Origin of the sequence: Pseudomonas chlororaphis, from assembly GCA_001023535.1 — a bacterium.
Taxonomy (GTDB): Bacteria; Pseudomonadota; Gammaproteobacteria; order Pseudomonadales; family Pseudomonadaceae; genus Aquipseudomonas; species Aquipseudomonas chlororaphis_E.
The window spans coordinates 2,982,642-3,038,993 of record CP011020.1 but is presented as its reverse complement, the minus strand read 5'-3'; the positions used below and the strand labels follow the sequence as shown (position 1 = coordinate 3,038,993).

Below are 56,352 nucleotides of genomic sequence, written 5' to 3'. Positions count from 1 at the left end.
GCGCTTCTTCACCGAGCTTGATCGCTGTCAGGCCGATGTCCATGTAGTAGGGCAGGTTTTCGGCGCGCACCTGATAGAACACCGGGCGGGCGTGGTGGATGTCGCACAGGTCGCGAAACTGCCAGATCATCTCGGCCCGTTGCTGGGTGGGGCCGATCGGGTCATACAACGCCACCAGGCTACGGCCGCGGCGCGCGTACATCAGGAACGCCGCGTCGTTGGGATGGAACAGCAGCGCCTTGTCACCGGTCAGTGCCAGGCCGCCGTCGGGCTGTGACGAGGCCATGAGGATCGTCCTGGCGCGCTCCAGTTCTTCCGGGGTCGGCAAGTGGATCACCGGCCGTGCGGTGCGCAGCAGCCAGGTCAGGGACACCACCACCAGCAGCACCGCGGCCCCCAGCAGGGAGCGCAAACCGCGCGGGGCGTCGGCGTCGAGGGTGAACTGCCACCACAGTTGGTGGCTGTAGGGCACGTCCTGGTAGGCAAACAGCAGCAGCCAGATCGAGGCGCCGAGCACGCAGAGGCTGGCGATCAGGAACAGTGGCGAGAAGGGCAGCTCAGTCAGGCGACTGGGGCGATAGAACGAGCGCCGGAACACTGCCAGCAGGGCGGCGGTCAGGGTCAGCAACGTAGCTTCTTCCCAGTCGAAGCCCTTGAGCAGCGAAAGCAGGGCACCCATCAGGAGCAACACGGTGGTCAGCATCCAGGCGGCGGACAGGCGCCGGCGCAGGCCTTGGGCGAGCAGCAGGCACAATACGCCCACCAGGCTGGCGCCAAAGTGCGAGGCATCCACCAGGCGATGGGGGATCAGGAAGCCGATGTGCTCCAGCCGGGTGTCGATCTCCGGGGTCACGCCGGAAAACAGCAGTACCACGCCCGACAGGAACACCAGCACCGCCAGGATCGGCGCGGCGAAGCCCGAGGCGGCGCGTAACGTCTGGCGCGTCTGGAACAGCCGTTGTGCCTCGTTGACCAGCAGCAGGACGCACGCCACCAGCATCGGCAGCAACACGTAGATCAGGCGATAGAGCAGCAGGGCGGCGGCCAGCGGCGCGGCCCCCAGCTTGTCGGCGAACGCGGCCAGCAGGATGGCCTCGAACACGCCGACGCCACCCGGTACATGGCTGAGCACGCCGGCCGCCAGGGCCAGCAGGTACACCAGCAGGAACGCGCCGAACGGTGGCGCCTCGGGCAGCAACAGATACAGCACGGTGGCGGCCGCCGCGACATCCAGTGCGGTGATGACCAGTTGCAGGAAGGTCAGGCGGCGGCCCGGCAGGCGCAGGGTGCGGCGCCCGGCCTTGACCAGCAGGCTGTCGCGATGGGGCTGGTCTGGCAGGCGCCGACGATAGATGCCGATGGCCAGCACGCTGGTGAGCAGCAGCACCGCCACGGAAATCGCGCCGAGCAGGGTGGCAGGCAGGCGCAGCGCGGCCGAGGCGGAGGGCAGGTCGCTGAGGGTGGCCAAGGCTGCCAGAGGCGGCAGTGCGCAACCCAGGGACAGGCTGGCGAACAGCGTCATGTGGGCGACGTCCGCTGCGCCCAGGCCATGGCGTGCGTACAGGCGGTAGCGAACCGAACCGCCCGACAACAACGACAGGCCAATCGCATTGCCGATGGCGAATGCGCTGAATCCGCCCAGGATCAGCGTCTGTGGAGGCAGCGTCACTCCCGCGTAGCGGCTCGCTGACCATTCGTAGCCCAGCAAAATGACGAAGCCGACCGCCGTGGCGGCGAAGGCTCCGAGCAGGGCCGGGCGAGGCACGTCCAGGATCGAGTCGTGCAACGCGTACAGATCGAGCTCGCTAAGCAAGTGGCGGCAGGCAATCAATGCAATCGCAAACAACAGCAGCGTGATGGCGAGACCGATAGGCTGACGGTACTGGCTGATCCGATCCAGCCAGCGCAATCGCTCGGCCTTGATCGGTTGTGTCGCGGTAACAGAGTCTTGCGGGTCAGACGAGTGGGCGCGCATCAATCACCTCTTGAGCTATGCGCGACAGGATGGGGGTATCCAGCCAAGTTACCAATCCCTGCGGCAGAAAATAATTACAAAAAATTTGTAATGTAGCCTTTTATAGCAGACACAAAAAAGGCCGCTCTTTCGAGCAGCCTTTCTTGATATTTGGTTGCGGGAGCCGGATTTGAACCGACGACCTTCGGGTTATGAGCCCGACGAGCTACCAGACTGCTCCATCCCGCGTCTGTGTGGCGGCATTCTACAGGCGAACGCCTGAGTGTCAACCGTTAAACGAGGTTAGGGTCAAACAAGTGGCCAGTTCCCATGCGATGCAGGTAAATGCGCGAAATCAAAAAGGAAATTTTCCTGCAGCCTGGGTTTCCAGGTCAGCCCCAGTCCCACAGGGAAATGGTGGCGGGCCTGCAAAAACTTCCAGGCACAAAAAAGGCCATTCTTTCGAATGACCTTTTTTGATGTTTGGTTGCGGGAGCCGGATTTGAACCGACGACCTTCGGGTTATGAGCCCGACGAGCTACCAGGCTGCTCCATCCCGCGTCTGTGAGGCGGCATTTTACAGGGGAACGCGTAGGTGTCAACCCCGACGTTCAAAAAATCTCTTCAGCTTCAAGCGCTTAGCCAGGCTGCGCGGACGCCGACCGCGCTGTGACGCAGGCCTGGCAAGGGCTCGCGCTCTATCGAGGCGTTTGTTGCGATTAAAAAAACACATTTATGTAGGGCTTTTCGAGTTCCGGCGAACGATCTTTCCGTACTACTGGTGCTATATACAGGTATGGGTGCGATACTGGTGGCCCGACTCGTCCCACGCTCCGCTTCGCTATGACGCAACGTAAGATCATCCACGTCGACTGTGACTGTTTCTATGCCGCCATCGAAATGCGCGACGACCCGCGGCTGGCCGGAAAACCCCTGGCGGTGGGCGGCTCGGCGGATCGGCGTGGGGTGATTGCCACCTGCAACTACGAAGCGCGATCCTATGGCGTGCGCTCGGCGATGTCGTCCGGGCATGCCTTGAAGCTCTGCCCGGACCTCACCATCGTCAAGCCGCGCATGGATGCCTATCGCGAAGCGTCGAAGGAGATCCATACGATCTTCAGCGACTACACCGACCTGATCGAACCACTGTCGCTGGATGAGGCCTATCTGGACGTTTCCGCCAGCGCCCATTTCGGCGGCAGTGCCACCCGCATCGCCCAGGACATCCGGCGGCGTGTTTCCAATCAGTTGCACATCACGGTCTCTGCCGGTGTGGCACCGAACAAGTTCCTGGCCAAGATCGCCAGCGACTGGAAAAAGCCCAACGGGCTGTTCGTGATCACCCCCGACCAGGTCGAGGACTTCGTGTCGGCCCTGCCGGTGAGCAAGCTCCACGGAGTCGGCAAGGTCACCGCCGACAAGTTGAACAGGCTTGGCATCATGGATTGCCTGCACTTGCGTCAGTGGGACAAGCTGGCGCTGGTGCGCGAATTTGGCAGTTTCGGCGAGCGACTCTGGAGCCTGGCCCGTGGGATCGACGAGCGCCTGGTGCACAATGACAGCCGGCGGCAGTCCATCAGTGTGGAAAACACCTACGATGTCGACCTGCCTGATCTGGCGAGCTGCCTGGACAAGCTGCCCGAGCTGATGCAAACCCTCAGCGGCCGAATGGCCCGGATCGACAGCAGTTACCGCCCGGGCAAGCCGTTCGTCAAAGTCAAATTCCACGACTTCACCCAGACCACCCTCGAACAGGCCGGGGCAGGGCGGGATCTGGGCAGCTATCAACTGCTGCTGACCCAGGCCTTCAACCGTGGCGGCAAGCCGGTGCGGTTATTGGGGATAGGGGTGCGGCTGGAAGATTTGCGTGGAGGGTTCGAGCAGTTGGAGTTGTTTGAGCGGTGAGGTTGCCGAACAGAACAGCGCAGAGGCGCTTTTGTGGCGAGGGAGCTTGCTCCCGCTGGGCCGCGTAGCGGCCCTCAACCCGATCACCGGGATGTTTCAGATAAGTTGGGTCATCTGTTTTAGGGCTGCTGCGCAGCCCAGCGGGAGCAAGCTCCCTCGCCACAGAGAGGTCAATGGGCTCCGGGATCCGCAACCAGCCGGCCGCCATCCTTGGTCAGTGCCTTCATGAACTCGGTCTGCAGTTCCGGATCGTTGCGCGTCAGTTCGATCAGGCTCTGTTCCAGTTCGCTGGCTTCTTCTTCAAGCCCCAATTCCGACAGGCGCTTGACCCGATGCACCCACTGGCTCACCTCGTCGTCTTCCAGGTCGTCGTAGATCAGTGCATGCGCTTCCACCAGCTTGCTGCGCAACGTGCTGCTGATGCTCAGGGATGAGTCGGTATGGACCTCGTCCTGGGCGTCGGTCACGCTGATCTGCAACTTGCCGAACTGGCTCAGGTCCTGCTCGGCGAACGGGCTTTCCAGCAGGTTCAGGCGCAGCACGCCATTGCGGTCGGTGCTCAGCTCGAAGGTCTGCCGGGCGGCCTTGACCTCTACCGGACGTTCGCTCCAGGGCAGGCTCGAGTGCTCCGTCCGCTTGTCGCGCTGGACTTCGTCGATGCCCGCCAGGTTCTGCTGGGCGCGGCCGTGGGAGGGGACGTTCATGAACGGGTTGAGACCGGCGACACCGTAGCTGAGCCAGTCACGGGTCACGGTGTCCGGCAGGTTGCCCAGGGCGAACACGTTGACCACGTTCGCGCCGATACCAGCCACCACGGCCACCGCGCCCAGCGGGATCTCGTAGACCTCCCGCCAGGGTTGGTAAGGCGTATAGCGGTCGTAATGGCGCGTGACCTCGAACTCGGTGACTTCGAAGGTCTTCTGCTCATTGATGCGCACCCGACGCTGCGGCAGGTCGAGCACCTTGGGTTCGCCCACGTCGATCTGCAAGCTGTGGTCGAGCAATTTGCGCTCGACCCGCTCTTCGTGCTCGCTGCGTTGTGACATCTGGTTGGCACAGCCGCTGACCAGCAGGGCGCCGCACAGGGCGGCGCCACCGAGGCCTAAGGTGTTTCGCTTGAACATGACGTCTCTATCTGGTCTCAGCGGCGGATACGGGCCTGGAGGAAAGACAGCACGTCGGCGACCGGCAGCGCTTGCGGCTCGGCCTCGGTGCGGCTCTTGTATTCCAGGTTGCCTTCGGCCAGGCCGCGGTCGCTGACGACGATCCGGTGCGGGATGCCGATCAGTTCCATGTCCGCGAACTTGATGCCGGGGCTGGTTTTTTTGTCGCGATCATCCAGCAGCACTTCGAAGCCGGCAGCCGTCAGTTCGGCGTAGAGCTTGTCGGTGGCTTCGCGAACCAGGTCGGTCTCGTAGCGCAGCGGCACCAGGGCAATCTGGAAAGGCGCCAGTGTGTCGCTCCAGATGATCCCTTTGTCGTCGTTGTTCTGCTCGATGGCGGCGGCGACCACGCGGGACACGCCGATGCCGTAGCAACCCATTTCCAGGGTGACCGGCTTGCCGTTCTCGCCCAGCACTTCGCACTTCATCGCCTTGCTGTACTTGTTGCCCAGCTGGAAGATGTGCCCGACTTCGATGCCGCGCTTGATTTCCAGGGTGCCCTTGCCGTCCGGGCTCGGGTCGCCGGCCACGACGTTGCGCAGGTCGGCCACGGTGGGCACCGGCAGGTCGCGTTCCCAGTTCACGCCGAAATAGTGCTTGTCGTCCTGGTTGGCGCCGATGGCGAAGTCGCTCATCAGTTCAACCGAGCGGTCGATGATGATCGGCAGCGGCAGGTTCAGCGGGCCAAGGGAACCGGCACCGGCGCCGATGGCGTCGCGCAGTTCGGCCTCGGTGGCCATGACCAGCGGGCTGGCGACGCCTGGCTGGTTGGCTGCCTTGATTTCGTTCAGCTCGTGGTCGCCACGGACAATCAGGGCAATCAGCTTGCCGGCTTCTTCTGCCCGCACGATCAGGGTCTTGATGGTGCGTTCGATCGGCAGGTTGTAGCCTTCCACCAGTTGGGCGATGGTCTTGGCGTTCGGCGTGTCCACCAGGCGCAAGTCTTCGCTCGGCGCGGCGCGGGAGGTTTCCCGTGGCACGGCTTCGGCTTTCTCGATGTTGGCGGCGTAGTCGGAGCCATTGCTGAAGACGATGTCGTCTTCACCAGACTCGGCCAGCACGTGGAACTCGTGGGAGCCGGCGCCGCCGATCGAGCCGTTGTCGGCCTCCACTGGGCGGAATTTCAGGCCCAGGCGGGTGAACACGTTGCAGTAGGCCTGGTGCATGCGGTCGTAGGTGACTTGCAGCGAAGCCAGGTCGGCGTGGAACGAATAGGCGTCCTTCATGATGAACTCGCGGCCGCGCATCAGGCCGAAGCGTGGGCGGATCTCATCGCGGAACTTGGTCTGGATCTGATACAGGTTGATGGGCAACTGCTTGTAGCTGCTCAACTCGTTGCGCATCAGGTCGGTGATCACTTCTTCGTGGGTAGGGCCTGCGCAGAAGTCGCGACCGTGACGGTCCTTGATGCGCAGCAGCTCAGGGCCATACTCTTCCCAGCGCCCCGATTCCTGCCACAGCTCGGCCGGTTGGGTGCTCGGCATCAACACTTCCAGAGAGCCGGCGGCGTCCATTTCTTCGCGGACGATGGCTTCGACCTTGCGCATGACCCGCAGGCCCATCGGCAGCCAGGTGTACAGGCCCGAGGCGAGTTTGCGGATCATGCCGGCACGCAGCATCAACTGATGGCTGATCACGACGGCGTCGGAAGGCGTTTCTTTCTGTGTGGCGAGCAAAAATTGACTGGTGCGCATGGTTGGCCGTTGTCGGTTGCTGAGACTAGAAGTGACGGAGCATTGTACGGGCGAGATGCCCTGGCGTACAGGCGCGTGGGCGGTCGCCGGGTGCAAACGCCGGTTTCAACGGCGTCTGCTGACGTTTCCTACGACTCTTGCGCCGGGCGGGTCGGCGTCGGCTCCGCGGCTGGCGCCGCCTGCTGGCGCCGGTTCTCCTGAAACCAGTGCAGGGCGATCAGCACCAGGGTTGGCACGCCGAGCAGGGCGGTGATCAGGAAGAAGGTGTGGTAGCCGAACTTCTCCACCATCACCCCCGAATAACCACCGATCAGGCGCGGCAGCAACAGCATGATCGAGCTGAGCAGGGCGTACTGGGTAGCGGAGAATTTCAGGTTGGTCAGGCTCGACAGGTAGGCGACGAAGGCCGAAGTCGCCAGGCCGGAACTGAAATTGTCCAGGGAGATGGTGACGATCAGCATCTTCAGGTTGGCGCCCATGTCGGTGAGCATCAGGAACAGGATGTTGGTGGCGGCCGACGCCACGCCGCCGATGAACAGGATCGGCAGGATGCCGAAACGGACGATCAGCAGGCCGCCCATGCCGGCGCCGACCAGGGTCATGATCAGGCCGAAGATCTTGCTGACGCTGGCGATCTGGTCCTTGGTGAAGCCTTGGTCGATGTAGAAGACGTTGGCCATGACCCCCATCACCGTGTCGGACATCCGATAGGTCGCGATCAAGCCCAGCAGCAGCAAGGCCTGCCAGCGGTAGCGCAGGATGAAGTCGTTGACCGGCGTGAGCACGGGCGCCAGCCCGCGTCGGCCCATGGCCGACAGGCACAGGGAGGTCAGGATGATATAGAGGATGGCCCGCAGGAAGGCGCGGTCTTCGAGCAGCAGGTCGAGCAGGCTGACGCCCTCGAACAGCACGCTGGCAAAATCGGTGTTGTAGAGCTGGGTGAACATCGCCGGCACCGACACCAGCAAGATGATCAGCACGAACACCGACGCCAGTTGATGGGCAAAGGTGTAGCGCCCGGCTTGCAACTGGGTGCGCAACGGCACCGGCGGTTCGCGCATGAACAGCGAGGTGAGCAGCGCCGGCACCATCAGCACGCCGAACAGCAGGTAGGTGCCGGCCCAGGCCGAGTGCTTGTAGCTGAAGCCGGTGGAACCGAAGCCTTCGGCGAAGAACAGCGCGCCAGCGGTGGCCAGCAGCGCGGCGACGCGGTAGCCGGACATGTAGCTGGCGGCGAGGGCCGCCTGGCGGGTGTCGTCGGCGATCTCCAGGCGGTAAGCGTCGACGGCGATGTCCTGGGTGGCCGAGGCAAAGGCGACCAGCACCGCGATCGCGATCAGCCAGGACAGGTGTTTTTGTGGGTCGCAGAAGCCCATGCCCACCAGGCCCAGGATCACCAGTGCCTGGGAGAGCACCAGCCAGGAGCGGCGGCGCCCGAGCTTGCCCAGGAGCGGCAGGCGCCATTGGTCGAGCAGCGGCGACCAGACCCATTTGAAGGCGTACGCCAGGCCGATCAGGCTCGCGTAACCGATGGTTTCGCGAGCCACGCCGGCCTCGCGCAACCAGACCGAAAGCGTGGAAAACACCAGCATGTACGGCAAGCCGGCAGCGAAGCCAAGCAGCAACAGCACGAGCGTCGAGGGACTGGCATAGGCGGCGAGGGCGGCGCGCCAGGTTTTACGGGGCATGGGCTGGAGTCTGCCTCAAAAATTGCGAAAACAAAGCGCGCACTCTAACCGCTGTGCTCTACCGGGCGCCAGCCATGGCGCTGAATATCAACACGATTGTTCAGGACACTGATCCCTTCCGTGCGCAGGCGCGCGCGTTGTTCGTCCCCTGACGCGCTGCCCACCGGCAGGCTGATCCGACCGCCGGCGCCCAGGACCCGGTGCCAGGGCAGCTTGGTGTCGTCCGGCAGTTGGCTGAGCGTGCGCCCCACCCAGCGCGCAGCCCGGCCCAGGCCCGCCATTTCAGCCAGTTGACCGTAGGTGACCACCTTGCCGGCGGGCACTTGGGCCAGGGTCAGGTACAGGGTGGTGCGGCGAATCTGGGCGGCATTCTCGGGCGCCGCTGGGGTATCGGTCACGGGTTGGATTCCTGATGAGGTAGTGCCCGTCTGTAGATTAATTCCTACAGGGACGATTGAGAAATGAACTCATTCGAAATACTCGGGTCAGTCGTTCCTAAGGTGTCGTCCTGGGGGATAATGCCGCCTTTTTATCGCAAACTTGAGCTCTTTATACGCTTATGTTGTCCAGAACCCTGCTGTGCCTAGCTGTTACCAGCGCCTCCATGCCCTTGCTCGCCGACACTGTCTGGTTGAAGAACGGCGACAAGCTCAGCGGCAAGATCACCGTTTTCGATGGCGGCAAATTGCTGATCCAGACCGATTACGCCGGGGCGGTTCCCATTGATTGGAAACAGGTCAAGACCCTGGAGAGCGACCAGCAACTGCTGGTCAAACAGGATGCCTACACCGGCGAGAAGGCCAAGGCGCTGCACGCGGCCGAGGATGGCAAGGTGACGCTGGCCAATGGCGAGGCGCCCAAGACCGTCGAGCTGGCCAGTATCCAGCAGATCCTCAAGCCCAAGCCGGTGGTCGAAGACCTCGTCTGGAAAGGCAATATCGATGCCGCGCTGGATTACAAGCGCGCGGAAAACGATACCGACGATTACGACATCGACTTCAAGACCTCGGCGCGCCATGGCCGATGGCGGCATAACGCCGAAGGCGAATACAACCGCGAGTTCCAGGATGACGTGGTGTCGACCGACAACTGGCGCCTGGAATACTCCCTGGACCGGTTCCTGACGGATAAGTGGTTCTGGCAGGGGCGACTCAACTACAAGCGTGACAAGGTCGAGGACCTGGCCCGTCAACGCGTGGTGGGTACCGGTCCGGGCTACCAGTTCTGGGACGACGAGCTGGGGGCGTTCTCGCTGGGCTCGCTGCTCAACCGCACGGACTACGAGTACCGAGACGGTGGCAAGGACAACTTCTATTCCGTGGCCATGAAGTGGGACTACAACCGCTACCTGATTGGCAAGCGTGTCGAGTTCTTCACCAATGGCGAGGTGGGCAAGCCGCTGTCCGGCGTGGCCGAATACGCCTACGACGCCGAGATGGGCCTGCGCTACAAGGTCACCGATTGGGCGTCGCTCAACCTCAAGGCCGAGAAGGATGTCATCGACGGGACCGAGGACAGCGACCTGAGCAAGACCCGCTATACGGCGGGGTTTGGCGTGACCTGGTAACGCCGGCCTGAAGCCATCCTCTCCTGTGGGGGCGGGCTTGCTCGCGAAAGCGTTCGATCAGTACCTTTTATGGTGGCTGGTACAACGCTTTCGCGAGCAAGCTCGCTCCCACAGGTTTTTTATGCGCTTGAACAAAACACTCGGGCACAAAAAAGCCCCGCTTTTGAGGGCGGGGCTTTTTACTAAAGCAAGGACAAGTTAGATAACTTGTACTTCTTCAGCTTGCATGCCTTTCTGACCGCGGGTAGCGATGAAAGAAACCTGTTGGCCTTCTTTCAGGCTTTTGAAGCCGTCGGATTGGATAGCTTTGAAGTGAACGAACAGGTCGTCACCGGATTGTGGAGTGATGAAGCCGAAGCCTTTTTCATCGTTGAACCACTTAACGGTACCGGTTTGGCGATTAGACATGGTGTAACTCCTTGAACAAAGATAACTGCGACTCAGGAAGAACCCTGGCCGAGACTGAGTGCAAAGAGCAGGAAAAATTCTTGTAGATGGTTGGATCGAAATTCAACATATCGTGTAGAGATTCTCAGTGACACAAGCAGCACAGTGACGCCACCTTAACCCTTTTTCCGGAACGTGCCAATGGTCTTTGCGAAGGTTTCTCGGTTTTGGTGACTGACGGCCAAGGCGCGGGTCGCCAGCCCTTGGAAATCCCGGCGGATCGGCGAGATTTGCGTCCCGCGCTTTGAACCCGGCCCCATGCCCCGGTAAGATGCCGGACGTCTTTTTTCCACCTCGCTATTCAGGAACCCGCCATGAGCATCAAATCGGACAAGTGGATTCGCCGCATGGCGCAAGAGCACGGCATGATCGAGCCCTTCGTCGAGCGCCAGATGCGTGGCGAAGGCCCCGACCGGCTGATTTCCTTCGGCGTCTCCAGCTATGGCTACGACGTGCGCTGCGCCGACGAATTCAAGGTGTTCACCAACATCAATTCGGCCACCGTCGATCCGAAGAATTTCGATGAGAAAAGCTTCGTCGACATCAAGAGCGACGTCTGCATCATCCCGCCGAACTCCTTCGCCCTGGCCCGTACCGTCGAGTACTTCCGCATCCCGCGCAATGTCCTGACCATCTGCCTGGGCAAGAGCACCTATGCTCGCTGCGGCATCATCGTCAACGTCACGCCGCTGGAACCCGAGTGGGAAGGCCACGTCACCCTGGAATTCTCCAACACCACGACCCTACCGGCGAAAATCTATGCCAACGAGGGTGTGGCGCAGATGTTGTTCCTCGAATCCGATGAAGAGTGCGAAGTGTCCTACAAGGACCGTGGCGGCAAGTACCAGGGCCAGCGCGGCGTGACACTGCCGCGGACCTGATTCTGACGAACAGTGGGAATTCCTGGGCGGGCAGACACTCTATTGGGTGTACTGCCCGTTTTTGCGTCAGCGAAACGGGCCTTCGCTCAGGAGTTGCTCTATGAAGATCGATCCGCGAATCAGTGCCGAACTGGCAAGGCTTGAGCCCAATCAGATTGGCGTCATGGCCTGGTCATTGCTAGCCCATCCCGTTGAAGCGGCGGGTGGTATCCCCGGCCAGCCTGATCCCGATACTCCCAACGAACAGCCCACCGAGCCCGGCGAGCCCACCCTGCCGGATGAGCCGCCTCCAGCGCCCGTTGCCTGATCCGTATGGCCCGTCAATTGACGGGCCATACTTCGTTATCGCCAATGACGAAAATCCTGCAATCGTTGTCCTGCTCGACCCGATAGCCCCCCGTGAACGCGCCGAAGGCCGGTAGCAGGCTGATGTCGCTGCCCAGCCGGAAGCAGGCCAGGCGCAAGCGTTGCCGGCCCTTGCCCCTCAAGTGATAGACCGGATGCACATGCCCGGCCAGGACGTGTCGGCTGGGATGGGGATCGGGTTCGTGCTGTACGGCGAAAGGGCCCAGCAGCAAAGGCTCCGGCACCACGCGGATGTTCAGCGCGGCGGGCGGGTCGCCGGCCCGCTTGTCATGGTTGCCGCGAATCAGCGTCATCGCCAGGTGCGGATGCTTGCCGCGCCAGTCGGCCAGGGCGTTGAGGGTGCCTGGCGCGTGGGAGCCCGGGCCGTGGAGAAAATCCCCGAGGAAGATCAACTGCCGGCAGGGCAGGCGCGCCAGCAGGTCATCCAGAACCTCGATGTTGCTGGCGGTGGTTCCATGGGGCACCGGCTGGCCGAGGCTGCGGTAGGCGGCGGCCTTGCCGAAATGCACGTCGGCCACCATCAGGGTTTCCTGGGCGGGCCAGTAGACGGCTTTTTCCGGCAGCAGCCAGAGTGCTTCACCGGCCAGGTTGACGGGGTAGGGCGCGGGCATCAGGCGTCACCGCGATCGGCGGTTTTTTCGAGTTCGCTCACCATCCGGCGGATGCGATCGGCGAGTTTTTCCGAGCTCATGCTTTCCCTGAAACGCTCCACCAACAGCGGGAATCCCAGCGGGGTAGGGCGCTTGATGACATGCAGGTCCAGCGTCAAGGCGTTGAGGCGTTCCAAGGTCTGCTCCAGTCGACGGATATCCAATTCTTCACGCAAGACTTCTTCCCCGGCCTGGGCCAGCAGCAGGTTGTCGGCGTCGTACTGCTTGAACACTTGAAAGAACAGGCCACTGGAGGCCTGGACTTGGCGCGTGCTCTTGGGCGCGCCGGGGTAACCGGCGAATACCAGCCCGGCGATGCGGGCAATTTCACGAAAGCGGCGCAAGGCCAGTTCGCCGGCGTTCAGGCTGGCGAGTACGTCGGCCAGCAGGTGATCAGTGCTCAACAGCCCAGGCGTCAGGCACACCGACCAGTCCACCGGCGTGGCACTGAGCAGTTCCAGGCCGTAATCGTTCACGGCAATGGAAAACGTCACCGGCTGTTGCCGGCTCACCCGCCAGGCCAGCAGGCTCGCCAGCCCCAGATGAACCTGGCGGCCGGCGAACGGGTACAGGAACAGGTGCCAGCCTTCCCGGGACTTGAGCGCCTCCGCCAGCAGCGAGCCCTGCGTGGGCAAGCCGGACCAGCGTTGTTGCGTCATTAGCAGCGGCTTCACGGCTTGCATCTCCGGGCCTTCGAAACGGCCTTGGGCCGCTTCGCTCAGGCGGGCCACGACAGCAGCGGCCAGTTCACTGGAAAGCGGCATGCGCCCGCCGTTCCAGCGCGGCACGGCGGCTTTTTTTGCCTGGCTGCGGCGCACATAGGCGGTCATGTCTTCGACCCGGACCAGTTCCAGCAGGCGCCCGGCGAACAGAAAGCCGTCACCGGGCCGCAAGCGGGCGATGAAGCCTTCTTCCACGCTGCCCAGGGTCTTGCCGCCACCACCCTTGCTCCAGAATTTCAATTGCAGGCTGGCATCGCTGACGATGGTGCCGATGCTCATGCGATGGCGCCGGGCCAAGCGGGCGTCGGGGACCCGCCAGATGCCGTGCTCATCCGGTTCGACCCGACGGTAGTCGGGGTAGGCGGTCAACGACAGGCCGCCGTGGCGCACGAAGGCCAGCGCCCAGGCCCATTCGGCCGGGTTCAGGTCGCGATAGGCCCAGGCGCCGCGCACTTCCTCGAACAGCGCTTCGGGCACGAAACCGCCGCCCAGGGCCATGCTGACCAGGTGTTGCACCAGCACGTCCAGGGGTTTGTGGGGCGATTCGCGGGGCTCGATACGCCGTTGGGCCACGGCGTCCTGGGCGGCCGCGGCCTCGATCAACTCCAGGCTGTGGGTCGGCACCAGGGTGACCCGTGAGGTCCGTCCCGGCGCATGGCCGGAGCGTCCAGCCCGTTGCATCAGCCGGGCCACGCCCTTGGCCGAGCCGATCTGCAGCACCCGTTCCACCGGCAGGAAATCTACCCCCAGGTCGAGGCTGGAGGTGCAGACCACCGCCTTGAGCTGGCCTTCCTTCAGTGCGCGCTCCACCCAGTCCCGAGTATCGCGGGACAGCGAGCTGTGGTGCAGGGCGATCAGCCCGGCCCAGTCGGGCCTGGCTTCAAGGATGGCCTGGTACCAGATTTCCGATTGGGCGCGGGTATTGGTGAAGACCAGGCAACTGCTGCTGGCGTCGATCTCTGCCACCACTTGGGGCAGCATCTTCAGGCCGATATGCCCGGCCCAGGGAAAGCGTTCCAAGGTAGGCGGCAGCAGGGTGTCGACCCGCAGGGCCTTGCTGTCGGCGCCCTGCACGCTGATCCCATCGCCCCGGGGGATCAACACCTGCTCGGCGTGTTCCTGATTCCCCAGCGTGGCGGACACGCCCCAGACGATCAGGTCGGGATGCCAGTGGCGCAAACGGGCCAGCGCCAATTGCAACTGCACGCCACGCTTGTTGCCGATCAACTCGTGCCATTCATCCACCACCACCATGCGCAGCGTCGATGTGGCCGCCTGGGCATCGGCGCGGGCGAGCATCAACGTCAGGCTTTCGGGCGTGGTGATCAGGGCCGTGGGCAGGCGCCGGCTTTGCCGGGCCCGCTCGCTGGCACCGGTGTCGCCGGTCCGCAGGCCGACGCTCCAGGGCAGTTGCAAATCCACCAACGGCGCTTCGAGGGCCTTGCCGGTGTCGGCGGCCAGGGCGCGCATCGGCGTGATCCACAGCACTGTCAGCGGTTCGGCCGGCGGTTTGCGCTTGCGCGGCTTGTCGGGCGGTGGCGCGGGGCGGGCGAAGCGGTTGAGGGCCGCGAACCAGACGGCGTAGGTCTTGCCGGCACCGGTGCTGGCGTGCAGCAACCCGGACTCCCCTCGCTTGACCGCGTTCCACACCTGTTTCTGAAAGGCGAACGGTTTCCAGCCCCGGGCACTGAACCACTGTCTTGCGAAGTCGTTGGATGTCGCCATGCCTGCCGCGCGCGCCCTGGAAGTCCTGTTTCAAAGACCACGGCAGGGCGCCAAAGGTTTTACGCGAAGCAGATTGTTTAAGCGCGAGGTTCTTGTGGCGAGGGAGCTTGCTCCCGCTGGACGCGCAGCGTCCCTTTGCGGTGTGTCTGTCAGAACCAGCGGGAGCAAGCTCCCTCGCCACGGGTGATGCGTTGCCAGGCCTACTTCAGGTTGCCACTGAGAAACTGCTTGAGCCGTTCGCTCTTGGGGTTGCCCAGCACGTCTTCCGGCGCGCCTTCCTCTTCCACCAGGCCCTGGTGCAGGAACAGCACCTGGTTGGAGACTTTGCGGGCGAAGCTCATTTCGTGGGTCACCATGATCATGGTCCGGCCTTCCTCGGCCAGGCCCTGGATCACCTTCAGGACTTCACCCACCAGCTCCGGGTCCAGCGCCGAGGTGGGCTCGTCGAACAGCATCACCTCCGGCTCCATCGCCAGGGCGCGGGCGATGGCCACGCGCTGTTGCTGGCCGCCGGAGAGGAACGCCGGGTACTGCTCGGCGACTCGCGCGGGCAGGCCGACCTTGTCCAGGTAGCGACGGGCACGGGCCTCGGCTTCCTGCCGGTCGACCCCCAGCACCCGGCGTGGCGCCATGGTGATGTTTTCCAGCACGGTCATGTGGCTCCACAGGTTGAAGTGCTGGAACACCATGGCCAGGCGTGTGCGGATGCGCTGCAGTTCATCGGCATCGGCCACGTGCATGCCGTGGCGGTCCTTGATCATCTGGACTGCCTGGCCGTCCAGGCTCATGGCGCCGTCGTTGGGTTGCTCCAGGAAGTTGATGCAGCGCAGGAAGGTACTCTTGCCCGAGCCGCTGGCGCCGATCAGGCTGATGACGTCGCCGGTCTTGGCCTTGAGCGAAACGCCTTTGAGCACCTCGTGTTCGCCGTAGCTTTTGTGCAGGCCTTCGATGGTCAGTTTGTACATGGAACAGGCATCCTCAAGGCGAAAGTAGGTAGCCGCTGCGGTAGGCTTCGGCACCGGCGACATGGGCGATCACCATGCCGGCGGTGGCCATGCGGCGCAGCGAACGGGCGTACATGAGCCCGGCGTTACGGCAATGAACGGGGGTGACGGTGTCGTTGATCGGGTCGATGATTTCCGCGATCAACTGGCCCGCCTCCAGGTATTCGCCAGGCAGTGCGCTGTAGACCAGCAGGCCACCCACGGGCGTCGCCACCGGCTCGACACCGGCCAGCGGCGTGGCGGGATAGGGCAGCTCGGGCATGGGCATCGGTTCGCCGTCGATGGCGCCGAAGCGGATCAGGTATTCGATCAGCGCCTGGCAGTCGAGGCTCGCCAACCCATGGTTGACGTCGCCCTGGCCGCGCAATTCCACGGTGACCGAAAAGCTGCCCAGGGGGATCTCGAACCGCTCGCCGAAGCGTTCCTTGAGTTGCCACCAGAGCAGGGTGAAGCACTCGTCGAACGACTGGCCGCCCGAATCAGTGGCCAGCAGGCTGGCCTCGGCGCCGATGTAGCGGGCCAGCGGCTCGACCTGCGGCCAGGCTTGCGGGGTGGTGTACAGGTGGGCCACGGCTTCGAAGTCGCAGTGCAGGTCCAGCACCATGTCGGCGTCGCAGGCCAGCCGCTGCAGCGCCAGGCGCAGCGATTGCAACTGCGTGCCGGCGGTCTGCCGGGCGAGGGCATCGCGCAGGCTGGTGCGGATCAGCATCAGGTTGTGCTGCGGATCGTCGGTGAGCAGTTCTTCGATTTCGTTGCCGATCTCTTCGCTCAGGTCGACGAAGCGGCGGTTGAAGTTTTGCCCGCTCTCCGTTTCGTAGCGACCCAGCGGCACGTCCATCAGCACTTGTTCAAGGCCGACGGGGTTGGCGACCGGCACCAGCACGATCTCGTAGCGCAGGTGGCCCGACGCTTCGAGTTCCGCCAGGCGCTGCTTGAGGTGCCAGGCCACCAGCATGCCGGGCAGTTCATCGGCGTGCAGGGACGACTGGATGTAGATTTTGCCGGCGGCTTTTTCCGGGCCGAAGTGAAAGCTGTGGATCTTGCGTGCGGTCCCCGGTACGGGGGCCTGCAGGTCATGGATCTGGTGGCGCATGTGGGTGTATGTCCTGGAACAGGGCCCTAGTGGGTCGGCCCGAGAAAGGCCAGCCATCGGCGTTCGGCGAGGCGGAAGAGGCCTACCAGTGCGAAGGTGACCGTCAGGTAGATCAGTGCGGCGATCCCGAATGACTGGAACGTCAGGAACGTCGCCGAGTTGGCGTCCCGGGCCACTTTCAGCACGTCAGGAACGGTAGCGGTGAATGCCACGGTCGTCGAGTGCAGCATCAAAATCACTTCGTTGCTGTAGTACGGCAGCGAGCGCCGCAACGCCGACGGCATGATCACGTAGGTGTACAGCTTCCAGCCGGTCAGGCCGTAGGCCTTGGCCGCTTCCACTTCCCCGTGGTTCATGCTGCGAATCGCCCCGGCGAAGATCTCCGTGGTGTAGGCGCAGGTGTTCAGGGCGAAGGCAAGGATCGTGCAATTCATGGCGTCGCGAAAGAAGCTGTCGAGCACGGGCTGGGCGCGTACCGCCGCGATGCTGTAAATGCCGGTGTAGCAGATCAGCAACTGGATGTAGAGCGGCGTGCCCCGGAACAGGTACGTGTAGAACTGCACCGGCCAGCGTATGGACCGCTTGGGCGAAACCCGGGCGATGGACAGCGGGATCGACACCACGAAGCCGATCAGCAGCGAGGCGCTGAGCAACCATAGGGTCATCGCCAGGCCGGTGACGTTGACGCCGTCGCTGTAGAGGAACGGTCGCCAGTACTCCTGCAAGAGTTCGATCATCGCACGGCCTCCCGGGCTCCGGCGGCGTAGCGGCGTTCAAGCCGGCGCAGGATGAAGTTGGAGGCGCTGGTGATCAACAGGTAGATCAATGCCGCCAGTACCAGGAAATAGAACAGTTGGTAGGTGCTCTTGCCGGCATCCTGGGCCGCCTTGACCAGGTCGGCCAGGCCAATGATCGACACCAGGGCGGTGGCCTTGAGCATCACCATCCAGTTATTGCCGATACCCGGCAGGGCGAAGCGCATCATTTGTGGAAACACCACGAAGCGAAACCGCTGGCCTCGTTTGAGGCCGTACGCGGTGGCGGCTTCGACCTGGCCCCTGGGCACCGCGAGGATCGCGCCGCGAAAGGTCTCGGTGAAGTACGCGCCGTAAATGAAGCCCAGGGTAATCACCCCGGCGCCGAATGGGTTGATCTCGATGTATTCCCATTCCATGAAGTCGGTAAAGGAGGTCAGCCAGGTTTGCAGGCTGTAGAAAATCAGCAGCATCAACACCAGGTCCGGCACGCCGCGAATCAATGTGGTGTAGAGCTGGGCAGGAATTCGCAACAGTTTGACGCTGGACAGCTTGGCACTGGCGCCCAGCAACCCGAGCACGACGCTCAGCAGCAGGGACAGGGCCGCCAGCTTGATGGTCATCCAGGTGCCCTGCATCAGCAGCGGGCCAAAGCCCTGCAGGCTGAAGGCCGAGAGCCCCAGATTTTGTAGGAGTTGTTCGAACATGGAAAATTGCCTTTGGCAGGAAAAAAGCGCCCACCCGGAACCGGATGGGCGCAGCGCATTATTTGCCGCTGTACAGATTCAGATCGCCAAAGTGTTTTTTCTGGATTTCAGCGTATTTGCCGTCGTCGTGTAACGCTTTGATACCTTTATCCAAAAGCGCCTTCAGCTCGCTGTTACCTTTCTTGATACCGATGGCGGTCTTGGCCGGCAGCAGTTCGCTGTCCACCGGCTTGCTGATTTCATAGTCGGCGCCTTTAGGCGATTTCAGAAAGCCCAGCTCCGCCTGCAGCATGTCCTGGATGGCCGCATCGAGACGGCCGGAGGTCAGGTCGGCATAGACCTGGTCCTGGTTCTGGTAGGCCTGGGTCTTGACGCCGGCCTTGTCCAGCACGGCTTTGGCATAGGCTTCCTGGATGGTGCCTTGTTCGTAGCCGACGGTCTTGCCTTTGAGCGAGGCCTTGTCCTCGGTCAGGCCCGAGCCTTTCTTGAAGACATAGGCCGTTGGGCCGGAGAACAGTTCGCTGGAGAAGTCGATGACTTTCTCACGGGCCGGGGTCACGGTCATCGAAGAGATGACGCCGTCGAATTTATTGGCTTTGAGGCCCGGGATCATGCCGTCGAAATCGCTTTCGACCCATTTGCATTTGACCTTCAGCTCTTCGCAGATGGCATTGCCCAGGTCGATGTCGAAACCGACCAGGCTGCCGTCGGCGGCCTTGGATTCAAAGGGGGCGTAGGAAGGGTCGACACCAAAACGCAGTTCCTTGTATTCCTTGGCGGTGGCGACGCCAGCAGCCATGCACAACGCCAGTGCAGAAAGGGTCAGCAGTGTTTTTTTCATTATTCAATCCCTAAAACCAATATGAGCGCCCATGGCGCGTAAGTATTGTTACCGGTGAAGGCGAGAACGGTATGACGGCATAAAGGTAGCAATTTCCGAACCAGAGTGCCGAACAAGTGTTTTAAAAGCTTTGGCAGCGGGAAGCGGAACGCGTTGGTGCGCGGGAGAGATCGTACAACAAAAAGGTGCACCGGGATGGGGCGTCAGTGGCATTGCGGTGCCTTTGTGGCGAGGGGATTTATCCCCGTTGGGCTGCGAAGTGGCCCTTAAAACAGACAACGCTTTGTATCAGGCAAATTGAGTTGTCTGGTTTGGGCCTGCTACGCAGGCCAACGGGGATAAATCCCTCGCCACATTGACAGTGGTTACCTTGGGAGTTTTTACAGGCCCGGCCCATTCAGGCTTACTTCAACAAATCCTGCAGCGTTGCCAGTGTGTCCGCTTCCTCGACAGGCTTGTCCTTGCGCCAACGCAGCATTCTGGGGAACCGGACCGCGATTCCACTTTTGTGGCGCTTGGACAGGGCAATGCCTTCGAAGCCCAGCTCGAACACCAGGGTCGGCGTGACGCTGCTCACCGGACCGTATTTTTCCAGGGTGGTCTTGCGCACAATGCTGTCGACCTGGCGCATTTCAGCGTCGGTCAAGCCTGAATAGGCCTTGGCGAACGGCACGAGGGTGCGGTCGCGACTGCCTGGCGGGTTGTCCCAGACCGCGAAGGTGTAGTCGCTGTAGAGGCTGGCGCGTCGACCGTGGCCGCGCTGGGCGTAGATCAGCACCGCATCGACACTGAACGGGTCGATCTTCCACTTCCACCACACCCCCATGTCCTTGGTGCGGCCGACGCCGTACAGCGCATCGCGTGCCTTGAGCATCATGCCTTCGACGCCCAGCCGGCGGGATGCTTCCCGCTGCCGGGCAAGGTCGGGCCAATCCTGGCCGGTGACCAGGGGCGAAGGCAGCAGGACCGTGCTATGGGCCCGCGCCAGCAATGCTTCCAGGCGCTCGCGGCGTTCGGCCTGGGGGCGACTGCGCCAGTCCTCGCCCTGCCACTCCAGCAGGTCGTAGGCCATCACCACCACCGGCGCGTCGTCGAGGATTTTCTTGCCCAGGGTCTTGCGGCCGATGCGTTGCTGCAACAGGGCGAACGGTTGCACCGAGGCGGACAGCGGCGCCTGCGGATCGAAGGCATCCTCGGTCAGCGGCTCCGAGGTTTTCCAGACGACGATTTCCCCGTCGATCACCGTGCCATCAGGCAAAGCCTGGGCCAATGAATGCAATTCGGGAAAACGCTCGGTCACCAGTTCTTCGCCCCGGGACCAGACCCACAGATGGCCATCGCGCTTGACCACCTGGGCGCGGATACCGTCCCACTTCCATTCCACTTGCCAGTCACTGGCCGGGCCCAGCAGGGCGTCGAATTGCTCCACCGGTGCAGACAACGCGTGGGCCAGGAAGAACGGATAAGGCTGGCCGCCGCGCTGGGCATGTTCATCGGCGGATTCGGCGGCGATCAGCTTGAGGTAAGCCGCGGCGGTCGGGCGGTGGGCCAGATCGGTGTAGCCCACCAGGCGCTGGGCCACCCGCTTGCTGTCCAGCCCGGCCAAGCCGGCCAGGGCGCGGGTGACCAACAGCTTGGACACGCCGACGCGAAAGCTGCCGGTGATGAGCTTGATGCACAGCATCAGGCTCGGTCGGTCCAGTTGCGCCCACAACGCCGGCAAGCGTTGCGCCAGCACCTCCGGGGTTTCGCCGCGCAATGGCAGCAGTTTGCGTTCGATCCACGAGGCCAGGCCTTCGTCGGAAAGGTGGGGCGACTCCGGCATGACCAACGAGATGGTTTCGGCCAGGTCGCCCACGGCCTGGTAGCTTTCCTCGAACAGCCAGGCGGACAACCCCGAGACCTGCACCGCCAACTCCCGCAGGACCTTGACCGGGACCAACTGCCGCGGGCGTCCGCCGGACAGGAAGTACACGGCCCAGGCCGCGTCCTGGGGTGAGGCCTTGGCGAAGTAGTCCTGCATGGCCGCCAGCTTGGCATTGCTGGAGGTGGTGGCGTCCAGGTCGGCATACAGCTCGGCAAAGGCTTTCATGACGCGTCCTCGTCGGCGTCGGCGGTGCTGGCCACGTCTTCCTCGTCGTCGCCGTATTCCGTGGTGAAGCCCTGGGCGTCGAGACCTTGCTCGCGCAGATGACGAACCAGTACGCCCACCGAGCCGTGCGTCACCATGACCCGTTCGGCGCCGGTCTGCTCGATGGCCCAGAGCAGGCCTGGCCAGTCGGCGTGGTCGGAGAGCACGAAGCCGCGGTCGACGCCGCGCCGCCGGCGGGTGCCGCGCAGGCGCATCCAGCCGCTGGCGAAGGCATCGCTATAGTCGCCAAAACGGCGCATCCAGGTACTGCCGCCGGCCGACGGCGGGGCGATGACCAGCGCCTGGCCCATGAGTGGATCGTTCTTTTTCACGTCGCCGGCATAGAGGGTCGGCGGCAGGTGGACGCCGGCCTCGCGGTAGACGCGGTTCAACGGTTCCACCGCGCCATGGGCGAGGATCGGCCCGAGGCTCGCATCGATGCCGTGGAGAATTCGCTGGGCCTTGCCGAAGGAATAGCAGAACAGCACGCTGGCGCGCCCCGCGGCAATGTTGGCTCGCCACCACTGGTTGATCTCGTCGAAGATCTGCGCCTGGGGTTGCCAGCGATAAATGGGCAGGCCGAAGGTCGACTCGGTGATGAAGGTGTGGCATTTCACCGGTTCGAACGGCGCGCAGGTGCCGTCGGGTTCGACCTTGTAGTCCCCTGAGGCGACCCAGACTTCGCCCCGGTGTTCCAGCCGCACCTGGGCCGACCCCAACACATGGCCGGCGGGATGAAAGCTCAGGGTCACGCCGTGATGCACCAGGCGTTCGCCATAGGGCAGGGTGTGCAGGTTGATGTCCTGGCCCAACCGCGAACGCAGGATGCCTTCGCCGGGGGCCGCGGCCAGGTAGTGCTGGTTGCCGCCGCGGGCGTGGTCGCCATGGGCGTGGGTGATGACCGAGCGTTCCACTGGACGCCAGGGGTCGATGTAGAAATCCCCGGGCGGGCAATACAGTCCTTCAGGGCGAGCAATGACAAGATCCATGCAATCACCGGGGTGATGGGCTTGTCAGGTAGAGGCGAGCGCGGGGTGAGAAGTTCTATCGGGTTTGGCGGGGCAGGCTCTTCTGTAAGGTTGAGCAAATGTGGCGAGGGGATTTATCCCCGTTGGGTTGCGCAGCGACCCTGAAAACAGACAACTCTTTGTATCAGGCAAATTGAGTTGTCTGGTTTGGGCCTGCTGCGCAGTCCAATGGGGATAAATCCCCTCGCCACAGTGAGGTGCAGTGCCGCTATTTGCCCGGCACCAAGGTCAACCGCGTCTTGCCGTACGCCCGGTCGAAGTTCTGCGGTTGCAGCGGCAGGTTCTGGTACTGGCCCTTGATCCACGGGTCGATGCCATTGAGGTAGTTCGGGCTCGCCGGGTTGCCGGATTGACCGGCGCCGTCCTGGACCATCAACGGTTCAGGTTGGCCGAAGTCCACGATCAGCCGCATGGCTGGGGCCACGGCGGTGTTGAAGTCCTGTCCCCAGGCGAACGCCGCGGTGTTGAGCGTGGTGGCATCGCCGCCTGCCGCTACCGGGCCACGTACGACCTGGCCGCTGCTGTTTTTCCAGGCGTAGTTGTGCAACTTGCCCCATTGCCAGGCCTGGTGAGCACCGCCCAGTTGGCTGTCACCGGCGCTGATGGCCGCCGCCAGGCTGCGGGCGAGGATGAGCGCCTTGTCTTCTTTCTGCGGTGTGCGCACGTCGTCCCAGAACGGACTGTCCTCGCGCCCCAGCAGATGATCGGCCTGGGCGGCGTAGGACAGTTGGCCGTTGGCAATCAGCGCTTTCCACGCCGGGCTGCTGTCCGGGCCCAGTTCGTCGAGGAAGATCTGCTTCATGCTTTCCTGCAGGAACAGCTCATAGATCGCAGCGTCAGCGGACGTCGGGCTGAGGCGGCCATCGAACGCCATCAGGCGGGTGTAGGCTTCGCGGGCCTTGGCCCGGTCGGCCACCGGCAGGGCGTCGATCGCCTGCTTGAGCGGCAGGGCCATGCCGGGGGCTTCGAAGACTTTCTTGAGTTTGGCCGCAAACGGGGTGGTCTGGTCATACTGCATGGCGCTCAGGCTACGGGCGTCGTGCTTGCCCGCGCCGGCCAGCTCGGCCAGGCGCTCGCCACGTTCCGGCGCGGCCCAGGAGTTGGACAACTGCATGCCATAGCCATGGGGGATGACCCGCTGGTTGGCGGTGCCCAGCCAGCCTTGGGCCGGGTCCTGGTCGTAGGGGTGTAGCATCGGGTCGGCGTAGCCGTCCCAGTCGTAGCGCCCGTCCCAGCCTGGCGACGGCAGCAGGCCTTCACCTTCGCGGCGGTTCGGATAACGCCCGGTGACTTGCCAGCCGATATGGCTGGCGTCGGCGAAGACCAGGTTCGCGGCCATGGCCCGGATTTCCCGGCTGGCATCGGAGGCTTTCTCGGCGCTCTGCGCCCGGGACAGGTCGAAGAACGCGTCCAGGGTCTTGTCGTCGGTGAAGCTCGGCGTCTGCAAGGCCAGGCCAAAGCCATTGGCCAGGGCCGGGCCTTGGGCGCTGTTGAGCAGCGGGCCATGCCGGGTCTCGTAGACGGCTTCACGAATCGATCGCTGGCCTTTGATGAAGTAGGTTTCGTTGCGCACGGTCGCCGGCTGCCATTTGCCGTTGACCTCGTAGGACAGACCGTTGCCTTGGCGTCGGATTTTTTCCAGGAACAAGTCCTGGTTGTCCCCCAGCACGCTGCTCATGCTCCAGGCCACCTTGCCGTTGAAACCGGCCAGGATCATCGGAATGCCCGCCACCGACAGCCCGGCTGCCTGGTACTTGGGCGCGCGGATCTGTACCGGGCTCCACAGCGCCGGCACGCCCAACGGCCCATGGCTGTCGCTGGCCAGCAGGCTCTTGCCGCTGCGGCTGCGTTGCGGGGCGATGGCCCAGTTGCTCGACGACGCAGCGCCCAGCAGGTTCATCGCGGCCAACTGGCTGCTGGCCTGGCTGATCTCGCCGAGGCCTGGCACCTGGCCATTGAGGCGGATGCCCTGGAGTTTGTCGGCCTCGGCCAGGGGCAACGGCTCGTCCGGGTAGGACGGGCTCAGCCAGGCGAGCTTGTCGTGGCTGACCGTCTGGGCCAGCACCAGGCTGGCGATCTCTTCCGGCAGGTTGGCCGACTGGCTGAAGTTCAGCAGGCAGAACATCAACGCCGAATCTTCCGGCTTCCAGTATTCGGGTTTGTAGCCAGTGGCCGCCAGGTCCGCCGGCAACTTGTCGCGGTAGCGGAACAGGTAGGCGTTGACGCCCCGGGAATAGACTTCGAAGAAGCGCTTGAGCCGCGGCGACGAGGCCTTGTACAGCTCATCGGCGTTTTTCTTCAGGTTGACGGCACGCATGTAGCGGTCGACGTCCAGCCGCTCGGCACCGGACATCTCCGCCAGGCGACCCTGGGCCAGCAGGCGCAGGGTCACCATCTGACCGATGCGGTCGCTGGCGTGGACGTAGCCGAGGGAGAACAGCGCGTCGTGGAAGCTGTTGCTCTCGATCAGCGGCATGCCCATGGCATTGCGCCGAATCGAAACATTCTGTGCCAGCCCCTTGAGCGGCTGCACCCCGGAGGTGGGCGGGACAGTGTCCTGGGTGTTCCAGGACTGGCATCCGCTCAAACCGAGCACACTGGCCACTGCGGCGGCAACGCCGAGCCGGGGGATGAAGGAAATAGAGGCTGGCGAGGCCATGGCAAAGCTCCTGCGGGAGGGGGTGTCGTCAATAAAGGCGCTACGTTAGTGAGCAGGAGGGGGCCGCGCAAGCGGGGGCGAGGGTTATTTGTTGATTTGGCGATGAAAGCCCCTGCGCGGATGGAACCTTGGTGATTTCAGGGCTGGAGCGGATTGATCTTGTCTGGCGTTGCAGGTAGGAAGGGAGGACGCGCAAGGTGGGAAAGCCCAAATGACCGAGCCAGGGAGACATGGCATGGAACTACGCAACAACGCAGCCTTGATCCTCATCGATCAACAAAAAGGCATCCTCCATCCCAGGCTCGGGCCTCGCAACAACCCCGAGGCTGAGTTGCGCATGCTGGAACTGCTGGGGTTCTGGCGAGCGTCGGCGCGGCCGGTGGTGCACGTTCATCATCTGTCCCGTTCGCCGGACTCGGTGTTCTGGCCGGGGCAATCGGGCGTGGAGGTGCAGCAGCGCTTCGAGCCATTGGCGGGGGAGTGGGTGATCCACAAGGATGTGCCGGACGCTTTCTGCGCCACTCACCTGGAGGCGGATCTGCGTCGGGCGGGTGTCGAGCAACTGGTCATCGTGGGGGTGGCGACGAACAATTCGGTGGAGTCCACGGCGCGCACGGCCGGCAATCTGGGGTTCGACACCTGGGTGGCCGAAGACGCCTGCTTCACTTTCGACAAGCCCGATTATTTCGGCAACCCGCGCTCGGCCGGCGAGGTGCATGGCATGTCCCTGGGCAACCTGCATGGCGAGTATGCGACGGTGGTCAGTGTGCAGCGGATTCTGGACGCAGGCTGACCAAGGGAGGTTGGATGTGCCGGCCTCATCGCGAGCAAGCTCGCTCCCACACTGATTCTGCGGCGATCACCGGATATCGTTTCACTGCAAGATCCTGTGGGAGCGAGCTTGCTCGCGAAGAGGGCAGGCCAGGTCAAACAATGCTGGCTGACCTAGCGCTATCGCGAGCAGGCTCGCACACAGGGGTCAACAGGCGAAGAAGTTCTTCGCCCGAACCCTCAAGCCCCGTGGCACTTCTTGAACTTCTTGCCATTGCCGCACGGGCACGGGTCGTTGCGACCGACGTCCTTCAGGGCGTTGCGCACCGGCTCCTGGTGAGCGTGGCCGCAGTTCGGGCCGTGGACGTGGCCGTGGTCATGATCGTGATGATGGTCGTGATCGTGGTTGCAATCAGGGCCGTGGACATGGGGTTGCTGGGTCATCGGGGTTACTCCGCAATTAAATCGGCGGCGATTATCACGCCATTGCGTTCCAGGTGCACGTAGTGGGCGATGAATAAGCCGGTTTCCAGCTCGCCCTCCAGCCGGTAGGGGATCTGTTCCCGGGGTTTTTGAAGCAGTTTCACCACGTCTCGTACCTGGGGCCACAGATTGGTGCGGATCGGCACCTTGAAATAGGCACTGTGCCTGGGTGCTACGGTGAACCAGTGCTCATGCTCGCCTTCGGTCAGCAACAGGTCGCCCAGATGGATCCGGTAAGTCAGGCCGCGCACGGTCAGGTCGCTGTCGCCGGGGTTGTCGACGCGAAAGTGCAAAGTGAACTTCTGCTCCAGCAGCCGCGCCCGCACCACCTCGACCTTGGCCAGGTGCACCTGGGGTTCGGGCGCCTGTTCACCTCGCCAGGACGCACAGCCGCCAAGCCCGATGAACAACAACAGGCAAGTGATGCGTAGCAGGTGCGTTGTCTGGGTCATGTCCGCGCCTCTGGTTTATTCCAGTCTAGCCCGCTGGCGAGAGGGGGCGTGTCGGACGCTCGTGAAATCAGCGGCCGAAGTAGCCCGCACAGCACTTTTTGAACTTATGCCCGCTGCCACACGGACAGCTGTCGTTGCGGCCGGCCTTGACCGGCACGGAGGGATCGATGAAGTACCAGCGCCCATCGTTCTGCACGAACGAGGATTGTTCCCGGTGGCTGTGCTCGCCCTGGCCATCGTGCCAGCGCGCGGTGAAGGTGACAAAGGCGTGTTCCGGCTGCCCGCCGAACACTTCGCTGCTTTCCACCTCCAGACCCAGCCAGGTGCTGTTGGCGCTCCAGTCGCTGATGGCCTGGCGGTCGAGACCGTCCTGCTGGGCGGGCAGGGTGGTGCTCACCAGATAGTCCACCAACCCCAGCACGTAGGCGCTGTAGCGCGAGCGCATCAGGGCTTGCGCACAAGGTGCCGGGTGGCCGTCGTGGTAGTGGCCGCAGCAGGCGTCCAGCAAGTTGCCGCTGCCGCAAGGGCAAATGGGTGTGTGTGGGCTCATGTTCACGGCTACCACCAGTATTTTCCAAAGTTTTCCGGGTTGGCCCAAAAGCGTGAGTTGAGCCAGTCGGGGACTTGCTTGTATTCAAGCAGATCGTAGGTGAACAGGGTCAGCACCTGTTCCTCGCGCTGGAATCGCTCATTGGCTTGCAGGGCCAGGGAAAAGAAGTCTGTCTCTTGCCAGCCGCAGGCGTTCAGGTCCGCGAGCACGGCGATACGGCTGGCGTTCAGGTTACGGATGCCACCCAACAGGTTCAGACCGTCGCGCTTGGGCAAATGCTCCAGGCAATCGAGCGCCAGGGCCAGGTCAAAACGCCGTGCCGCCACGTCCGCCGGCAAGGGGCCGGGGCCGGCGTGCACCACTTGCGTGGCGGGGTGCGCCTGCTGGAACGCCTCGAGCGCGGGGAAGCCGCTGGCGCCGATCAGCAGCAGTTTTTGCGGGGCATAACGCTCAAGCACGGCCGCCAAGGCTTGCTGGGGCGTGCGCGAAGAAATGGCAACGGTCATCGAAGTTCCTCTGTCAGGGGCACCACGATAGCTTGCTCGGACATCATGGCCTAGAGCGGTTTGCGCTTAACCGTGTCGAACGGTCGCAAACACGGGGCAAAAGTCGCGATTGCGTGAAGCTGGCGCAGATCCGAACTCGGGTCTTTACTCCCCTGAATCGGCGCCATGCCGATCCCTCAAGGAGAACACCCGATGAGCATAGTTCGGACAGCGTTACCCCTGGTTCTGCTAACCAGTGTGTTGACTGGTTGCGCAGGTTTGCAGAAAACCGACTGGCCGATCTGTGCGGCCACCGGTGGCGTCGTCGGCGCGGGGTTGGGCGCCATCGAAAGCAGTTCCTGGATCGGCCCAGGCGCACTGGTGGCCGGTACCGTGGCGGGCGCCTGGTGCTGGGCCCATGGCGACGGCGACGAAGATGGCGACGGCGTGCCGGACAGCCGCGACAAGTGCCCGGGCACGCCGAAGGGCGTGCAAGTTGACGCCGATGGCTGCCCGCCACCTGCACCGGCGCCGGTGGTCGAAGCCCCCGTGGTGGTCAAGGAAGAAACCATCGTGATCCGCGACGTGCACTTTGAATTCAACAAGGCCACGCTGACCCCGACCGACAAAGAGGTCCTGAGCACCGTTGCGACCCGGTTGAAGCAGGAAACGTCCACGACGCAACTGCGGGTCACCGGCCACACCGACAGCGTCGGCAGCGATGCGTATAACCAACGGTTGTCGGAGAAACGGGCCAATTCGGTGGTGCAATACCTGGTCGAGCAGGGCGTGCCGCGCGCCAGTTTCGTTTCGGTGTCCGGTGCCGGGGAAAGCCAACCGGTGGCCGACAACAAAACCGCCGACGGACGTGCGCTGAACCGCCGGACCGAAATCAGGATAAACCGCTGAAGCCCTTGCCATCCGCGGCTTGTAGAGTTACCGATGGCAGTCTTTACTCCTGTGTGACCGGTATGGGCCGGTGACACAGGAGCCTTCACCATGAACGTTCTAATCAGGGCCGCCTTACCGGTACTGCTGGCCAGCAGTCTGTTGTCCGGTTGCGCCACCCACAGCGATGGCAGCGCCTCTCTCAATCAACGTACCTGGCCGATCTGCAGTTTGATCGGTGGCCTGGCTGGCGGTGGCCTGGGCGCCATCCAAAGCAGTGGCTGGGCCGCGGGCGGTGCCGCGCTGGGCCTGCTGGGCGGTGGGTTGATCTGTTACGCCCAGGATGGCGATGAAGACGGCGACGGCGTGTTCGACCGCCGTGACCGTTGCCCCGACACGCCGGCCAACACCCCGGTCGAACATCACGGGTGCCCGTTGCCGCAGTACCCGGCCAGCGCGCCTGTGGCCGAGCCCGAGGCACCGGCGACGGAGGTCATCACCCTCAACGATGCCGGCAAGGTGTTGTTCGATTTCGACAAGTCCGACCTCACGCCCGCCGCTAGAAGCCAGCTCGATGGGTTGATGGGCAAGCTGGGCCATGCCAACGTCGCCAGTATCCGCGTGGTCGGCCACACCGACAGCGTCGGGACCGAGGCCTATAATCAAGGGTTGTCCGAGCGCCGGGCCAGCAGCGTCGTGGAGTACCTGCTGACCCAGGGGTTGGCGCCGGACAAGCTCACCAGCGAAGGCAAGGGCGAAAGCGAGCCGGTGGCCGACAACGAGACTGATGAAGGGCGGGCGCAGAACCGTCGGGTGGACCTGCACATCCAGCGTTGAGTGCGCTTCGCTTCAGTGGGCCCGGGGCCGCCGGCTCGCCATGGCGCGATCCGGCGGCCATCGAGCCGCGTTAAATTAAATTTGCCCCCGCCTCTGGCTTATCGCGCGCGCTAGCCGTTACTGTGCGCCCAAAGAATAATGTTCGTCGGGGAGGACGTATGAAGGTGTTCTGGGGGCTGGGCCGCTTGTTGACCCTGCTGTTCTGGCTGGTGGTGCTGGTCAACCTGATCATGCCGTTCGTCCATCCGCTGCATCTGCTGGTCAACCTCGCCGGTGCCGTGTTGCTGGTGCTCCATGTGCTCGAACTGCTGCTGTTCAGGGCCAGTTTTCGGGGCCGGCCTGCGCCGGGCCGTGATCGCCTTCGCGTGCTGCTGTTCGGCATCTTCCACCTGCAAACCCTCCCGACCGCGCCAGAGGCTTCCCATGCGTAAATTGTGTCTGCTCGTCGCCCTTGTCAGCCCTTGGGCCTCGGCCCAGGTGCTCCAGGTAGAAAGCCATTCGCTGATGCGTTTGCCCAATACCACCAGCACCTTGACCCTGGAGCGGCTGGACGTGGCCGACTACGGCACGTTGCTGGTGCCATCCAATGTCACCGAGTTGTCCGTTGGCCAACTGCACCTGGGACGCGAAGCCCGGATCGCCATCGTGCCCGCGCAACAGGCATTGGACATGAAGGTGGCCCAGGCAGAGTTGGCCGAGGGCAGCCAGATCACCTCCCGCGGCGCCCCGGGCACCTACACGAAGGCGGCACGGCCGGGACGTGATCTGAATCTGCGTTTCAATGCCTTGACGGCGCCGCAGTTGTCCGTGGATGCCCGTGGGGGGGCCGGTGCGCCGGGTTACGTAGGCCTGGACGGTGCGAACGGCCAGGCGCCGGGTTGTACGTGGGGCGCGGCGGGGCGTGGCGCCGACGGCAGCAATGGCAGCGACGGCCTGCCGGGGGCGGCCGGTGCACGGGTACGCCTCGAATTGCCGAGCGCCTACCCGGCCGAGCAGATCAAGGTGACCGTGGACGGCGGTGCCGGCGGCGCTCCCGGCCCGGGTGGCAAGCCCGGCCACGGCGGCAAGGCCAAGGGTTGCCTGGTCTATACCGCCGACGGTGGCAAGAGCGGCCGCCCCGGCGCCGAGGGCCAGCCTGGGCCTGCGGGAGCGGCCGGCGTGGTGACGGTGCAGCGCTTCTAAGCACGCTACGGATCAAATGTGGGAGCGGGCTTGCTCCCACAGGATTTCGTATCCCGGCAGGGATCGCGTTAAAACATCGGTCGCGCCGCGCCGATTGCCACCACCAGCAAACCGATCAGCAGGTTGATGCCCACCAGCCTGCGAATCTTCCCCAGGGCCGCTGCGCCCGTCGGCCAGTCCTGCGCGGCCACGGCGTTGCGCAGCGGTGGCAACTGCAGGGCCTGGATGCGGATGAACAGTGCCGTCATCACCACATACAAGCCCATCATCACCTGCACATAGCGCGGCGCGGTTTCAAAACCGGCGAAGCGCAGGTGGATCAGGCCTACACCGCTTATCGGCAAAAGTAGCACCGCGACCCAGACCCAAATGAAAAAACGCTGAAACACTTCTACCCACAACGTCAGCCTGGCAGGGCCCTCAAGTGCCGTCATTGCGGCGGGTCGCAGGATCATCCAGGCGAAGAACATGCCGCCGACCCAGACCAGGGCCGCCAGTAAATGCAGGGTGTAGACGAGGGCAAAGGGTGTCATCGGGTTACTCCGTTCTGCGCAGGATTCATTAGCGGGGTATGATAGCCGCCGATCCGAACCACTGAAAATTTATCCAGCGTTTTTTAGCGCCCGACATTCATGATCAGCACCGAACTCAAAACCACGATCCAGGGCGCCTATTCGCGTTTTCTCGAAGCCAAGAGCCTGAAGCCGCGCTATGGCCAGCGCCTGATGATCGCCGAAGTGGCGAAAGTCCTCGGCGATATCGACACCGACGATGAAGGCCGGCGCAGTGGCGAGCCCGCCGTCGTGGCGGTGGAGGCCGGCACCGGTACCGGCAAGACCGTGGCCTACAGCCTGGCGGCGATTCCCAGTGCCAAGGCCGCCGGCAAGCGCCTGGTGATCGCCACGGCCACCGTCGCCCTGCAGGAGCAGATCGTCTACAAGGACCTGCCCGACCTGATGCGCAACAGCGGGCTGAACTTTACCTTCGCCCTGGCCAAGGGCCGTGGGCGCTACATGTGCCTGTCCAAGCTCGACATGTTGCTCCAGGAAGGCCAGGCGCAGACCGCCACGGCCCAGCTGTTCGAAGAAGAAGGCTTCAAGATCGAAGTCGATGAGGCCAGCCAGAAGCTGTTCACCAGCATGATCGAGAAGCTCGCCGGCAATAAGTGGGACGGCGACCGTGACAGCTGGTCCACCGCGCTGGAAGACGCCGACTGGGCCCGCCTGACCACCGATCACAGCCAGTGCACCAACCGTCATTGCCCCAACTTCGGCCAGTGCGCCTTCTACAAGGCCCGCGAAGGCATGGGCAAGGTCGATGTGATCGTCACCAACCACGACATGGTCCTGGCCGATCTGGCCCTGGGCGGCGGCGCGGTATTGCCGGACCCGCGAGACACCGTCTACGTGTTCGACGAGGGCCATCACCTGCCGGACAAGGCCATCGGTCATTTCGCCCATTACACCCGGCTGCGCTCCACCGCCGACTGGTTGGAAACCACCGCCAAGAACCTCACCAAGCTGTTGGCCCAGCATCCATTGCCGGGCGACCTGGGCAAGCTGATCGAGCAAGTGCCCGAGCTGGCGCGGGAAATCAAGACGAACCAGCAGTTCATGTTCACCGCTTGCGAGCAGGTGGCCGATTTCAAACCGGGCGAAGACGTCGAGGGCCGTGAGCGACCCCGCCATCGGTTTGTGGGTGGGGTGATCCCCGAGCACATGCGCGAAATGGGCATCGAGCTCAAGAAAGGCTTCGCGCGCCTGACCGACCTGTTCACCCGCCTGACCGACCTGCTCAAGGAAGGCATGGATGGCGAAGTGAACATCGGCATCGCCAGCAACCAGGCCGAGGAGTGGTACCCGCTGTTCGGCAGCCTGTTGTCGCGTTCCCAGGGCAACTGGGAGCTGTGGACGGCCTTCACCGTCGAAGACCCGGAAGACAACCCACCGATGGCCCGGTGGCTGACCCTGGCCGAAAGCGGCTCGCTGTTCGACATCGAGGTCAACGCCAGCCCGATCCTGGCGGCGGACATGCTGCGGCGCAACCTGTGGAACGTCGCCTATGGCGCACTGGTGACGTCCGCCACGCTGACGGCGCTGGGCACGTTCGACCGCTTCCGCATGCGTGCCGGGCTGCCCAAGAAAGCCGTGACCGCCGTGGTCCCGAGTCCTTTCCATCATGCCGATGCCGGTGTATTGCGGGTGCCGGACCTCAACGCCGACCCGCGGGATGCCGCCGGCCATACCGCGGCGATCATCCGCGACCTGCCGGCACTGGTGGAAGGTTCGCGGGGCACCCTGGTGCTGTTTTCCTCGCGCAAGCAGATGCAGGACGTGTTCGACGGCCTTGACCGCGACTGGCGCAAGCAGGTGTTCATCCAGGGCAACCTGTCGAAACAGGAAACCCTGAACAAGCACAAGGCGCGGGTCGACGGTGGGGATAGCAGCGTGCTGTTCGGCCTCGCCAGCTTTGCCGAAGGCGTCGACTTGCCCGGCGCCTACTGCGAACACGTGGTGATCGCCAAGATCCCGTTCTCGGTGCCCGACGACCCGGTGGAAGCCGCGCTGGCGGAGTGGATCGAGGCGCGGGGCGGTAATCCGTTCATGGAGATTTCCGTGCCGGATGCGTCGCTGAAACTGGTCCAGGCCTGTGGTCGACTGCTGCGCACCGAGGAAGACCGCGGCACCATCACCTTGCTCGACCGCAGGCTGGTGACCCAGCGCTATGGCAAGGCGATCCTGAATGCGCTGCCACCGTTTCGGCGGGAGATTTCCTGACGCCCCGTCATTTTTATGGTCAGCGAGCCATCTGTGGCGAGGGGATTTATCCCCGTTGGGGCGCGAAGCGGCCCTGAAGCCAGGCGACTCGGAGTGCCAGGATAAACAGAATTGGCTGTTCGGGGGCTGCTTCGCAACCCAGCGGGGATAAATCCCCTCGCCACCAGGGCGGTGTCCAGCCAGCCGTCCTGTGGCGGTTCCCAAATGACCTAATGCCTGAAACAATGCCAGCCAATCTGAAAAGTCTTTGTTTCGAGGGAGTTGCGGGTGCAGATTCAAGGTCATTATGAACTTCAGTTCGAAGCCGTACGTGAGGCTTTCGCGGCGCTGTTCGACGACCCCCAGGAGCGCGGCGCCGCGTTGTGCATCCAGGTCGGCGGCCGGACGGTGATCGACCTGTGGGCCGGCACGGCGGACAAGGACGGTCATGAAGCCTGGCACAGCGACACCCTCGCCAATCTGTTCTCCTGCACCAAGACCTTCACCGCCGTCACGGCCCTGCAACTGGTGGCCGAAGGCAAGCTGCAGCTCGATGCCCCGGTAGCGCGCTACTGGCCGGAGTTTGCCGCCGCCGGCAAAGCCGCCATCACCCTGCGCCAGTTGCTCTGCCATCAGGCCGGGCTGCCCGCGCTGCGCGAACTGCTGCCACCTGAAGCGCTGTATGACTGGCAGGCCATGGTCGATGCGCTGGCCGCCGAAAGCCCCTGGTGGACGCCCGGCGAGGGCCATGGTTACGCCGCGATCACCTATGGCTGGTTGGTCGGCGAACTGTTGCGCAGGGCGGACGGTCGTGGTCCTGGGGAGTCCATCGTGGCCCGCGTGGCCAAGCCGTTGGGCCTGGATTTTCACGTGGGCCTGGCCGATGCCGAGTTCCATCGCGTGGCCCACATCGCCCGGGGCAAGGGCAACGTCGGCGACGCGGCGGCCCAGCGCCTGCTGCAAGTGACGATGCGCGAACCCACGGCCATGACCACGCGGGCCTTCACCAATCCGCCGTCGATCATGACCAGCACCAACAAGCCGCAATGGCGGCGCATGCAGCAACCCGCCGCCAACGGCCATGGCAATGCCCGCAGCGTGGCCGGTTTCTATGCCGGCCTGCTGGACGGCAGCCTGTTGGAAGGTGAAATGCTCGACGAACTGACTCGCCAGCACAGCTTCGGCGACGACAAGACATTGCTGACCCAGACCCGTTTCGGCCTGGGTTGCATGCTGGACCAGCCCGATGTACCGAACGCGACCTACGGCCTCGGCCCTCGGGCGTTCGGGCATCCGGGGGCAGGGGGCTCCATCGGTTTTGCCGATCCGGAACACGATGTCGCGTTTGGCTTCGTGACCAACACGCTGGGCCCGTACGTGCTGATGGACCCGCGCGCGCAGAACCTGGCGAGGGTCCTTGCCGCTTGTCTGTAAACGCCATTGAAGGCAATGGGCATAGGAACCTCATGCCCTTTTCAGTTTCCAAGCGTCTGTTTATGTGGCCTGAACACGGCCTTTAATTTATTCATTTACATCATTTTGTGGATATCCAATGTCATCGAATAAAACCCTCGCTCTGGCGCTGTGCTTCGCTATTACCGGTTGCGCACAAACTCCACAAAATGATGCCGAAGGCGGCGGTAGCTGGTGGTCCTTCGGTTCCTCCGACAAGGTCGCGGCCAAGGACCCTGCACCCGCTGCACCCGCTGCACCGGCAGCGCCCCTGAAACCCGCTGCCGTCGCGCCGCAGGCCAAGGCCGAGAGCGCCACGCACTGGTGGTGGCCGTTCTCCTCCGATGACAGCGCCGACGTGGCCAGTAAAGAGCCCGTGAAGCCCGAAGCCAAGGCGCCGGCCACGGTGGCCAAGGCCGAAGCCGAGAGCAATGGCAAGTGGTGGTGGCCGTTCGGCGGCAAGGAACAGGAAACCGCCAAGGCCGTGCCGATGCCCGATCCGAAGGTGACCCAAGCCTGGCTCGACGACTACGAGCCGAAGCTGCGCACGGCGATCCAGGACAGCAAGCTCGAACTTGAGCGTCGTGACAACGTGCTGGTGGTCACCGCGCCGGTGGACAGTTCATTCAACCCGGATCGCCCGGCCATGCTGCTGCCCGTGACCCTCGGCCCGTTCACCCGGGTGGCGAAGATCCTCGAAGCCGACCCGAAGACCGCCGTGCTGGTCCTCGGCCACGCCGACACCTCGGGCGCCGCGCCGGCCAACCTGAAGCTCAGCCAGGAGCGTGCCCAGGCCGTGGCGGCGATTTTCCGTCTCAGTGGTCTGCAGCGTGATCGCCTGATGCTGCGTGGCATGGGGGCGGTATCGCCCCGTGCCGCCAACGACAGCGCTGAAGGCCGCGCCTTGAACCGTCGCGTGGAGCTGCTGGTGACCCCGCAGAACACCATGGTGGCGCTGCTGAGCAAGTACAACATGCCGGCCCCGGCGCCCGTGACGATGGTGGCCGCCCAGGACGCGAAGCCTGCCGCCCCGGCACCTGCCCCTGTGGCCAAGAAAGCCGCAGCGCCAGCGACCAAGAAAGCGCCTGCGAAAAAAGCCGCGGCCAAGGCTCCTGCCAAGAAAGCGCCAGCCAAGACCGCGACCCCAGCGAAGAAAACCCAACCGGCCAAAGCCGCCACGGACACCAAGAAAGTCGCGGCCGCCGATACGCCCAAGCAGTGATGGGCTCACCACAAGGAACGCGCCATGACCCAATCGCTGGCTGATATGCGCCGCGACTACACCCGTGATGGCTTGACCGAGGCCCTGGCCCCGGCCGAGCCGTTTGCACTGTTCCACCAATGGTTCGCCGAGGCGGTCAAGACCGAACAGGCGCCGGTGGAGGCCAACGCCATGACCCTGGCAACGGTGGATGCCGACGGCCGCCCCCATTGCCGCGTCCTGTTGCTCAAGGGGCTGGATGCCCAGGGCTTCACGTTCTTCACCAACTACGACAGTGCCAAGGGCCAGCAACTGGCGGCGAACCCGTTCGCGGCCATGACGTTTTTCTGGCCAGGCCTGGAGCGCCAGGTGCGCATCGAGGGCACGGTGGTGAAGGTCACAGCGCAGGAGTCTGACGCCTATTACCAGGTGCGCCCGTTGGGCAGCCGTCTCGGCGCGTGGGCGTCACCCCAGAGCCGGGTGATCGCCGGGCGCGGTGAGCTGGAAGATCTGCTCAAGGCCACCGAGCAGCGCTTCAGTGACAGCCAACCCCACTGCCCGGAGCATTGGGGCGGCTATCGCTTGCTGCCCGAGCGCATCGAATTCTGGCAGGGCCGCCCGAGCCGTTTGCACGATCGCCTCAACTACCGCCTGCAAGGGGCGAGCTGGACGCGCGAGCGTCTGGCGCCTTAGCATCGGGATAGTCTGCCGCGGCGGTTTTAAGCCACTGCGGCAGGTCCCGGCGCTTGATTCCTTGCTCCCGCGCACGAGCCAGCTGTTGCAGCATGTAGGCTTTTTTCTGCTCATCCCCTGCTGCCAGCGACAACGCCAGGTCGCGGTCCACCCAGCGTTTGATCCGCACGTACAGCCACCAGTGGAAGTACAAACCGGCCACGGTGGTTGCGACGATGATGAAGTAATCCATGAAAAATCCCAGGTTGATGACGCAGGTTTTGGAAATAGACGCTACTGTTTGGTGAATTTTTCGGGCGCGCCTGTATCCCACCTGAATGAAAGCAATTTTATCCCGGCGAGGCCGTGACAGGCGTCAAGTTGGGGAGTTTAATGAATTCCTGTCTTTTGGAGCTGATGCTATGCGTAAGTCTGTTCTACTGGTTGCTTCCTTTTCTACGATGGCGATGTTGCTCACTGGCTGTCAGTCGAGCCTGACCGGTGACTCCTACTCCCGTGACGAGGCGCGTCGCGTGCAGACGATTCGCATGGGCACCATCGAATCCTTGCGTCCAGTCAAGATCGAAGGCACCAAGACCCCGATCGGCGGCGCGGCTGGTGCCGTGGTGGGTGGCGTGGGTGGCAGCGCCATCGGCGGCGGCCGTGGCAGCATCGTTGCTGCGGTCATCGGTGCCGTGGCGGGTGGGCTGATCGGCTCTGCCACCGAAGAAGGCCTGACCCGTACCCAGGGCGTGGAAATTACCGTTCGTGAGGACGACGGCAGCATGCGTGCCTATGTGCAGCAGGTTCAGGAGAACGAGGTGTTCCGTGTGGGTGAGCGGGTGCGTATTTCCACTGTCGATGGGACGAGTCGCGTATCGCACTGATGGGGTTGTTCTGATGGGGAAACGGCGCTTGGTCCTGGAGGGGAGAGCGCCGTTTTTCTTTGAGGGTGCCTGACACAGGCATTGCCCTGTGCCAGTAATCTCTGCCGGGGTTAGCCCAACCCCGGCGTGGAAGCGGGCTTCCGGCTGGCGGCGGCGGTGACTGCGTAGCCCAGTAACGCCGCCAGGATCGAGCCGGTGAGGATGCCCATGCGGTCCATACCGGCGTAGTCGCTGACGCCGGGCTCGAAGGCCAGGGAACCGACGAACAGGCTCATGGTGAAGCCGATGCCACACAGGATGGCCACGCCCAGCACCTGGCCCCAGTTGGCGCCGGCGGGCAGGTTGGCGATGCCGATCTTCACGGCCAGCCAGGTCAAGCCAAAGACGCCCACGGTCTTACCCAGCAGCAGGCCGATGGCGATGCCCATCGGTACGTGGTGGGTGAAGCTTTCGAGCGTCACGCCGCTCAGGGACAGTCCGGCGTTGGCGAAAGCGAACAGCGGCAGGATGCCGTAGGCCACCCAGGGATGCAGGGCATGTTCCAGGGTCTGCAGGGGCGAGGTCTCGGCGTTTTTCGTGCGCAATGGGATGCAGAACGCCAGGGTGACCCCGGCCAGGGTGGCGTGGACACCGCTCTTGAGTACGCAGACCCAGAGAATCAGGCCCACGACCATGTACGGCCCGAGCTTGACCACACCCATCCGGTTCATCGCCACCAGCGCGGCGATGCAGGCGGCTGCCAGTATCAGGGACAAGGTGGACAGGGCGCCGGAATAGAAGATGGCGATGATGATAATGGCCCCGAGGTCGTCGATGATTGCCAGGGTCATCAGGAACAGCTTGAGCGACACCGGCACCCGCTTGCCCAGCAGTGCCAGGACCCCCAGGGCGAAGGCGATATCGGTGGCGGTTGGAATCGCCCAGCCGGCGAGGGCGGCCGGGTTATCGCGGTTGAGGAACCAGTAGATCAGCGCCGGGACCAGCATGCCGCCAATCGCCGCCGCGCCGGGCAGGACGATCTGCGAAGGGTTGGACAACTGGCCATCGAGGACCTCGCGTTTGACTTCCAGGCCGATCAGCAGGAAGAACAGGGCCATCAGGCCGTCGTTGATCCACAACAGCAGCGGCTTGGCGATCTTCAACGCGCCGACCTGGGCGACCACCGGGGTGTCCAGCAAGCCGTTGTACAGCCAGGACAGCGGTGAGTTGTTGATGACCAGCGCCAGTATGGCGGCGGCGATCAGCAGCAGGCCACTGGCGGCCTCCAGTTGGAAGAAGCGTGTCAGGGAATTACGTAGAGCCAAGATTTGCTCTCCATTCATCGAATCAAAAAGTCGCCACACCCTAACCCGTACTGTTAGTTGTTAAAACAAAAGTTATATTCTTTTTTGTTATATGTCGTTACAACGACCCTGTCACGCGGTTGGGCAGTTACGGGCCATATTGGACCTTAGCTGTACCTGTGCGCGATGTCGGTTTTTTCCTAAGCTGGCGACTGGTTTTTCCGAATCAATCCGTGCCTGCCTGACCGCGGGGGATATCCCCGTGTGAACCGATCCTGTGAGAAAACACCATGAACGACCATCGCCAGTGGGCGCGCGAAGCGATCCGCATCATCGAGGCTGATTTCCAGCGCAGCGCCGATACCCACCTGATTCCACTGCCGTTGCCGGGCCTGCCGGGCATCGAGCTGTATTTCAAGGATGAATCCAGCCATCCCACTGGCAGCCTCAAGCACCGGCTGGCGCGTTCGTTGTTTCTCTATGCGTTGTGTAACGGCTGGCTCAAGCCCGGCGCGCCGGTGATCGAGGCGTCCAGTGGCTCGACGGCGATTTCCGAGGCGTATTTCGCCAGGCTCCTGGGGCTGCCCTTTATCGCGGTGATGCCGGCGACCACCTCCAGGGAAAAAATCGCCCAGATCGCTTTCTACGGTGGCCAGAGCCATCTGGTGGAGGATCCTACGCAGATCTACGCCGAATCCGAACGCCTGGCCCGTGAGCACGACGGCCACTTCATTGACCAGTTCACTTATGCCGAACGCGCGACGGACTGGCGGGCCAACAACAACATTGCCGAATCGATCTTCCAGCAGATGCGCTTCGAGCATTACCCGGAGCCGAGCTGGCTGATCTCCAGCCCCGGCACAGGGGGCACCACGGCCACCCTGGGACGATACGTGCGTTATCGCCAGCACCACACGCGCGTGCTGTGCGCCGATGCCGAGCGCTCGGTGTTCTTTGACTATTACCGCAGCGGCGACGCCAGCCTGCGCCTGGATTGCGGCTCGCGCATCGAGGGTATCGGCCGGCCACGGGTCGAGGCGTCGTTCCTGCCGAAAGTCATCGATGCGATGGTCAAGGTTCCGGATGCCCTGTCGCTGGCGGCCATGCACTACTTGGCCCAGCGCCTGGGGCGACGGGTCGGTGGCTCCAGCGGCACCAACCTGATCGGGGCGCTGATTGCCGCACGGCGAATGGTCGACGGGGGCGAGTCTGGGTCGATCGTGGCGATCTTGTGCGATGGCGGTGAGCGTTATGCGACCACTTATTACGACCCCGCCTGGCTCAACGCCCAAGGCTATGAGCTGGACGGATTGATCGCGGTCGTTGCGGCGAGTGTGGAGCGGGGAGAGGCGCTGCCCGAGAGCGTATTGCGGGCCAATATCTGAGCCACGCACCTGCTTTGTGGGAGCGAGCAAGCTCGCTCCCACAAAGCAGGTTTTTCGTCAGGCTTGGAGGCCGAGCATGTCTCGCGCCACGGCCTCGGCAATCCGGATCCCGTCCACGCCCGCCGAGAGAATCCCGCCCGCGTAACCGGCGCCTTCACCTGCCGGGAACAGGCCTTTGACGTTCAAGCTCTGCAGCGATTCATCACGGGTGATGCGCAGCGGCGACGAGGTGCGGGTCTCGATCCCGGTCAGTACGGCATCGTGCAGCGAATATCCGCGAATCTGCTTCTCGAATGCCGGCAGGGCCTCACGGATGGCTTCGATGGCGAAGTCCGGCAGGGCCAGGGCCAGGTCGCCCAGGGAGACGCCGGGCTTGTAGGACGGTTCGACGCTGCCCAAGGCCGTCGACGGCTTGCCGGCGATGAAGTCGCCCACCAGTTGCGCCGGGGCTTCGTAGTTGCTGCCGCCGAGCACGAACGCGTGGGATTCCAGGCGCTCCTGCAACTCGATGCCCGCCAGCGGGCCGCCGGGGTAATCCACTTCCGGGGTAATGCCGACGACGATGCCGGAGTTGGCATTGCGTTCGTTGCGTGAGTACTGGCTCATACCGTTGGTCACGACGCGATTCGGCTCGGAGGTCGCGGCCACCACGGTGCCGCCCGGGCACATGCAGAAACTGTAGACCGAGCGGCCATTCTTGGCGTGGTGCACCAGCTTGTAGTCAGCGGCACCGAGTTTCGGGTGCCCGGCGTACTTGCCCAGGCGCGCGTTGTCGATCAGCGATTGCGGGTGTTCGATACGGAAACCCACCGAAAACGGCTTGGCTTCCATGTACACGCCACGACCGTGGAGCATGCGGAAGGTGTCCCGCGCGCTGTGGCCCAAGGCCAGGATCACATGCCTGGAGTGGAGGCGTTCGCCGCTGGCCAGTTCGACGCCGACCAGTTGGCCGTCCTCGATGAGCACGTCGGTAACCCGCTGCTGGAAACGCACCTCGCCGCCCAGGGCGCGAATTTCCTCACGCATGTTTTCCACTACGCCTGTCAGGCGGAACGTACCGATATGGGGCTTGCTAACGTAGAGGATTTCTTCCGGCGCACCGGCCTTGACGAACTCGTGCAAGACCTTGCGGCCGAGGAATTTCGGATCCTTGATCTGGCTGTAGAGCTTGCCATCGGAGAATGTCCCCGCGCCGCCTTCGCCGAATTGCACGTTGGATTCGGGGTTGAGCACGCTTTTGCGCCACAGGCCCCAGGTGTCCTTGGTGCGCTGGCGCACTTCCGGGCCGCGTTCGAGGATGATCGGCTTGAAGCCCATCTGCGCCAGCAGCAGAGCGGCGAAGATCCCGCAGGGACCGAAGCCGACCACGATCGGCCGTTCACTCAGTTCGCTTGGAGCCTGGCCCACTGCTTTGTAGCTGACGTCGGGCGCTTCGTTGATGTTGCGGTCATCGGCGAACTTGCGCAGCAGGCCGGCTTCGTCGCGCACCGTCAGGTCGATGGTGTAGATGAAGCACAGCTCGGAAGACTTCTTGCGTGCGTCGTAGCTGCGCTTGAACAAGGTGAAGTCGAGGAGTTCATCGCTGGCGATGCCCAGGCGCTGCAGGATGGCAGCGCGCAGGTCTTCTTCGGGATGGTCGAGCGGCAGCTTGAGTTCGGTGATTCGTAACATGGCGGGGTCCGGTTCGCGGGGCGCACAACTGCGCCAGGGCGTTCTTCAAACCAGCGATTATAAGCTGCAATCCCTCGCCGCAGTGAATCAGTCGTCGCGAGCGCCACCGAAATAGGCGCAGCCGCGCTGAACCTGGCCGTTGACCCGCACTTCGGCGCTCATGTGCTGGACACTGCCGGTGACGCTGTCGATGCAGCGCTGGGGCGCGACCCAGAGTTCGACCTTCTGGCCGTTGGCTTCGGTGCTGAGGTTGAAGCGGCCGTCCCCCAGTTGTTCCTCCAGGTAGGGCACCGCCAGGGCCGGCTGGCCTTCACGTTCGAGCACCAGGCCCTTGCCGTTGGCCTTCAGGTCCCATTGCGGACCATGCCCGGAGGCACGCAGGACCAGCCGCTTGAAATTGCCGTCGTCGCACGCGCTGCCCGAGCGTTCGAGGCGATACAACTGCTCCAGGTCCAACTGGCTGTCGGCCCCCGCCGTGGCGCTGGACACAATGCGACCTCGCACATCGGCAAACAGCTTGCCCTGGTTGTCGGCCAGGCTCGCGGCCTGTTGCAGCACGCTGGTGCCGCCGCTGTCGTTGACGATATAGCGGCGCTGTTCCTGGCAGGGCTGGAACACCAGTTTGCCATCGGCGGCCGTCAGTTCGCCTTGCATGCGCGTTTGCCCGGCGTGGGAAACGCTTTGGCGTGGCGCGTCGAGCAACTGGCAGCCGGCGAACAGCGGCAGGAGGGCGATAAACAGCAGGGAGCGGGCGGCACGCATCATTGGGTCTCCAGACAGGTGCCGCCACGTTACTCAGACTGATCCCGCATCACAAGCAGGAGCGTAGGCAAGATGCTGTTTAGCCCACGTGAAAGGTCTGACCGGTTTGTAGGCCTTCGACGCTTTTGGAGTAGGCCAATGCCACGTCGACGGCGGGCACTGGCTTGTATCCGCGAAAGTACGGGGCGTACTTGTCCATCGCCTCCAGCAGCACGTTCGGGCTCACCGAATTGACTCTCAAGCCCCTTGGCAACTCGATGGCCGCCGCGCGGACAAAACTGTCCAGGGCCCCGTTGACCAAGGCCGCCGACGCGCCGCTCTTGATCGGGTCGTGGCTGAGCACCCCGGTGGTGAAGGTGAAAGAGGCGCCGTCGTTGGCGAATTCGCGGCCGATGAGCAGCAGGTTGACCTGGCCCATCAGCTTGTCTTTCAAGCCCAGGGCGAAGCTTTCTTCGCTCATGTCGCCCAAGGGCGCGAAGGTGACATTGCCGGCGGCGCAGACCAGGGCATCGAAGCGCCCGGTCTTTTCGAACAGGGCGCGGATCGAGGCGCTGTCGCTGATGTCCACTTGCAACTCGCCGCTGTTGCGGCCGATGCGAATGATGTCGTGGCGCGGCGACAGTTCGTGGTCGATGGCCGAACCGATGGTGCCGTTGGCGCCGATCAACAGGATTTTCATGGGCTGTTCCTCTATGGATGGGAAGAGGTTGCAGTCTAGAAGGGTTCCTTTTGTTGATAATCGTGCTAATAGGCAACCTTTGGTTTTCAATTGGAAACAATCCAATGAGCGAGATGGATGACCTGGCGGCGTTTGCCGTATTGATGGAGGCCGGCAGCTTTACTCTGGCGGCGCAACAGTTGGGCTGTAGCAAGGGCCAGTTGTCCAAGCGCATCAGCCTGTTGGAAAGCCGCTTCAGCGTGGTGCTGCTGCAACGCACCACCCGGCGCCTGAGCCTCACGGCGGCGGGGGCGGCGTTGTTGCCCCAGGCCCAGGCGCTGCTGGTGCAGGTGGAAAAGGCGCGTCAGGCATTGGCCCGATTGAAGGACGACGTGGCCGGGCCGGTGCGTATGACAGTTCCGGTGTCGTTGGGCGAAACCTTTTTTGAGGGTTTGCTGGTGGAGTTCGCTCACACGTATCCCCATGTGCAGATTGAACTGGAACTCAGCAACGGCTACCGCGACCTGGCCCGCGAAGGCTTCGACCTGGCGATCCGCTCGGACGCCGCCATCGACGAGCGACTGGTGGCTCGGCCGTTGTTGGCGTGGCACGAAATGACCTGCGCCAGCCCGGCTTATCTCGACCGTCATGGCGAACCGGACACGCCCCAGGCCCTGGCGGAGCACCGCTGCCTGCTCAACAGCCATTACAGCGGCCGGGAGGAATGGTTGTACCACCAGCAGCACGAACTGCTGCGGGTCCGGGTGTCGGGGCCGTTCGCCAGCAACCACTACAGCCTGTTGAAAAAAGCCGCCCTGGCCGGTGCCGGAATCGCCCGGCTGCCGTCGTACCTGTTGCACGAAGAATTGGCTGACGGGCGCTTGCGACGGATCCTGAGCGGTTTTCAGACTCGGCGCATGCCGATGTACTTGGTGCATCCCTATCAAGGTGGCCTGCCCAAGCGGACGCAGGTGCTGGCCGACTATCTGATCGACTGGTTCAAGCGCAGCGGTGAAGCGTTGGACCGTCTCCAGGGATAGCGCCACACAGGCCCTGGTGGGAAGGCGCCTGCTCGCGAAAACAGTGGATCAGTCGCCAGTGCTGTTTTTGACACCGCGCTTCTGTGAGCAGGCTCGCTCCCACACAGCGACCCAGTGGTCAATTGACAGTTTGCCGGGCCCGCGTGCCATCAAGTAGAGCAGCACGGCGGCCCAGGTGCCATGGGTCGGATAGGCATCCGGGTAGACGAAGGTCTGGATGGTCAGGGTCATGCCCAGCAGCGCCAGCGCCGAGAAACGCGTGGCAAGCCCCAGCAGGATCAGCACGGGGAAAAAGTGCTCGGCGAATGCCGCCAGGTGAGCCGCGACCTCTGCCGACAACAACGGCACAGGGTATTCACTCTTGAACAGTGGAACGGTCGAGTCGGCCAGGTGCGGCCAACCGAGCTGGAAGGTGCCGTCGATCAGGTCGATGGCCAGCCCTTCAACCTTGGTCTGCCCGGATTTCCAGAACACCGCGGCAATGGAGAACCGCGCAATGAAGGCGATCAGGCTGTGTGGAATCTGTTCCAACAGGGCGATAGCGCGTGTGACGAGCGTGTTCATGGCAAGACCTTGTCGTGATGCAAGCAAGTGATGGCGTGGTGGTTGATCAGCAGCGCCAGGGTGTGGCCCGGGTCGGCGTCCGGCGCAAAGGCCCACGCCTGGTCCAACGACAGGCCGTTTTGCAGGTGCTGGATGAAGGTGTATGTCGCGTGGTCGATAGCGAACACTTCGACGTCGAGCCCATTGCGCAGGACCAGGGCTTGTTGTGCCTGGCCCGGATCGATGCCGGCGAGTGTCTCCCCGGCCTGATGAGCGGCCCAGATCGCCACGACCGCGAAGGCTGAGGCGAGCAGGTGCACGGACGGATGAAGCATCACGCGCAGCGTGCCCAGCGAGGGCGGGGCGGCGAGTGCCGCGGCCAGGAGCCCAAGGTCCGCGGCCTGGGCGTCAGCGGCGTGGTAGGCCAGTGTGCGCAGTCGTTCCAGCCGGGCCACATCCGCCAGGTACGGCACGGAGGACGCCGGTTCGAAACGCTCGATGAAATCCGCCAGGCCGGCGCCGTAGCGATTCATCAGTGGGCTGTCGGGTGCGCAGGCTTGCGCGTGAACGCCCGCCATGGCCTGGAAGAACTCATCGCCAACCAATTGCCGAACCACCGGGTAGCCGTCCGCCAATGCGTTGATCAATGAGCCCAGGACGTTGTTGCGATACACCGCGAAGCGGCTCGCCGGGTCGGCGCCGTTGGCGCAGCACAAACCGGGTGGGCACGCCTGCCGGGGGTCGAGCAGGGCGGCGGCGAATGTGGCCTGGCTGCTCATATCAGCCTCCGCGCGCCGTGCAGCAGTTCGTCGGCCTGGCGGGCTTCCTCCTGCAAGACGCTGAAGGCCGGTACTTGGTTATCTCGCTCGATCAGGGTTGCCACCGGACCGATGCGCTTCAGCACTTGCCGATACAACGCCCAGACCGCCAGGTCGATGGGGGCGCCATGGTCGTCGATCAGTAAACGGTCACCCAGGCTGTCGGCATCTTCGGCAAACCCGGCCAGGTGTATCTCGCCCACGGCGTGCAGCGGCAAGGCATCGAGATAAGCCAGGGGATCGCGCTGGTGGTTGACGCAGGACACGTAGAGGTTGTTGACGTCCAGTAGCAGGCCGCAACCGGTGCGGCGGATGACATCGCCGAGGAAGTCGGGCTCGTCAATGGTCGAGCGTTCGAATGCCAGGTAGGTCGCCGGGTTTTCCAGCAACATCGGGCGCTTGAGGGTTTCCTGCACGTGTTCGATGTGGTCGCAGACGCGGTCCAGCGTTTGCGCGTCGTAGGCCAGGGGCAGCAGGTCGTTGAGAAACACCGGGCCATGGCTCGACCAGGCCAGGTGTTCGGAAAAGGCTTGGGGTTGATAGCGTTCGATCAGTTCGGCGAGGCGCTTGAGGTGCACCTCATCCAGCTTGCCCTCGGTGCCGATGGACAGGCCGACGCCGTGCAGCGACAGCGGATAGTGTTCGCGGATCAAACCCAGGTAATGATGAAACGGGCCGCCGGCCACCATGTAGTTTTCGGCGTGGACTTCAAAGAAACCGATATCGGGCCTTGAACCGAGCACTGCTTGGAAGTGCCCGGTCTTGAGCCCCAGCCCGGCACGGGGCGGGAGCTCGACTCGGGCTGCCTGGGCGCCGGGGACAGCAGGTTTGCAAGACGTGGTCATGATAGACACTCAGGCAGCCAGGGGATCAGGACTTGGCTTTGAAGGCTTCGAGCTGGCCGAAACCGGTCGGCGACGTTTTGCTTTCGGTGGTCATGCAAGTGCCTTTCGGGACGAGTTTCCAGGCGTTGCCCTGGTAGTCCATCTTGGCGGTGCCGGCACAGGTCGTGCCCGCCCCGGCGGCGCAGTTGTTTTGCCCTTTCATGGCGACGCCAAAGCATTTTTCCATGTTGTCGTGAGCGGCGTGGGCGGTCGATACGGCGGCGATGCTCAGCGCGGAACCCAGGGCCAGGACCAGGGCGGAAGCGGACAGGGTGCGGGTGGTAGCGGACATGATGTTCTCCAGTTCTTCTTGGGAAATGAACCGGCGTGAGCGCCGGTCTGCTGAACTAGAGACGGGATGTGGGGAAGTGTTACAGCAAGTGCTTGAATTTTTTCCCAGCGGGAGCAAGCGCCCTCGCCACGGAGCGGTGCAGGTGTGCAAAAAAAAACGGCCCGAAGGCCGTTTTCTGTTGGCTGCAACCGTTAACCGCCCAGGTACGCCTCGCGCACTTTCGGGTCGGTCAGCAAGGCTTCACCGCTGCCTTGCATCACTACGCGACCGTTTTCCAGCACGTAGGCCCGGTCGGCGATCTTCAGGGCCTGGTTGGCGTTCTGCTCCACCAGGAACACCGTCACGCCATCCTTGCGCAGCTGTTCGATGATGTCGAAGATCTGCTGGATGATGATCGGCGCCAACCCCAGGGACGGCTCGTCGAGCAGCAGCAGCTTGGGCTTGCTCATCAGCGCACGGCCGATGGCGAGCATTTGCTGTTCGCCGCCGGACATGGTGCCGCCGCGTTGGGTAAAACGCTCTTTCAGGCGTGGGAAAAGGTGCAGGACCTTGTCCATCTGTTCCTGATAGTCGCCCTTGTCGGTGAAGAACCCGCCCATGGCGAGGTTTTCTTCCACGGTCAGTCGGGCAAACACCCGACGACCTTCCGGCACCACCGCGATGCTCTTGCGCATGATCTGCGAAGAGTCCTGGCCCACCAGTTCCTCGCCCATGTAGCGGATGCTGCCGCTGCGGGCCTGGGGCGAACCGCAGAGGGTCATCAGCAGCGTGGACTTGCCGGCGCCGTTGGCACCGATCAGCGTCACGATTTCGCCCTGGCGGACGTCGACGTTGACACTGTGCAGGGCCTGGATCTTGCCGTAGAAGGTGGAAACGTTTTCGAACTGCAGCATTTACGCTTCCCCCAGGTAGGCTTTGATCACTTCAGGATTGTCGCGGATCTGGTCCGGCGTGCCGTCGGCCAGGGGCGTGCCCTGGTTGATCACCACGATGTGGTCGGAAATGCTCATGACCAGTTTCATGTCGTGCTCGATCAGCAGCACCGTGACGTTGTGCTCCTCGCGCAGCACGCTGATCAGTGCCTTCAGGTCTTCGGTTTCCTTGGGGTTCAGGCCGGCGGCCGGTTCGTCGAGCATGAGGATCCGCGGACGGGTCATCATGCAGCGGGCGATTTCCAGGCGCCGTTGCTGACCGTAGGCCAGGGTGCCGGCGGTCCGGTTGGCGAACTCCTTGAGGTTGACCTTCTCCAGCCAGTACTCGGCGTATTCCATGGCCTCGCGTTCGCTCTTGCGGAACGACGGGGTCTTGAACAGGCCGGCAAAGAAGTTGGTGTTCAGGTGACGGTGCTGGGCGATCAGCAGGTTCTCGATCGCCGTCATGTCCTTGAACAACCGCACGTTCTGGAAGGTGCGCACCACGCCCTTGAGGGCGATCTTGTGCCCCGGCAGGCCCTGGATCGGCTCGCCGTCCAGCAGGATGCTACCGCCGGTTGGCTGGTAGAAGCCGGTCAGGCAATTGAACACCGTGGTCTTGCCCGCGCCGTTCGGCCCGATCAAGGCAACCACCTGTTTCTCTTTCACGGTCAGGGCCACGCCATTGACCGCCAGCAAGCCGCCGAAGCGCATGCTCAAATTTTCAACCTTGAGGATCTCGCGGCTCATTTGCGCAGCTCCATGTGAGGGCGTTGCATAGGCAGCAGACCTTGGGGACGCCAGATCATCATCAGCACCATCAGGGCGCCGAACATCAACATGCGGTATTCGCTGAATTCACGCATCATTTCAGGCAACAGGATCATCACCACGGCGGCCAGGATCACCCCCAACTGCGAGCCCATCCCGCCCAGCACCACGATGGCGAGGATGATCGCCGACTCGATGAAGGTGAAGGACTCCGGCGTCACCAGGCCCTGGCGGGCGGCGAAGAAGCTGCCGGCGAAACCGGCGAAGGCGGCGCCCAGGGTGAAGGCCGAGAGCTTGATCACGGTCGGGTTGAGCCCCAGCGCGCGGCAGGCGATCTCGTCTTCGCGCAGCGCTTCCCACGCACGGCCGATCGGCATGCGCAGCAGGCGGTTGATCACGAACAGCGCGGCCAGGGCCAGCAACAGGGCAACGAGGTAGAGGAAGATGACCTTGTTGATCGAGTTGTATTCCAGGCCGAAGTATTCGTGGAACGTCTGCAGGCCTTCGGCGGCCTTGCGCTCGAAGGTCAGGCCGAAGAACGTCGGCTTCTCGATGTTGCTGATGCCGTTCGGACCACCGGTGATGTCGGTCAGGTTGCGCAGGAACAGACGGATGATCTCGCCGAAGCCCAGGGTCACGATGGCCAGGTAGTCACCCCGCAGGCGCAGCACGGGGAAGCCCAGCAGGAAACCGAAGGTGGCGGCCATCATCCCGGCGATCGGCAGGCAGATCCAGAAGCTCAGGCCGAAGTAATGGGACAGCAGCGCATAGCTGTAGGCCCCGACGGCGTAGAAGCCCACGTAGCCCAGGTCCAGCAGGCCGGCCAGGCCCACCACGATGTTCAGGCCGAGGCCGAGCATCACGTAGATCAGGATCAACGTGGCGATGTCCACCGCGCCGCGCGAACCGAAGAACGGCCACACCAGCGCGCCGACGATCAGGGCCAGGATGATCCAACGCTGGGTGGTCGGCAGGGTCAGGAAGTGGCTGGCCTTGGCCGGGATCACCGGCAGGCCGGGCGAGGACTTCCAGGCCGCGCTGATCTGGGTGCTGAACAGCACGCGCAGGAACATCAACAGCGAGCACGCGGCGATGGTCATCAGGATGGCCGGGCTGGTGCCGTGCACTTCCAGGTTGATGCCGACGATGGTCAGTTTGAGACCGAGTACCGGGTAGGCCACGGCCCAGACCAGCAGGGCGCTGAAAAGCGCCGATTTGAGATGCCTAGTCATACTTTTTCAACCTCCGGACGGCCCAGGATGCCGGTCGGCCGGAATAACAGGACCAGAACCAACAAGCCGAACGCCACGACGTCCTTGTACTGGTCGCCGAAGATATCGGCGCCAAAGGCTTCCGCTACGCCCAGCACCAACCCGCCGAGCATGGCGCCGGGGATGCTGCCGATACCACCCAGCACCGCGGCGGTGAAGGCCTTGAGGCCGACGAGGAAACCGGCGTTGGGGTTGATCACGCCGTATTGCATGCTCAACAGCACCGCGGCGACGGCCGCCAGGGCCGCACCGATGACGAAGGTCAGGGCGATGATGTTGTTGGTGTTGATGCCCAGCAGGTTGGCCATCTTGATGTCTTCGGCACAGGCGCGGCAGGCGCGGCCCAGGCGGGAGCGGGAGATGAACAGCGTGAGGCCGAGCATGGCGAGCAGGGTCACCACGAACACCACGATTTGCATGTACGAAATCAGCACTTCATGTGCGCCACCTGGCCCGATGGCGAAGTTGCCCGGAATCAGGTTGGGAATGGATTTGTCCTTGGAGTCTTGCGAAAGCAGAACCGTGTTCTGCAGGAAGATCGACATGCCGATGGCGGAAATCAGCGGGATCAGACGGTTGCTGCCGCGCAAGGGGCGGTAGGCGATCCGTTCGATGCTGTAGCCATAGGAACTGGTGACCACGATGCTCGCGATGAAAGCCGCGGTCATCAACAGCGGGACACTGTCGAGTCCCATCATGCTCAGCCCGGCGATGGCGATGAACGCCACGTAGGAGCCGATCATGTACACCTCGCCGTGGGCGAAGTTGATCATTCCAATGATGCCGTAGACCATCGTATAGCCGATGGCGATCAGGGCATACGTGCTGCCAACGGTCAGGCCGTTAACCAGCTGCTGGAAGAAGTGATAGATGTCAGGCATTACAGCGCTCCTAAAAACCTGATACGCATTTCACTGGTGGAGTCATTTTCCCGCCCGGCCCCGTGGATCTGCATCCACTTCGAGCACGAGGTTGGCCAGCGAACCGCTGATGACGGTTTTGAGATTTTCAGGTGGGGAGACTGGCGGATCACGCCAGCGCGGCCCAATACATTCAAAACAAAGCCCACGGCACGCCGTGGGCTTTATTGGCAGTCAGTCAGGCCAGGCCTTACTGAGGCGAAACTTCGGTTTTAGGCTTGCCGAAGTGCCACTCGTAGACCACGAACTTGAAGTCCTTCAGGTCGCCCTTGGCGTCGAAGCTCAGGTCGCCGGTTGGGGTCTTGAAGGTGCCGGCGTGGATGGCTTCGGCCACTTTGGTCGGGTCTTCGCTCTTGGTTTCGGTGATGGCTTGGGCAATCACCTGGACGGCGGAGTAGGACGGGAACACGAACGGACCGCTCGGGTCTTCCTTCTTGGCCTTGAAGGCGTCAGCCAGGGCGATGTTGGCCGGATCCTGGTCGAAGGACTTCGGCAGGGTCACCAGCAGGCCTTCGGAGGATTCCTTGGCAATCTGCGAGATGGAGTCGTTGCCCACGCCTTCCGGGCCCATGAACTTGGCCTTCAGGCCCTTTTCCTCGGACTGACGCAGGATCAGGCCCAGCTCCGGGTGGTAGCCGCCGTAGTAGACGAAGTCGACGTTGGCTTGCTTGAGCTTGGCGATCATCGAGGAGAAGTCTTTGTCGCCGGCGTTCACGCCTTCGAAGACGGCCACTTTCACGCCTTTCTTCTCGAGGGTCGATTTCACCGCGCTGGCGATGCCTTCACCGTACTGCTGCTTGTCGTGCAGGACCGCAACGACCTTCGGCTTGACGTGGTCGGCGATGTAGTTGCCGGCCGCCGGGCCCTGGGCGCTGTCCAGGCCGATGGTGCGGAAGATCATCTTGTAGCCGCGAGCGGTGATGTCCGGGCTGGTGGCCGCCGGAGTGATCATGATCACGCCTTCGTCTTCGTAGATGTCCGAAGCCGGCTGGGTGGAGCTGGAGCACAGGTGGCCGACCACGAACTTGACGCCGTCGTTGACGACCTTGTTCGCAACGGCAACCGCTTGTTTTGGATCGCAGGCATCATCGTATTCAACGGCGACGAGTTGCTTGCCGTTCACGCCGCCCTTGGCGTTGATCTGCTCGATGGCCATCTTGGAGCCACTGAACTGCATGTCGCCGTATTGGGCTACAGGGCCGGTTTTCGGGCCGGCGATGCCGATCTTGATGGTGTCTGCGGCGAACGAATGGCTGGCCACCCCGGCCAGAACCATAGCGGCAAACAGTTTGGAAATCTGCTTAGTAGCCTTAGTCATAGTGCTCCACTCATGCTGTTGTAGTTTTTATAGTCCTGGCGCCGTAGCAGCAGAACCGGGTCAGATATCTTGGATATCCTCGCGGAAAATGCCCCCGGCAACTGTACCGGTACAGTGTAGAGCGCCGATTGTTGGCAAGGGAAGCTGGCGCTTGGGGGCAAATCCGGAGGGTGTCGCTTTATTGAAAGAAAAAGACAGAATAGCGGCGGGGTTTCTCCGGTCAAATCGGCATTCCCTGGCACCTGCTGCACTTTTCAATCGGCCCTCCATTTACTACCGGGTTTTTCTGCCGGACCACCGACGTTATCATTCGCGCCGATTTCTTTTCCGGACAGGCCCATGAACCAAGAACCTAGCACCCTCTATGCCAAGCTGCTCGGTGAAACCGCATCCATCACCTGGAAGGAGCTGGAACCGTTCTTCGCCAAGGGTGCCCTATTATGGGTCGACCCGGCACTGGATTTGATCGCCGCCGCCGAAGCCGTGGCCCAGGACGAAGGCGAGAAAGTCTCCGCCTGGTTGGCCGGCGAGCAGCTCGCGAAACTGTCTGAAACGCGGGCGCTGGATTTTCTGGAGCGTGATCCGCAGCTCTGGGCGGTGGTGGTTTCGCCTTGGATCCTGATCCAGGAAAGGGCGTCGAAGTGATCGATGCACCATCTTGGGTCGCTGCGCGCGCGGTACAAAAGTGTGTAGGTGAGTAGCGTGATGGCATCCTGCCGTGGTGAAACGCCACAGGGCAGGGTGACGTATACGTAACGGGAACAGTTTATTGAGCAGCCTTAGGGCTGCTTAATTGTTTCTGGATGTTGTTCAGGTGCAGGATTCAGGACCGCTATCGCGAGCAAGCTCGCTCCCACAGTGGGTCTGTGTACACAGAACCCTGTGGGAGCGAGCTTGCTCGCGATTGGAGGCAACACGGTGCTGCGCCGGACTCAGTAAGTCCTGCCTGTATGGTTGTTAAGGGAAATAACCTTGGTCTTGCCGATCCGGTGGCGGTAGATCTCGCGCAGGTACTTGATGGCCTTTTTCACGCAGTCGCGTGACAGGCGGATGTCATTGATCGAGACGAACTTCTCCTTGTCGTTGATCAGCTCGCGGTATTTCTTCTCGTACATCGGCTTGATGGCGTACCAGTTGGTGTCGAGGATCTTCGCCGGGTTTTCGAACTCGTTGAGCAGGTCGTCGATGCGTTCTTCGTCGAAGTCTTCGTTGATGATGAAGTCCAGGATCGAGTTGTCCAGGGTGTCGTCGAAGCGGTACGGCGTGCGGGCGAAGCAGCGCTTGATGAACGCCACGATCAGGGTCAGGAAGTCATCCGACAGGCACGGGCTCTTGGCGATCAGGGTGGTCAGCGACAGGTTGGCCGAGGCGCCGATCACCAGCGCGTAACGCTTGAGCGTGGTGTTGGGGAACAGGCTGTTGAGGTGGGTCTTGAGCCGGTTCAGGTCCATGTAGGACAGCTTGTAGTCCTTGGGCAAGGACACGATCGACACCACCGACGAGCAGTTCTTGAAGAAGTGCAGGTCATGCAGGGCCGCGGCGTCGTAGCCGGAGTTCTTGTACTGCTCCAACGACGCCCGGTAGCGCTTGGATTCGATCGGCAACAGGCTGATGCCTTCGATGGCCTGGGTGACCTTGTTGAAGTGCGGCAGGTCGATGGAGCGGAAGAACAGGTCGTCGATGTTCAGGCGTGGCGGCTCTTTCTCGAACACCTTGAACTTGTCACCGCTCGGCGCCGGGGTTTCCGGGACCACCGATTCGGCGTAGGCAATGGCCACCGGGCCGGCCAGGCTCATGAACAGGTCGTTGGCGTCCAGGCGAATGGTTTCGCCGATGTCGATGCCGGCCCGACGGAAATAGTTCTGGTCGTAATCGGTGGTGACCGCCTGGGCGGTCAGGATGTTGAAGATCTGCTGGGAGATGTACTGGTTGGCGTGTTTCTCCATGGCGTTGACATCGATGTTCTGGATGTTGCCGTCGTCGCTTTCCTCGGCATAACGCATGATGTCGTTGGAGATCAGCATCATCGCGTTCCATGGGCGGATCCGGCCCATGACGCTGGCTTCGCTGCTGTCTTCATTGGCGAAGTTGTATGAAAAATCCCATTCTTCCGAGAGGTATTTGCACAGCAGCCGCCCGGCGTTGATGTGCAGCGCCTCGGACATTTCACTGCGGTGGTCGGAAATGTTCGGCAGCACGCAGATGCCGCTGGTGAAGATCGGCTCGAAGACGAATGAGTGGCCGCTCTTGCTGTCGTGTTCGTCCATCGGCTTGGTGTCGAACGTCTTGTTCATGTACGAGTACTGCTGGGCCAGGCCGAACTCCGAGGCCATGCCCGAACCGGTGCCACCACCGGCACTGAAGATCGAGAAATACAGGCGCGATTGGTTGGCCTTGATGCCGCAGCTGTCGATCAGGTACGAGTGGATCATTTTCCAGTCGGGGCTGGAGAAACGCTGGGTGTCCTTGTTCAGGATGATCTTGGCCAGGTACTGGCCCAGGATCGGCGCGTTACCGGCGCCGCCGGCGTGGACCTCCGACAAGTCCATGATTTTCATCTTGCTGTAGTCACGCAAAAAGCCGCTCTTTTCGCCCTTGCGTGAGAAGCGGATGCGCCCGGCGATGTCCTTGTCCAGGTCGCCGAGCATGACCAGCGGTTCCACCAGGAACACCGGCTTGCTGGCCTTGCCGGTGCCCAGGCGCAGGTTGTGACGGATCCACTGCGCGGGGCTGTAGCCCTTGTCGTAGTGCTTGTCTTCGGCGTTGAACTCGTTGAGGTAGAACTTGCGCGCGTTGTAAACCAGCTCCGCCACGTCCAGGGCGATGTTGGAGCCGCAGCGGCCCAGGCCGATCAGGCACACCGACGGGAATTCCTGCTGGTTGCGGTCGTATTCGTCATCCACCAGGTGCGGTGGGCGCGGGAACACGGTGTCGCGCAGGCCGTCGAGGTTGTCGAGGATGCGGTCGGTATTGGTCTCGGTGAAGTACAGGTACTGCTGGGTCGACAAGGGGCGTGAGGCGCTCGACACCGTCGACGTTTCAAAGCCGTTGGCGGCCGGGCCCAGGGTCAGATCGGATACCGCAGTGGCTGTTTTTTTGGAAGTCATTGTGCGCCGTACGCCTGAACTGGTGGGTTGGACGACCGCTGTCATCGAACCATAGCGGATGAAAGAAGCTTCATGATGGATCGGCCACCGGGACATGATCTTTAATCGAGAACCGGCAAAATGATGGCAATTGTTACGGTATGTTGACCGCCATCAAGAAAGGCCTTGGCCGCCATGGTCGGGTATCAGCCTGGCGAATGATCGCAGACATCCCGCACGCCGCTGTCTAGATTGCAAATTCAGGGCTCGGATGCTCGCCGTTGCCCAAAAACAATAAGAGACGGACCCATGCAGAACTCGACCCAAGCGGCGAATGCCTGGCGCATTCTGTTCCTGCTGTTCCTCGCCAACCTGTTCAACTTCTTCGACCGCACCATCCCGGCGATCATCATCGAGCCGATCCGCATGGAGTGGAGCCTCAGCGACTTCCAGATCGGCATCATCGGCACCGCCTTCACCATCGTCTACGCCATTGCCGGGCTGCCGCTGGGGCGCATGGCCGACACCGGCTCGCGCAGCAAACTGATGGGCTGGGGCCTGGCCACCTGGAGCGCGCTGACGGCGGTCAATGGCCTGGTGGGCAGTTTCTGGGCATTTCTGGTGGTGCGCATGGGCATCGGCATCGGCGAGGCCAGTTACGCGCCGGCGGCCAACTCGCTGATCGGCGACCTGTTCCCGGCCCATCGCCGGGCGCGAGCCATGGGCATCTTCATGCTGGGCCTGCCGATCGGGTTGCTGCTGGCCTTCTTCACCATCGGCGCGATGGTCAAGGCGTTCGACAGCTGGCGCGCGCCGTTCTTCATCGCGGCCGTGCCGGGGCTGGTGCTGGCGGTGTTCATGTTCTTCATCAAGGAACCCAAGCGCGGCGCGGCGGAAACCGTGCAGGTGTCCCAGGACAAGATCGACCGGCCGATCCGCCGGGTCCTGGCCATTCCGACGTTCCTGTGGCTGGTGCTGGCGGGGCTGTGCTTCAACTTCGCCACCTACGCCTGCAACTCCTTCCTGGTGCCGATGCTGCAACGCTATTTCCAGTTGTCGCTGCCTGATGCGGCGGTGGCCACCGGGATCATGGTCGGTGTGACGGGGCTGTTCGGGCTGACCCTGGGCGGCTGGGTCGCCGAC

54 protein-coding genes and 2 tRNA genes (2 of these 56 running past the window's edge) are annotated in these 56,352 nt (G+C 63.1%); 18 read left to right on the top strand and 38 right to left on the bottom strand.

The features are described from left to right. The 3 genes from VM99_13440 to VM99_13430 all read right to left on the bottom strand — a co-directional run. Positions 1-1,975: the 5' portion of a membrane protein gene (locus VM99_13440; protein ID AKJ99023.1), read on the bottom strand. The gene continues 668 nt to the left of window position 1, outside the view; the window shows 1,975 of its 2,643 coding nt (coding positions 1-1,975); its start codon is at positions 1,973-1,975; the stop codon falls past the left edge of the window. A gap of 151 nt (positions 1,976-2,126) precedes the next feature. Continuing rightward, positions 2,127-2,203 (bottom strand) — tRNA-Met (locus VM99_13435). A gap of 235 nt (positions 2,204-2,438) precedes the next feature. Beyond that, positions 2,439-2,515: transfer RNA gene (locus tag VM99_13430), tRNA-Met, on the bottom strand. A 282-nt stretch (positions 2,516-2,797) separates the two neighbouring features. On the opposite strand from VM99_13430, the gene VM99_13425 reads away from it, so the two are divergent. After that, on the top strand, positions 2,798-3,859 hold the full coding sequence (locus tag VM99_13425) for a DNA polymerase IV (GenBank protein AKJ99022.1): 1,062 nt from the start codon (positions 2,798-2,800) through the stop codon (positions 3,857-3,859). Positions 3,860-4,029: 170 nt separating this feature from the next. Here VM99_13425 and VM99_13420 read toward each other — a convergent pair whose 3' ends face one another. The 4 genes from VM99_13420 to VM99_13405 all read right to left on the bottom strand — a co-directional run bounded on the left by VM99_13420 (position 4,030) and on the right by VM99_13405 (position 8,802). Next, entirely contained in the window at positions 4,030-4,983 is a 954-nt protein-coding gene (locus VM99_13420) for a lipoprotein (protein ID AKJ99021.1), read from the bottom strand. 17 nt (positions 4,984-5,000) lie between these two features. Beyond that, positions 5,001-6,716: a proline--tRNA ligase gene (locus VM99_13415; protein AKJ99020.1), complete on the bottom strand. Its 1,716-nt coding sequence runs from the start codon at positions 6,714-6,716 to the stop codon at positions 5,001-5,003. A 128-nt stretch (positions 6,717-6,844) separates the two neighbouring features. Next, on the bottom strand, positions 6,845-8,404 hold the full coding sequence (locus VM99_13410) for a permease (GenBank protein ID AKJ99019.1): 1,560 nt from the start codon (positions 8,402-8,404) through the stop codon (positions 6,845-6,847). 44 nt (positions 8,405-8,448) lie between these two features. Beyond that, positions 8,449-8,802, bottom strand: a complete 354-nt coding sequence (locus VM99_13405; GenBank protein AKJ99018.1) for a DNA base-flipping protein YbaZ — start codon at positions 8,800-8,802, stop codon at positions 8,449-8,451. Positions 8,803-8,963: 161 nt separating this feature from the next. On the opposite strand from VM99_13405, the gene VM99_13400 reads away from it, so the two are divergent. Next, positions 8,964-9,971, top strand: coding sequence for a peptide chain release factor RF-3 (locus VM99_13400; protein AKJ99017.1), 1,008 nt, complete (start codon positions 8,964-8,966; stop codon positions 9,969-9,971). A 198-nt stretch (positions 9,972-10,169) separates the two neighbouring features. Here VM99_13400 and VM99_13395 read toward each other — a convergent pair whose 3' ends face one another. Beyond that, positions 10,170-10,379 carry a cold-shock protein gene (locus VM99_13395; protein ID AKJ99016.1) on the bottom strand — a complete coding sequence of 70 codons (210 nt, stop codon included), beginning with the start codon at positions 10,377-10,379 and terminating at the stop codon, positions 10,170-10,172. 353 nt (positions 10,380-10,732) lie between these two features. Here VM99_13395 and dcd point away from each other — a divergent pair, with 353 nt between their 5' ends. Together dcd and VM99_13385 are read left to right on the top strand one after the other, a co-directional pair. Next, on the top strand, positions 10,733-11,299 hold the full coding sequence (dcd, locus tag VM99_13390) for a deoxycytidine triphosphate deaminase (protein AKJ99015.1): 567 nt from the start codon (positions 10,733-10,735) through the stop codon (positions 11,297-11,299). A 100-nt stretch (positions 11,300-11,399) separates the two neighbouring features. Next, a complete protein-coding gene (locus tag VM99_13385) occupies positions 11,400-11,606 on the top strand; it encodes a hypothetical protein (GenBank protein AKJ99014.1) in 207 nt (68 codons plus the stop codon). 13 nt (positions 11,607-11,619) lie between these two features. On the opposite strand, the gene VM99_13380 is transcribed toward VM99_13385, so the two are convergent. From VM99_13380 to VM99_13335, 10 genes are all read right to left on the bottom strand, one after another. Continuing rightward, positions 11,620-12,276, bottom strand: coding sequence for a DEAD/DEAH box helicase (locus tag VM99_13380; GenBank protein AKJ99013.1), 657 nt, complete (start codon positions 12,274-12,276; stop codon positions 11,620-11,622). Next, positions 12,276-14,762: a DEAD/DEAH box helicase gene (locus tag VM99_13375; GenBank protein AKJ99012.1), complete on the bottom strand. Its 2,487-nt coding sequence runs from the start codon at positions 14,760-14,762 to the stop codon at positions 12,276-12,278. Before VM99_13375 ends, VM99_13380 begins: the two co-directional genes overlap by 1 nt. 200 nt (positions 14,763-14,962) lie before the next feature. After that, positions 14,963-15,727, bottom strand: a complete 765-nt coding sequence (locus VM99_13370) for an amino acid transporter (GenBank protein AKJ99011.1) — start codon at positions 15,725-15,727, stop codon at positions 14,963-14,965. Positions 15,728-15,740: 13 nt separating this feature from the next. Continuing rightward, positions 15,741-16,859 carry a succinylglutamate desuccinylase gene (locus tag VM99_13365; protein AKJ99010.1) on the bottom strand — a complete coding sequence of 373 codons (1,119 nt, stop codon included), beginning with the start codon at positions 16,857-16,859 and terminating at the stop codon, positions 15,741-15,743. Positions 16,860-16,885: 26 nt separating this feature from the next. Continuing rightward, the gene (locus VM99_13360) at positions 16,886-17,596 is read right to left on the bottom strand and encodes an amino acid ABC transporter permease (protein AKJ99009.1); all 711 of its coding nucleotides are present in this window, start codon (positions 17,594-17,596) and stop codon (positions 16,886-16,888) included. Further along, positions 17,593-18,321, bottom strand: a complete 729-nt coding sequence (locus tag VM99_13355) for an amino acid ABC transporter permease (protein AKJ99008.1) — start codon at positions 18,319-18,321, stop codon at positions 17,593-17,595. Before VM99_13355 ends, VM99_13360 begins: the two co-directional genes overlap by 4 nt. A 58-nt stretch (positions 18,322-18,379) precedes the next feature. Next, entirely contained in the window at positions 18,380-19,162 is a 783-nt protein-coding gene (locus tag VM99_13350) for an ABC transporter substrate-binding protein (GenBank protein AKJ99007.1), read from the bottom strand. Between the two features lie 403 nt (positions 19,163-19,565). Continuing rightward, entirely contained in the window at positions 19,566-21,254 is a 1,689-nt protein-coding gene (locus tag VM99_13345; GenBank protein AKJ99006.1) for an ATP-dependent DNA ligase, read from the bottom strand. Continuing rightward, positions 21,251-22,282, bottom strand: a complete 1,032-nt coding sequence (locus VM99_13340; protein ID AKJ99005.1) for an exonuclease — start codon at positions 22,280-22,282, stop codon at positions 21,251-21,253. Before VM99_13340 ends, VM99_13345 begins: the two co-directional genes overlap by 4 nt. Before the next feature lie 247 nt (positions 22,283-22,529). Then, complete coding sequence (locus tag VM99_13335; GenBank protein AKJ99004.1) at positions 22,530-24,980, bottom strand: acyl-homoserine lactone acylase subunit beta; 2,451 nt, start codon at positions 24,978-24,980, stop codon at positions 22,530-22,532. A 235-nt stretch (positions 24,981-25,215) separates the two neighbouring features. Here VM99_13335 and VM99_13330 point away from each other — a divergent pair, with 235 nt between their 5' ends. After that, positions 25,216-25,773 (top strand): isochorismatase, encoded by a 558-nt coding sequence (locus VM99_13330; GenBank protein ID AKJ99003.1) that lies wholly within the window; start codon positions 25,216-25,218, stop codon positions 25,771-25,773. A gap of 218 nt (positions 25,774-25,991) precedes the next feature. On the opposite strand, the gene VM99_13325 is transcribed toward VM99_13330, so the two are convergent. From VM99_13325 to VM99_13310, 4 genes are all read right to left on the bottom strand, one after another. After that, positions 25,992-26,195, bottom strand: a complete 204-nt coding sequence (locus VM99_13325) for a zinc chelation protein SecC (GenBank protein ID AKJ99002.1) — start codon at positions 26,193-26,195, stop codon at positions 25,992-25,994. A 5-nt stretch (positions 26,196-26,200) separates the two neighbouring features. Continuing rightward, positions 26,201-26,686 (bottom strand): lipoprotein, encoded by a 486-nt coding sequence (locus VM99_13320; protein AKJ99001.1) that lies wholly within the window; start codon positions 26,684-26,686, stop codon positions 26,201-26,203. 67 nt (positions 26,687-26,753) lie between these two features. Further along, positions 26,754-27,236: a hypothetical protein gene (locus VM99_13315; GenBank protein ID AKK01748.1), complete on the bottom strand. Its 483-nt coding sequence runs from the start codon at positions 27,234-27,236 to the stop codon at positions 26,754-26,756. Positions 27,237-27,244: 8 nt separating this feature from the next. After that, positions 27,245-27,742, bottom strand: a complete 498-nt coding sequence (locus VM99_13310) for a hypothetical protein (GenBank protein AKJ99000.1) — start codon at positions 27,740-27,742, stop codon at positions 27,245-27,247. A 192-nt stretch (positions 27,743-27,934) separates the two neighbouring features. Between VM99_13310 and VM99_13305 the strand changes: the two genes are divergently transcribed. From VM99_13305 to VM99_13290, 4 genes are all read left to right on the top strand, one after another. Then, entirely contained in the window at positions 27,935-28,630 is a 696-nt protein-coding gene (locus tag VM99_13305) for a membrane protein (protein AKJ98999.1), read from the top strand. A 90-nt stretch (positions 28,631-28,720) separates the two neighbouring features. Next, positions 28,721-29,446, top strand: a complete 726-nt coding sequence (locus VM99_13300; protein AKJ98998.1) for a membrane protein — start codon at positions 28,721-28,723, stop codon at positions 29,444-29,446. Between the two features lie 158 nt (positions 29,447-29,604). Further along, the gene (locus tag VM99_13295; GenBank protein AKJ98997.1) at positions 29,605-29,877 is read left to right on the top strand and encodes a membrane protein; all 273 of its coding nucleotides are present in this window, start codon (positions 29,605-29,607) and stop codon (positions 29,875-29,877) included. Continuing rightward, positions 29,870-30,628, top strand: a complete 759-nt coding sequence (locus tag VM99_13290) for a collagen pro alpha-chain precursor (protein ID AKJ98996.1) — start codon at positions 29,870-29,872, stop codon at positions 30,626-30,628. Before VM99_13295 ends, VM99_13290 begins: the two co-directional genes overlap by 8 nt. A gap of 68 nt (positions 30,629-30,696) precedes the next feature. Here the strand turns inward: VM99_13290 and VM99_13285 are convergent, their stop codons facing one another. Further along, the gene (locus tag VM99_13285; GenBank protein AKJ98995.1) at positions 30,697-31,161 is read right to left on the bottom strand and encodes a membrane protein; all 465 of its coding nucleotides are present in this window, start codon (positions 31,159-31,161) and stop codon (positions 30,697-30,699) included. A gap of 99 nt (positions 31,162-31,260) precedes the next feature. On the opposite strand from VM99_13285, the gene VM99_13280 reads away from it, so the two are divergent. The 4 genes from VM99_13280 to VM99_13265 all read left to right on the top strand — a co-directional run bounded on the left by VM99_13280 (position 31,261) and on the right by VM99_13265 (position 36,730). Continuing rightward, the gene (locus tag VM99_13280; GenBank protein ID AKJ98994.1) at positions 31,261-33,405 is read left to right on the top strand and encodes an ATP-dependent DNA helicase DinG; all 2,145 of its coding nucleotides are present in this window, start codon (positions 31,261-31,263) and stop codon (positions 33,403-33,405) included. A 267-nt stretch (positions 33,406-33,672) separates the two neighbouring features. Continuing rightward, on the top strand, positions 33,673-34,818 hold the full coding sequence (locus VM99_13275; GenBank protein ID AKJ98993.1) for a beta-lactamase: 1,146 nt from the start codon (positions 33,673-33,675) through the stop codon (positions 34,816-34,818). 118 nt (positions 34,819-34,936) lie between these two features. Beyond that, the gene (locus VM99_13270; GenBank protein AKJ98992.1) at positions 34,937-36,058 is read left to right on the top strand and encodes a membrane protein; all 1,122 of its coding nucleotides are present in this window, start codon (positions 34,937-34,939) and stop codon (positions 36,056-36,058) included. Positions 36,059-36,082: 24 nt separating this feature from the next. Continuing rightward, positions 36,083-36,730, top strand: coding sequence for a pyridoxine 5'-phosphate oxidase (locus VM99_13265; protein ID AKJ98991.1), 648 nt, complete (start codon positions 36,083-36,085; stop codon positions 36,728-36,730). On the opposite strand, the gene VM99_13260 is transcribed toward VM99_13265, so the two are convergent. Beyond that, positions 36,678-36,962: a 30S ribosomal protein S3 gene (locus VM99_13260; protein ID AKJ98990.1), complete on the bottom strand. Its 285-nt coding sequence runs from the start codon at positions 36,960-36,962 to the stop codon at positions 36,678-36,680. The two genes, VM99_13265 and VM99_13260, sit on opposite strands and share 53 nt — an antisense overlap. 169 nt (positions 36,963-37,131) lie before the next feature. Between VM99_13260 and VM99_13255 the strand changes: the two genes are divergently transcribed. Then, on the top strand, positions 37,132-37,596 hold the full coding sequence (locus VM99_13255) for a membrane protein (GenBank protein ID AKJ98989.1): 465 nt from the start codon (positions 37,132-37,134) through the stop codon (positions 37,594-37,596). A 110-nt stretch (positions 37,597-37,706) separates the two neighbouring features. Here VM99_13255 and nhaA read toward each other — a convergent pair whose 3' ends face one another. After that, complete coding sequence (nhaA, locus tag VM99_13250; protein AKJ98988.1) at positions 37,707-38,900, bottom strand: pH-dependent sodium/proton antiporter; 1,194 nt, start codon at positions 38,898-38,900, stop codon at positions 37,707-37,709. 269 nt (positions 38,901-39,169) lie between these two features. Between nhaA and VM99_13245 the strand changes: the two genes are divergently transcribed. After that, positions 39,170-40,264 carry a cysteine synthase gene (locus VM99_13245; GenBank protein ID AKJ98987.1) on the top strand — a complete coding sequence of 365 codons (1,095 nt, stop codon included), beginning with the start codon at positions 39,170-39,172 and terminating at the stop codon, positions 40,262-40,264. 57 nt (positions 40,265-40,321) lie between these two features. Here the strand turns inward: VM99_13245 and VM99_13240 are convergent, their stop codons facing one another. From VM99_13240 to VM99_13230, 3 genes are all read right to left on the bottom strand, one after another. After that, entirely contained in the window at positions 40,322-41,935 is a 1,614-nt protein-coding gene (locus tag VM99_13240; protein ID AKJ98986.1) for a hypothetical protein, read from the bottom strand. A gap of 87 nt (positions 41,936-42,022) precedes the next feature. Next, the gene (locus tag VM99_13235) at positions 42,023-42,697 is read right to left on the bottom strand and encodes a membrane protein (protein AKK01747.1); all 675 of its coding nucleotides are present in this window, start codon (positions 42,695-42,697) and stop codon (positions 42,023-42,025) included. A 79-nt stretch (positions 42,698-42,776) separates the two neighbouring features. Continuing rightward, positions 42,777-43,376, bottom strand: a complete 600-nt coding sequence (locus tag VM99_13230) for a short-chain dehydrogenase (GenBank protein AKJ98985.1) — start codon at positions 43,374-43,376, stop codon at positions 42,777-42,779. Positions 43,377-43,480: 104 nt separating this feature from the next. Between VM99_13230 and VM99_13225 the strand changes: the two genes are divergently transcribed. Beyond that, the gene (locus tag VM99_13225; GenBank protein AKJ98984.1) at positions 43,481-44,395 is read left to right on the top strand and encodes a LysR family transcriptional regulator; all 915 of its coding nucleotides are present in this window, start codon (positions 43,481-43,483) and stop codon (positions 44,393-44,395) included. Between the two features lie 48 nt (positions 44,396-44,443). Here the strand turns inward: VM99_13225 and VM99_13220 are convergent, their stop codons facing one another. From VM99_13220 to VM99_13180, 9 genes are all read right to left on the bottom strand, one after another. Then, a complete protein-coding gene (locus VM99_13220) occupies positions 44,444-44,959 on the bottom strand; it encodes a DoxX (protein ID AKJ98983.1) in 516 nt (171 codons plus the stop codon). After that, entirely contained in the window at positions 44,956-45,717 is a 762-nt protein-coding gene (locus VM99_13215; protein AKJ98982.1) for a hypothetical protein, read from the bottom strand. The genes VM99_13220 and VM99_13215 overlap by 4 nt, the downstream gene beginning before the upstream one ends. Then, the gene (locus tag VM99_13210) at positions 45,714-46,601 is read right to left on the bottom strand and encodes a hypothetical protein (protein ID AKJ98981.1); all 888 of its coding nucleotides are present in this window, start codon (positions 46,599-46,601) and stop codon (positions 45,714-45,716) included. The genes VM99_13215 and VM99_13210 overlap by 4 nt, the downstream gene beginning before the upstream one ends. Positions 46,602-46,626: 25 nt before the next feature. After that, the gene (locus VM99_13205; protein ID AKJ98980.1) at positions 46,627-46,932 is read right to left on the bottom strand and encodes a membrane protein; all 306 of its coding nucleotides are present in this window, start codon (positions 46,930-46,932) and stop codon (positions 46,627-46,629) included. 191 nt (positions 46,933-47,123) lie between these two features. Then, positions 47,124-47,825, bottom strand: a complete 702-nt coding sequence (locus VM99_13200) for an ABC transporter ATP-binding protein (GenBank protein ID AKJ98979.1) — start codon at positions 47,823-47,825, stop codon at positions 47,124-47,126. Further along, the gene (gene livG / locus VM99_13195) at positions 47,826-48,593 is read right to left on the bottom strand and encodes a leucine/isoleucine/valine transporter ATP-binding subunit (protein AKJ98978.1); all 768 of its coding nucleotides are present in this window, start codon (positions 48,591-48,593) and stop codon (positions 47,826-47,828) included. Beyond that, positions 48,590-49,846, bottom strand: a complete 1,257-nt coding sequence (gene livM / locus VM99_13190; protein ID AKJ98977.1) for a leucine/isoleucine/valine transporter permease subunit — start codon at positions 49,844-49,846, stop codon at positions 48,590-48,592. The genes livG and livM overlap by 4 nt, the downstream gene beginning before the upstream one ends. Then, positions 49,843-50,766: a branched-chain amino acid transporter permease subunit LivH gene (locus VM99_13185; GenBank protein AKJ98976.1), complete on the bottom strand. Its 924-nt coding sequence runs from the start codon at positions 50,764-50,766 to the stop codon at positions 49,843-49,845. The genes livM and VM99_13185 overlap by 4 nt, the downstream gene beginning before the upstream one ends. A gap of 229 nt (positions 50,767-50,995) precedes the next feature. After that, on the bottom strand, positions 50,996-52,123 hold the full coding sequence (locus VM99_13180; protein ID AKJ98975.1) for a leucine ABC transporter substrate-binding protein: 1,128 nt from the start codon (positions 52,121-52,123) through the stop codon (positions 50,996-50,998). A gap of 339 nt (positions 52,124-52,462) precedes the next feature. Between VM99_13180 and VM99_13175 the strand changes: the two genes are divergently transcribed. Continuing rightward, positions 52,463-52,768, top strand: coding sequence for a hypothetical protein (locus tag VM99_13175; GenBank protein AKJ98974.1), 306 nt, complete (start codon positions 52,463-52,465; stop codon positions 52,766-52,768). A gap of 287 nt (positions 52,769-53,055) precedes the next feature. On the opposite strand, the gene VM99_13170 is transcribed toward VM99_13175, so the two are convergent. Continuing rightward, positions 53,056-55,230: a hypothetical protein gene (locus VM99_13170; protein AKJ98973.1), complete on the bottom strand. Its 2,175-nt coding sequence runs from the start codon at positions 55,228-55,230 to the stop codon at positions 53,056-53,058. A gap of 288 nt (positions 55,231-55,518) precedes the next feature. Between VM99_13170 and VM99_13165 the strand changes: the two genes are divergently transcribed. Continuing rightward, positions 55,519-56,352, top strand: partial view of an MFS transporter gene (locus VM99_13165; GenBank protein ID AKJ98972.1) — the 5' portion only. The gene runs 516 nt beyond the window's last position; only the first 834 of its 1,350 coding nucleotides appear in the window; it begins with the start codon at positions 55,519-55,521; the stop codon falls past the right edge of the window.

Bases quoted from the DNA above. Each gene is read 5' to 3' on its own strand.
- VM99_13395 (AKJ99016.1), bottom strand. From the start codon at position 10,379: ATGTCTAATCGCCAAACCGGTACCGTTAAGTGGTTCAACGATGAAAAA.
- VM99_13400 (AKJ99017.1), top strand. From the start codon at position 8,964: ATGTTGTCCAGAACCCTGCTGTGCCTAGCTGTTACCAGCGCCTCCATG.
- VM99_13225 (AKJ98984.1), top strand. From the start codon at position 43,481: ATGAGCGAGATGGATGACCTGGCGGCGTTTGCCGTATTGATGGAGGCC.
- VM99_13295 (AKJ98997.1), top strand. From the start codon at position 29,605: ATGAAGGTGTTCTGGGGGCTGGGCCGCTTGTTGACCCTGCTGTTCTGG.
- VM99_13330 (AKJ99003.1), top strand. From the start codon at position 25,216: ATGGAACTACGCAACAACGCAGCCTTGATCCTCATCGATCAACAAAAA.
- VM99_13265 (AKJ98991.1), top strand. From the start codon at position 36,083: ATGACCCAATCGCTGGCTGATATGCGCCGCGACTACACCCGTGATGGC.
- VM99_13215 (AKJ98982.1), bottom strand. From the start codon at position 45,717: ATGAGCAGCCAGGCCACATTCGCCGCCGCCCTGCTCGACCCCCGGCAG.
- VM99_13425 (AKJ99022.1), top strand. From the start codon at position 2,798: ATGACGCAACGTAAGATCATCCACGTCGACTGTGACTGTTTCTATGCC.
- VM99_13375 (AKJ99012.1), bottom strand. From the start codon at position 14,762: ATGGCGACATCCAACGACTTCGCAAGACAGTGGTTCAGTGCCCGGGGC.
- VM99_13380 (AKJ99013.1), bottom strand. From the start codon at position 12,276: ATGCCCGCGCCCTACCCCGTCAACCTGGCCGGTGAAGCACTCTGGCTG.
- VM99_13285 (AKJ98995.1), bottom strand. From the start codon at position 31,161: ATGACACCCTTTGCCCTCGTCTACACCCTGCATTTACTGGCGGCCCTG.
- VM99_13305 (AKJ98999.1), top strand. From the start codon at position 27,935: ATGAGCATAGTTCGGACAGCGTTACCCCTGGTTCTGCTAACCAGTGTG.
- VM99_13350 (AKJ99007.1), bottom strand. From the start codon at position 19,162: ATGAAAAAAACACTGCTGACCCTTTCTGCACTGGCGTTGTGCATGGCT.
- VM99_13180 (AKJ98975.1), bottom strand. From the start codon at position 52,123: ATGACTAAGGCTACTAAGCAGATTTCCAAACTGTTTGCCGCTATGGTT.
- VM99_13205 (AKJ98980.1), bottom strand. From the start codon at position 46,932: ATGTCCGCTACCACCCGCACCCTGTCCGCTTCCGCCCTGGTCCTGGCC.
- dcd (AKJ99015.1), top strand. From the start codon at position 10,733: ATGAGCATCAAATCGGACAAGTGGATTCGCCGCATGGCGCAAGAGCAC.
- VM99_13175 (AKJ98974.1), top strand. From the start codon at position 52,463: ATGAACCAAGAACCTAGCACCCTCTATGCCAAGCTGCTCGGTGAAACC.
- VM99_13240 (AKJ98986.1), bottom strand. From the start codon at position 41,935: ATGTTACGAATCACCGAACTCAAGCTGCCGCTCGACCATCCCGAAGAA.
- VM99_13320 (AKJ99001.1), bottom strand. From the start codon at position 26,686: ATGACCCAGACAACGCACCTGCTACGCATCACTTGCCTGTTGTTGTTC.
- VM99_13220 (AKJ98983.1), bottom strand. From the start codon at position 44,959: ATGAACACGCTCGTCACACGCGCTATCGCCCTGTTGGAACAGATTCCA.
- VM99_13340 (AKJ99005.1), bottom strand. From the start codon at position 22,282: ATGGATCTTGTCATTGCTCGCCCTGAAGGACTGTATTGCCCGCCCGGG.
- VM99_13230 (AKJ98985.1), bottom strand. From the start codon at position 43,376: ATGAAAATCCTGTTGATCGGCGCCAACGGCACCATCGGTTCGGCCATC.
- livM (AKJ98977.1), bottom strand. From the start codon at position 49,846: ATGACTAGGCATCTCAAATCGGCGCTTTTCAGCGCCCTGCTGGTCTGG.
- VM99_13255 (AKJ98989.1), top strand. From the start codon at position 37,132: ATGCGTAAGTCTGTTCTACTGGTTGCTTCCTTTTCTACGATGGCGATG.
- VM99_13235 (AKK01747.1), bottom strand. From the start codon at position 42,697: ATGCGTGCCGCCCGCTCCCTGCTGTTTATCGCCCTCCTGCCGCTGTTC.
- VM99_13260 (AKJ98990.1), bottom strand. From the start codon at position 36,962: ATGGATTACTTCATCATCGTCGCAACCACCGTGGCCGGTTTGTACTTC.
- VM99_13200 (AKJ98979.1), bottom strand. From the start codon at position 47,825: ATGCTGCAGTTCGAAAACGTTTCCACCTTCTACGGCAAGATCCAGGCC.
- VM99_13210 (AKJ98981.1), bottom strand. From the start codon at position 46,601: ATGACCACGTCTTGCAAACCTGCTGTCCCCGGCGCCCAGGCAGCCCGA.
- VM99_13355 (AKJ99008.1), bottom strand. From the start codon at position 18,321: ATGTTCGAACAACTCCTACAAAATCTGGGGCTCTCGGCCTTCAGCCTG.
- VM99_13185 (AKJ98976.1), bottom strand. From the start codon at position 50,766: ATGCCTGACATCTATCACTTCTTCCAGCAGCTGGTTAACGGCCTGACC.
- VM99_13335 (AKJ99004.1), bottom strand. From the start codon at position 24,980: ATGGCCTCGCCAGCCTCTATTTCCTTCATCCCCCGGCTCGGCGTTGCC.
- VM99_13365 (AKJ99010.1), bottom strand. From the start codon at position 16,859: ATGCGCCACCAGATCCATGACCTGCAGGCCCCCGTACCGGGGACCGCA.
- VM99_13420 (AKJ99021.1), bottom strand. From the start codon at position 4,983: ATGTTCAAGCGAAACACCTTAGGCCTCGGTGGCGCCGCCCTGTGCGGC.
- VM99_13360 (AKJ99009.1), bottom strand. From the start codon at position 17,596: ATGATCGAACTCTTGCAGGAGTACTGGCGACCGTTCCTCTACAGCGAC.
- VM99_13290 (AKJ98996.1), top strand. From the start codon at position 29,870: ATGCGTAAATTGTGTCTGCTCGTCGCCCTTGTCAGCCCTTGGGCCTCG.
- VM99_13310 (AKJ99000.1), bottom strand. From the start codon at position 27,742: ATGACCGTTGCCATTTCTTCGCGCACGCCCCAGCAAGCCTTGGCGGCC.
- VM99_13415 (AKJ99020.1), bottom strand. From the start codon at position 6,716: ATGCGCACCAGTCAATTTTTGCTCGCCACACAGAAAGAAACGCCTTCC.
- VM99_13385 (AKJ99014.1), top strand. From the start codon at position 11,400: ATGAAGATCGATCCGCGAATCAGTGCCGAACTGGCAAGGCTTGAGCCC.
- VM99_13370 (AKJ99011.1), bottom strand. From the start codon at position 15,727: ATGTACAAACTGACCATCGAAGGCCTGCACAAAAGCTACGGCGAACAC.
- VM99_13170 (AKJ98973.1), bottom strand. From the start codon at position 55,230: ATGACTTCCAAAAAAACAGCCACTGCGGTATCCGATCTGACCCTGGGC.
- VM99_13325 (AKJ99002.1), bottom strand. From the start codon at position 26,195: ATGACCCAGCAACCCCATGTCCACGGCCCTGATTGCAACCACGATCAC.
- VM99_13270 (AKJ98992.1), top strand. From the start codon at position 34,937: ATGTCATCGAATAAAACCCTCGCTCTGGCGCTGTGCTTCGCTATTACC.
- VM99_13245 (AKJ98987.1), top strand. From the start codon at position 39,170: ATGAACGACCATCGCCAGTGGGCGCGCGAAGCGATCCGCATCATCGAG.
- VM99_13410 (AKJ99019.1), bottom strand. From the start codon at position 8,404: ATGCCCCGTAAAACCTGGCGCGCCGCCCTCGCCGCCTATGCCAGTCCC.
- VM99_13345 (AKJ99006.1), bottom strand. From the start codon at position 21,254: ATGAAAGCCTTTGCCGAGCTGTATGCCGACCTGGACGCCACCACCTCC.
- livG (AKJ98978.1), bottom strand. From the start codon at position 48,593: ATGAGCCGCGAGATCCTCAAGGTTGAAAATTTGAGCATGCGCTTCGGC.
- VM99_13315 (AKK01748.1), bottom strand. From the start codon at position 27,236: ATGAGCCCACACACACCCATTTGCCCTTGCGGCAGCGGCAACTTGCTG.
- VM99_13300 (AKJ98998.1), top strand. From the start codon at position 28,721: ATGAACGTTCTAATCAGGGCCGCCTTACCGGTACTGCTGGCCAGCAGT.
- VM99_13280 (AKJ98994.1), top strand. From the start codon at position 31,261: ATGATCAGCACCGAACTCAAAACCACGATCCAGGGCGCCTATTCGCGT.